Source organism: Acinetobacter variabilis (assembly GCF_000369625.1).
Classification (GTDB): Bacteria; Pseudomonadota; Gammaproteobacteria; order Pseudomonadales; family Moraxellaceae; genus Acinetobacter; species Acinetobacter variabilis.
Genome location: NZ_KB850112.1, coordinates 395,668 through 453,338 on the forward strand (window position 1 = coordinate 395,668; position 57,671 = coordinate 453,338).

A 57,671-nucleotide genomic window follows, 5' to 3' on the forward strand; every position below is an offset into this window, starting at 1 on the left:
AGTACATCATGTACCGTGAACTCACTGCAGCGGGTGTCGCCAATAATGCCCGCTCCGCAACGGCGATTGCAGTCGATGTCAAAACTGGTGAAATTCTGGCAATGTCTTCTTGGCCTTCTTATAACCCGAATGACAAGAATGGCTTATTAAATAAAGACGCAATGCGTAACCGTGGCGCTGTCGATTCCTTCGAGCCGGGTTCAACCATGAAGCCGCTAACAGTGGCGATGGCTCTAGAAAGCGGGAAATATACGGCCAATTCGGTGATCAATACGAGTCCAGGTAGTATGCGGGTCGGAAACCACACTATTCGTGATACGCATAACTACGGTCAGTTGACACTGGGTGGCATTATCCAGAAATCATCAAACGTCGGTGTAGCTAAATTAGCTTTGTCACTGCCTTATGAAACTTTACCGACTTTCTATAAGCGTCTTGGTTTTGGTCAGCGTTCCGCAGTGAAATTTCCGGGTGAAAGTTCCGGTCTGATTCTGCCGCCAAGTAAATGGAATGTATCTGAAGTAGCAACCATGGCCTATGGTTATGGTCTGAATGCGACTGTGCTGCAACTGGCTGATGCCTATGCCATGCTGGCGAACAAAGGTGTGAAAGTGCCTTTAAGTCTGTATAAATTGGAAGAACAGCCACAAGGCGAGCAGATGATTGATCCTCAAATCGCAGAACAGGTTCTGCTGATGATGGAAACAGCAACTTTGCCTGGTGGTACAGCAACCCGTGCAACCGTACCTGGTTATCGTGTTGCAGGTAAAACGGGTACTGCGCATAAATTGCGTGCCGACCGTAAAGGTTATTCGACCAATGAATACCGTGCTTTATTTGCCGGCGTGGCACCAGTCAGTGACCCACGGATCGCTATGGTGGTGGTGGTAGAAAACCCACAAGGCACCTACTATGGTGGTACGGTATCTGCACCCGTCTTTGCCCGTGTGATGCAGGAGTCTTTACGCCTGCTGAATGTCCCGTTGGACAAACCTTTAGAATCTCCCAAAGTCCAGTAAATAGGTGATCAATGTCAATTACATTTCAAGATCTCTACACCGTTCAGGAACCTGCTGAGTGGATGCGACAATCCTTTCAGGGTCTCGAACTGGACAGTCGCAAAGTTAAACTGGGGCAAATTTTTATTGCCCTGACCAGCTTGTCTCAACCTGAAAAAACCGCAGAATATGCCAAGAAAGCCCTGTCATTGGGTGCACTGGCCGTGATTTCAGAACAAGATCTGGATATTGCTCCAGCTTTGGTAGTACCCAATGTCCGTCACCTGATGGGCGAGTGGCAGAAGCGCTATCTGCAAGCGACTCAGCCAGTCAATGCTGCCCGTATTCTGGCTGTAACCGGCACCAATGGTAAAACCACGATTTCCCGTCTGGTTGCTGAGTTACTGATGCTGCAAGGCAAAGCCTGTGCAGTTATGGGGACTACAGGGAATGGTATTTTGCCGAATCTGGAAGCCTCTTCTCATACCACACTCGATGCCCTGCAATTGCAAAATGCCTTGCATGCCTATGCACAGGCAGGTGCGGAATTTGCCTCAATTGAAGCGAGTTCGCATGGTCTGGAGCAGAGCCGTCTGAATGGTTGTGCGATTGAAATTGCGGCTTATAGCAATTTAAGTCGAGATCATCTCGACTATCACGGTACGCTGGAAGCTTATGCAGAAGCCAAATCGCGTTTATTCAGCTTTGAATCTCTGAAAGTTGCAGTCATCAATATTGATGACGCACATGCAGAGGTGATGCTGAATGCTGCAAAAACCAATCCAAACCAACCGAAAATTTTGACTTATTCTTTGTCGCAAGCAGCCGATTATCGGGTTCAGGATATCCAGTACAGTATTTCCGGTGCTGACTTTAAACTGATCACTGCACAAGATACATTTACTGTGCATAGTCCTTTGTTAGGTCATTTCAATATCGAAAATTTGGTTGTGAGCCTAGTTGTGGTAGAGCAGGCGGGATTTTCATTAGCCGATTTAATCGCAACTGTGCCTGAGCTGAAAGGTGCACCAGGCCGTATGCAGGTCATTCGTGATGATGAGCGTTTATTTGTCGTGGATTATGCGCATACTCCAGATGCCCTGAATCAGGTCTTGCTTACGCTGAAGCGCCATGTCAGCCAAAAACTCTGGGTTGCTTTTGGCTGTGGCGGTGATCGTGACCGTGGCAAACGTCCGTTGATGACACAGGCTGCACTTGAGGGCGCTGATATTGCAGTGCTGACTTCGGACAACCCACGTACTGAAGATCAAAACCAGATTTTCGCTGACATGAAGCAGGGTATCGATTTTTCAAACAAAAGCTATCATGAAATTCATGACCGTCGTGAAGCAATCCGCTTTGTAGTCGACCAGGCGCAGCCAGGTGACATTGTAGTGATTGCCGGTAAGGGACACGAAAATTATCAGGAGATTGATGGGGTGCGACATTGGTTTGATGATGTGGTCGAGGTACAGGCCGCAATTGATGCCCAGCATCACAACCGTGATTTAGCATTTCCAGCGCATTAGGATTTCACATGCATACTTCAACAACAAGTACCGTGCCTCTAGAGCCATGGACAATTGAACAGTTACAGCAAGCCACTCATGGTTATTGGCTGAATGATAAAAAACCTGAAGGTCAGATTAAGCGGATTTTAACTGATTCCCGTCATGCCGAAGCAGGGGATGCTTTTCTGGCACTTAAAGGTGAGCGTTTTGATGCGCATGACTTTATCGCTCAAGTGGCTGAGAAGGGCTGTGGAATCGCGATTGTCAGCCAACCTGTTGACGCAGATATTTGCCAGCTAGTAGTTGAAGATACTCGTCTGGCATTGGGTCATCTTGGCGCTTATCGTCGTCAGCAAAACTCACAGCTTAAAGTCATTGCTTTGACTGGTAGTAGCGGTAAAACCACGACCAAAGAAATGCTGGGTAGTATCCTGTCGCGTCTGGCACCGACTTTAGTCACTCGCGGTAACCTGAATAATGATTTGGGTGTCCCAATGATGTTACTGGAATTGCGTGCTGAACATCAGTATGCGGTGATGGAATTGGGTGCAAGCCATCAGGGTGAAATTGATTACACTTCCAATCTGGTACAGCCGCACGCGGCCGGTATTATTAATATCGGTACCGCACACTTAGGTGAGTTTGGTGGCCGTGATGGGATTTGTCGCGCCAAGTCTGAAATCTATTCGCATATTTCTGAAACTTCGATTGTGCCTGCAGCAGATGATTATGCCGAGCAAATCCGTGCAGCCGCCAAAACCGAGAAAACTTTGAGTTTTGGTCAGGGCGGTGATGTCTATGCAACTGACGTAGAACTACATCCGCAATCTGCGACTTTCACGCTAAATACACCACAAGGCAGTAAAACCGTAAATCTACCATTTGCTGGTGAACACAATGTGCAAAACGCAACTGCAGCGGTGGCTTTTTCTTTGGCAATTGGTATTAGTCTGGATGATATCGTGGCTGGCCTTGAACAAGCTGTTGGTGCCAAAGGTCGTTTGAACTTTATACCGCATAAAGATTTTTTATTTATTGATGATACCTACAATGCCAATCCAAGCTCGATGCGTGCAGCGGCTGAAGTTTTAGCGCAGCAGCAGGGCATTCGAGTGATGGTGACCGGCGATATCGGTGAACTGGGTTCATCTGCTGCAATCGAGCATTATAAACTTGGTCGGGATCTGGTATCGGTCAAAGGCATTGATTTTGTGGTGGCTGTGGGTGAATTTGCCCCAGCTGCACAAGAAGGTGCACGTAGTACGCAATATGGTAAGAAAATGCAGGCTTTCCTGAATCAAGAGCAGGCTTTACCGTTTTTAATTGATTTGATTGAAACACATCATCCCCAGCCAATGTCTTTCCTGTTCAAGGGTTCACGTTTTACCCATATGGAAACATTGATGGCTGCATTGATGGAGAAACTCTAAATGCTGTTATGGCTATTTGATCATCTGGCGGGCTTTGATAGCACGTTTCAGGTGGTTCGTTATCTAACTTTACGTGCTTTGCTCAGCGTCTTGACCGCTATGACTATCGGTTTGGTGTTGGGTCCGATCATGATCCGTAAATTGCAGGCACTAAAATATGGTCAGGCAGTAAGTTCGTTTGCTCCTGAGAATCATGCCAAGAAAATGGGTACACCGACTATGGGTGGGGTGTTAATCCTGCTCTCGATCGGGATCTCCACCTTACTGTGGGCAGACCTGACGAATCCTTATGTCTGGATTGTGCTCTCGGTGATGGTGATTTTCGGCGCCGTGGGCTGGGCGGATGACTGGATTAAAATCCGTTATAAGGACAATGCCGGTTTACCTGCACGCAAGAAATTCTTTTGGACGTCTGTAGGTTCAATCGGTGCTGGTATTGCACTGTATGTGATCGCACAGCAGCAACCGAATCCGGTAGTGACTGCCAATATGCTGGATGTGCTGATTCCATTCTTTAAGGATCACACCATTCCATTGTCCGTGATTCCGCTGGGAATTGGCTTCATTATTTTCACTTACTTCGTGATTAATGGTGCATCCAATGCCGTAAATCTGACCGATGGTCTAGACGGTTTGGCGATCATGCCAGTTGTTCTGGTTGCAGCAGGTTTAGGGGTATTTGCTTATCTGGCAGGCGATGTACGTTTCGCTAACTACTTACATATTCCTTATGTGAAATATTCTTCCGAACTGGTAGTCATCTGTGCTGCGATGATTGGTGCCGGTCTGGCATTCCTCTGGTATAACGCTCACCCAGCTCAAGTGTTTATGGGTGACGTCGGTGCATTATCTTTAGGTGCAATGCTGGGTACAATTGCCGTGATGGTGCGTCAGGAAATCGTGTTTGCGATTATGGCAGGTGTATTCCTGGTAGAAGCAGTTTCAGTCTTCCTGCAAATCGGCTCATTAAGAATGCGTAATAAACGGGTATTCCTGATGGCACCTTTGCATCACCATTATGAAAAGAAAGGCTGGCGTGAAACTCAAGTCGTCATCCGGTTCTGGATTATTACGATTATGCTGGTAGTTTTGGGCCTAATGACCTTAAAATTACGCTAAGAAATGCATTTGAAAAAGTCGGCGCATGCCGGCTTTTTTGTTTTGGAGAAATTAAAAAATGAACCTACTGATGTGTCCTGTTTGTCGTGAGCAGTTACGCTTAAATGAACGTACATGGCGCTGTGACAATCAGCATAGCTATGATGTGGCCAAGCAGGGTTATGTGAATCTGCATGTAGTGCAGCATAAACATAGTAAAAATCCGGGTGATACGCCTGAATCTGTGCAGGCACGTCGTGCATTTCTGAGTGCAGGTCACTATGCACCTCTGCAACAGGCTGTGGTCAAGAAAATCCGTGAGCTGCGGATTGAAAACCTGCTCGATATTGGTTGTGGCGAAGGTTATTACACTAATGCCATGCAGGCTGAAGTAATGCAATGTGTCGGTGTAGATATTGCCAAAAATGCAGTTCAGGTTGCAGCTAAACTGAATAAAGAAATTACCTGGGTGGTAGGGACAGGGGCGACCTTGCCAGTGCTGGATCAATCTATTGATCTGTGTACCAGCTTATTTAGCCCAATTCCAAAACAAGAAATCTTACGGGTATTAAAGGCAAAATCTTATTTGATGGTGGTAACCCCTGCACCACAACATTTATATGCGATGCGTGAAGCCTTATTTGAGGAAGTAAAAGCACACGAGCCACATAAATTTGTTGAGCAGTTGCAGGATGCATTTAATCTGGTAAGTGAACAGGTGATTGATGCACCAATGACTTTGGCTCAAGCAGATTTAAAAAACCTGATTGCTATGACTCCCTATGCTTATAAAGCTAAACCTGAACGCCGTTTGGCACTTGAGCAGCAGGATCAATTTGATTTAATGGCCCAATTCCAGATTTATGTATTTCAGAAGAAATAAATTTAAAATCTAGAAATAAAAAATCCCTCAATAATGAGGGATTTTTTATTAGTTCAGATTATTCAATTTCTTCAATCAAGTTTTCCAAAGGATCCACCACCCGATTTGGCTGTGGTGGCTGGTCTCTTGGCGCCACTCTTTCATCATCCGGTATGCGGATTTCCTGATCAGGCAAATCTTCAAAATCATTGCTTTGTCGTTTAGGTGCTACAACCGGGGCAGGGCGATACAGAGGCGTCGCTAAAGGTGGAGAAGACGGATCATATTGTTCCTGCTCACCTTGCACTACTTTATTACGGTTAATTGGTGCTTTAGCATTACGATCCAGGCGAACCCAAGCTTCTGGTGTACCTTTTAAGGCATTCCCCATAAAGTCGGTCCAGATTGGTAAGGCTGCCACGCCACCGTATTCACGGCGACCTAAAGTTTTTGGCTGGTCGAAACCGACCCAGGCAACGGTGACTAGCTTGCCATTAAAACCTGCAAACCAGGCATCTTTAGCATCATTGGTGGTACCGGTTTTACCCCCAATATCGCTACGACCAATTCTTAAAGCAGCACGTCCTGTACCATGCTGAATCACATCACGCAGGATATTGGCCATATCATAAGCAGAACTAGATTTTAAAATACGTTCTGCCTGACGGTAATTACTGTCTTCAGCCGAGATTTTTGGTGTCTCTGGTTTTTGCGCTAGGGTCTTGTTATTGATTTCAATGGCTTCATCATCAGGAGTGAGCGCGCCTGTTGGTTGAGGGCTTTCTTCCTGAGCATTAATACACGAGATGCAGGCATATTCAGGCTTAGCCTCAAAAATAGTCTTGCCATAGGCATCTTCGATACGCGTAATAAAATGTGGCTGAATCCGATAACCGCCATTGGCGAACGTAGCATAACCAGTGGCCATCTGGATTGGTAAAACCTGAGGTGTACCTAGAGCAATGGTGTAGTTACGTGGAATCTGATTATTCTGCAAGCCAAAATCCATAAATAACTGACGTGTACGCTCAATACCGACGGTTTGTAATAGGCGAACTGAAACCGTGTTACGTGACAGATATAAAGCACGACGTAAAGGAATCATCCCTAAATAACGACCATCCGAATTACGCGGACTCCATTTACCAATGGTAATAGGTGCATCATTCACCATGGTATACGGAGTCATACCACGTTCTAAAGCCAGAGCGTAAACGAAGGGTTTAATAGTTGAACCCGGCTGACGCCAGCCTTGAGTCGCACGGTTAAATTTGGATTGATAAAAATTATAACCACCGACAATGGCTTCAATCGCACCATTATTCGGGTTTAATGCAATTAATTGGCCCTGTACCTGAGGTGTTTGTACCAGTGCCCAGGAACTTTTATTCTCATTAGGTCTTAAACGAACAATATCTTTAACTTTAACAATCTGTGATGCTCTGCTTGGTGCAGCACCTACACTGTTTGCACTACGATAAGGACGAGCCCAGGACATGCCTGACCAAGGCACAGTTACGGTTGTACCATCCTGCATCAATGCTTCAAAGCTATTATTGTTGACCTTAGTCACTTCAGCAGGGTAAGTGTTGGCATAGACACGGAAATTTTGCAGGGGCTGATCATGAGCCTCAGCACCTCGCCAGCCATGACGACGATCATAAGCTTCTAAACCATCCTGTACCGCCTGTTCAGCATAAGCCTGACGTTCACTGTGGATCGTCGTGTAAACTTTATAACCTGAATCTATGGCCTGTTCACCAAAATTTTCTACCAGTTCAGAGCGAACCATTTCACCGACATAGGGAAATTTGTTACGCGTACTGCGGTCAGGCATATCCAGTTTAATCGGTTCAGCAATGGCTTCCTGATATTGGCTTTGATTCAGATAACCCAATTGCAGCATACGACCTAAAATCCAGTTACGGCGTTCCAGTGCACGTTTAGGATTGGCCACTGGATTGTAGCGAGAAGGTGCCTTAGGAAGACCGGCGATCATTGCCATTTGCGCAATCGAAAGCTCATCTAAACTTTTGTTGTAATAGATTTTGGCTGCTGCCGCGATGCCGTAAGCATTTTTTCCCAAGAAAATTTTATTGACATATAAAGTCAGAATTTCTTCTTTACTTAAATTCTGTTCTATTTTACGTGCCAGAAAAATTTCAGTTAGCTTACGCTTTAAAGTACGTTCGGGACTTAAATAGTAGTTTTTGGCGACCTGCATGGTAATGGTCGAACCACCAGTCTGTACATCAGAGCCAGTAATGGTTTCACTGACTGCACGTCCTAAACCTTTAAAGCTGATCCCGCTGTGTTCGAAGAAACTAGAATCTTCTGCAGCGAGGAAGGCGTGAATAAATTCTTTCGGAATCTGTTCATAATTCACAGGAACAGAAAGCTTGCCACCATACTCTGCAATGAGCTTATTATCTGAGCTAAAAACTTGTAAAGGCTTTAATAAAGGTGCCTTTTTAAGCGTAGACATTTCAGGCAAAGATGGGGCAATATAGAGATACATGCCATAGAAACCCATCGGAATTGAGATCAAAATAATGATAATGATCAAAAAAAATGGATGAACAAGGCCTGAACAAGATAGCTTTTTCATAACAAGTAAGTTTTAATAAGAGCTAATGGCAAACTAATTACCGGTCAGTATATCCTTTAGATATACATATTGTTAGATGAGTTATTGTATCTGTATAAAATTATAGGCCGGCACAGATTGATGAGTTTGTTTTTATTGGGGATAAAAAAATAATAGGAATTGTATTGTGCGCAGGTTATATCGTAAGCCAAATAAGGGGTTAATAGGAGTCGATATTAGTTCGACTTCTGTTAAAGTTTTAGAGCTCTCTGTAAAGAACGGTCGGTACTGGGTAGAAAGTTATGCTTTGGTCCCACTACCAGAAAGTAGTGTCGTTGAAAAAAACATTTTAAATCCAGAAGCGGTGGGTGATGCGTTGGGGCGTGCGATTAATTTGGCCAATACCCAGTCCAGTCAGTCAGCCTTTGCGATTCCAACTTCTATGGTCATCACCAAAATCATCGAAATGGATGCCGATATGTCGGATGATGAACGTGAAGTTCAGATTCGTGAAGATGCTGAACAATATATTCCTTTCCCACTTGATGAAGCCAGCCTGGACTTCGAAGTTCTGCCAGACCGTTTAACCAATCCGAACCGGGTCAATGTCCTGTTGGTAGCGACCCGAATAGAAAATGTTGAAGCGCGTTCTGAAGTACTGCAAATTGCCAATCTTAATCCAAAAATTGCAGATGTCGAAAGTTTTGCATTAGAAAATGCATTCAAGGTGTTTTCGGATACCTTACCGATGGGGGTAAATACTGTCGGGATCCTGGATATTGGTCATAGTATGACGACCTTATCCGTCATGCAGAATAACAAGATCATTTATACCCGTGAGCAGGTTTTTGGTGGCAAACAGCTGACTCAGGAAATCCAGAACCGTTATGGATTGTCTTTTGAGGAAGCAGGTCGTGCTAAAAAAACCCGTGCCTTACCGGATGACTATGACATCGAAGTGCTGGAACCTTTCTTGGATGCTGTAGTCCAACAAGCAGCCCGTTCATTACAGTTCTTCTTCTCTTCATCTCAGTTTAACGAGATTGACCATATTTTATTGGCAGGGGGAAATGCCAATATTCCAGGTCTGGCAAAACTATTACAGCAAAAACTCGGCTACCGGGTCACGATTGCCAATCCATTCCTGCAAATGGGCTTTTCTCCTCAAATTGATATTAAAAAAATTGAAAATGACGCGTCCTCACTCATGGTTGCATGTGGTTTGGCATTGAGGAGTTTTGATTAATGGCAAAGATTAACTTACTCCCTTGGCGCGATGAGCTAAGAATTAAAAGAAATAATGAATTTGTAGCGATTTGCGCAGGGGCACTTTTTCTAGGATTGGCAGCAGCAGGTTCAACCTGGTTCTACTATGATCAAAAACTTCAGGATCAGGAACAGGCCAACCAGCTAGTGGTCAGTACTAACCAGAATCTGGATGTACAGCTGAAAGCATTGGATGGCTTACAAGACCAGCGTAATGCAATTGTTGAACGTATGAAGCTGATTCAGGGTTTACAGACTCAACGGCCGATCGCAGTCCACCTGATTGATGAAATTGTACGGGTCACACCAAGCAATATGTACATTACCAAATTTCAGCGTACCGGTGATAAATTCACTATTGAAGGTAAGGCAGAAAGTCCGAATACAGTGGCTGAATTGCTACGTAATCTGGAGGCTTCTACCTGGTATCGTAATGCATTTATGAATGCTTTCCTGGTTGCTGAAGAACCAAAAGATAAAGCGCCATCATCAGTGATTCCTCGAGTGGAAGAATCTTATGGCAGCTTTACGGTCACGGTTGATCTGGATCAAATCGCTGAGCCAACACTTAAAGAAGGACAAACACCAGCCACAACTACAGCGGAGGCATCATCATGAGTAATGACGAATTCGATGAATTAAGCCAAGACGTAGTGGCTGTTCCTAGAAAAAAAATGACAGTTGAGAAATTCTTTCAACAATTCAATACACTAGATCCAAATAATTATGGCAGCTGGCCATTATCAGTCAAGATTACCTGCTGGATCTTTATTGTTATTCTGGTTTTTATGCTGGGGTATTTCGGGTTTATTCGCGGCAAGATAGAAGCAATTTCACAAGCCAGTGCTCAAGAACAAAACCTGTTAAATGAATTCCGGGAAAAGGAATCCAAGCTGCGTAATTTACAGCAGTATCAGATTCAGTTGCAGGAGATGGAAGCACGTTTTAATCAGCAATTGGAACAATTGCCGAAAGAAACTGAAATTCCTGGCCTGGTTGAAGATATTAACCTGAGTGGGGTGAACTCTGGACTGAAATTCAAGAATATTCGTCTTGAACCTGAAATCAAGCAGGAATTCTTTATTGAGCAGCCGATCGCGATTGAAGCCACTGGGGATTATCATGCCTTTGGTTCTTTTGTGAGTAGTATTGCAGGACTTTCGCGCATCGTTACACTGCATGACTTCACCATTACAGGGACTGAAAATAAAGAAAAGAAATCTGAAATTCCTGTCATTGATTATGTGGTAAAAGCGAAAACCTATCGTTATGTAGGTAATGCAGATGCTTCATCTACTCCGGCTACAACTGATACGCAGGGAGCTCAGTAATGAATATCATTAAAATTACTTCAGTTTTAACGCTCGGATTTTTATTGGTGGGTTGTGAATCAAGAATTGATGCAGTCAATCAGGAAATGGCCAATATTCGTAATCAACCGCCATTACCGATTGAACCGGCGCCGGATTTTATTCCGACAGAAATGTTTAATTATGCAGCTCATCAGCTGAAAAGTCCTTTCCTGCCAAGCTCTTTAGCAGCCGAATTGAAAATTATGGCAGGTAAGCGAGTTTATCCGAACTTGTCACGCCAATTACAGCCTTTAGAAAGCTATCCACTCGAAACCTTAAGCATGAAAGGCAGTATGCGGAATCAGGTGGGGCAGATTCTGGCTTTGATTCAAACGCCTGATGGGGAAATTGAACGGATACAACGTGGCAGCTATATGGGACTTAATCACGGTCGTGTAACGAGAATTACGCCGACACAGATTGACTTGATTGAGATTATTCCAGATGGCCGTGAGGGATATGTGGAACGTCCACGAAGTCTGGTTTTGATTGGGCCAGCGCCATAAGTTTTAAGGAATAAAAATGAATAAGAGTATTAAAGAATTTATTTTTGGGGATGATAATACAATGAATCATGTGTTTCGTCAGTTTTCTATGGGGGCTGTCGCGATTGCTGTGATGCAAGCGGCTAGTGCGCAGGTTTCAATGACCAATGTGGTACCCATGCAGATTCCTGGACAGGGAACTGAAATCCGAGTGATGTTTAACGGTCTACCACCTCAGCCTCAAGCCTATCAGCTGGAATCTCCATCACGCCTGATTCTGGATTTTAATGAGGCACAACAAAATCTAAAACAGTCTAGTATTCCAGTTGCGACTGCTGAAGCCAGTTCATTGGATGTTAGCTCAGATGCACAGCGTTCTCGACTGACGGTGAATCTCGCTAATGCAGGTGCATTTACTACGCGTGTAGAAGGCAATACCTTTATTTTAAAAATTAATTCTGTTACTCCAGTCGCTATTACTCAGCCTGTACAACAACAGGTCGCTCAGGGGGTTACCAATATTGGTTTCCAGCGGGGGGCGCAAGGTGAAGGGTTGGTGGTAATTGATCTGGCAGGTCAGAACACACCAGTCGATGTACAGCAGCAGGGAACCAAAGTGATTGTACGGACTCTGGGCTCCAAGATTCCGGCACATTTGACCCGACGTTTGAATGTGAATGATTTTGCCACGCCCGTTTCAACCGTAGATGCAGTCAACCAGAATGGATCAGGCGTGATTACCATTCAGTCTGCGGAAAGCTATGAATATATGGCTTTCCAGACAGATAATAAGCTGACTATCAGTTTGAAGCGTCCAGAAGTTAAAGGGCCTTTACGTCCTAAATCAGTCGCTTATACAGGTAAGAAGATTTCTCTAGATTTTCAGGATATTGAAGTCCGTCGAGTTCTACAGTTATTAGCCGATTTTACCGATATCAATATGGTTGCTGCAGATAGCGTACAGGGTAATATTACCTTACGCCTCAAGGAAGTTCCTTGGGATCAGGCTTTAGATATTGTGTTAAAAACTAAAAATCTGGATAAACGCCGTAATGGTAATGTGATCTGGATTGCACCGGTGGCAGAACTAATTAAGGCTGAAGAAGAGGAAGCTAAGGCTTTAAAACAAAGCGTTGCACTTGCGCCAATTCAAACTGAATATATGCAACTCAGTTATGCAAAGGCAGCAGATATTGAAAAGCTGATTACTCAAAATAAGAGCGCATCAGGATCAGGTAATTCAAGTAATAGTACTAATAACGACGATAAAGAAAGTTTATTAAGTTCACGTGGCTCTATCTCTATTGATGCTCGTACCAATACGATTATTGTGAATGATACCCAGCCTTTCATTGATAAAATTCGCAATATGGTCGATCTACTTGATGTGCAAGTGAAACAGGTGATGGTTGAGGCGCGTATCGTTCGTGCAACCACTGACTTTACTAAAGAAATGGGTGTGAAATGGGGAATCCTATCTCAAGGGATTACCAATAATAATCACCTTCTTGTTGGTGGTAGTGATACGACTCTTTGGGATCTTAGGGAGCCTGAGCTTGATAGTGAGAGAGGGGGATGGAGTTATGAAATTCAAAGACCAGATAACCTGAATGTGGATTTAGGTGTCACTAGTCAAGGAGCAAGCCGTATTGCTTTTGGCTTAATCAGCCTTTCAGATTTTATGCTGGATCTTGAACTTTCTGCGCTACAGGCAGACGGTTATGGTGAAGTGATTTCTACGCCAAAAGTGCTCACTGCTGACAAACAAAAAGCGACTGTGGCATCTGGTTCCCAAATTCCTTATCAGTCTTCAGAAGGCGGTGGTGCTAATGCAGTGTCGACTACAGAGTTTATTGATGCAACTTTAAGTTTGGACGTTACACCAAGTATTACGCCAGATGGCAAGGTGCAAATGGAGTTGAATATAACCAGTGACTCACCAGGAAATCCGACACCAACTGGACAGTTAACCATTAATAAAAACCAGATCAATACTAATGTACTGGTTGATAATGGTGAAACAGTGGTGTTAGGTGGTATTTTTGAGCAAGAAACTCGAAATGCGCAAACTAAAGTTCCTTTCTTGGGTGATCTACCTTATTTAGGTCGTTTGTTCCGCAAAGATGTTAAATCAGATAACAAGCGTGAGTTGCTGATTTTTGTTACACCTCGAATTGTTAATGACAGTGTTTCAAGAAATCATTAATATATTTTGAATTTAACAAAATGAATAGGTGACTCCTTGCCAAGCAAAGAGTTTGAAACCTTGCCAAATATCTATTTGGTAGGGCCGATGGGGGCCGGTAAAACAACAGTAGGACGACATTTAGCAGAACTGTTAGGACGAGAATTTCTGGACAGCGATCATGAAATTGAGCGGAAAACAGGGGCTACGATTCCCTGGATCTTCGAAAAAGAGGGTGAAAAGGGTTTTCGTCATCGTGAAACTGTTGTAATTGATGAGTTAACCTCACGTCCACAGCTGGTACTTGCGACTGGTGGTGGTGCAATTACTCAGGCTCCTAATCGGGATTATTTAAAGCAGCGAGGCATCGTTGTTTATCTTTACACTCCAGTTGAAATTCAGCTTCAGCGAACCTATCGCGACAAAAACCGTCCCTTGTTACAAGTCGAAAATCCTGAACAGAAACTCAGAGATCTGCTTGCAGTGCGGGATCCGTTATACCGGGAAGTCGCACATTACATCATTGAGACTAATCAGGGAGCTGCACGAGATTTGGCGCAGCGTATTCTGAATCTCATCCTTCCAAAAAAATAAGTTCAGTTGAAAAAGTGGTTATCCCCTCATGAAAACCTTATATGTCGAACTCGGTGAACGTCGTTACCCTATTTTTATTGGCAGTAACTTGAATCCTCAGGAATTGCTTGAGTCCTATATTCATGGCAAGCAGGTGATGGTTGTCAGTAATGAGACGGTGGCACCACTCTATCTGGATCGCTATAAGGCTGCATTGAAAAATTTGGGTAAAACTGTGGCGACCTGTATTTTGCCGGATGGTGAGAAATACAAAAATATTGAACATCTAAACCTAATTTTTGATGCATTGCTTGAGGCAGGCTTTAACCGCGACTGTACGGTTCTGGCACTCGGTGGTGGTGTTATTGGAGATATGGCCGGCTTTGCCTCTGCCTGTTTCCAGCGTGGTGTCTATTTTATTCAGGTGCCAACAACGTTACTTTCTCAAGTGGATTCTAGTGTAGGAGGTAAAACCGGCATTAATCATCCACTGGGTAAAAACATGATTGGTGCTTTCCAGCAGCCACAAGTGGTGCTGGCAGATATGTCGCAGCTATCTACGCTGCCAGATCGTGAACTGTCTGCGGGTCTGGCTGAAGTGATCAAATATGCCTTACTCGGAGATGAAGATTTTCTGGTCTGGTTAGAAGCCAATATGGAAGGTCTTATTGCCCGTGATGAGCAATTGCTGGCCGAAGCGGTTTATCGTTCTTGTGCACATAAAGCTCGTATTGTAGCCAATGATGAAAAAGAGCAGGGTGAGCGTGCTTTACTTAATCTCGGTCATACATTCGGTCATGCGATTGAGTCTTATCTGGGTTATGGTAAATGGCTGCACGGAGAAGCGGTAGCCACGGGGATGGTGATGGCAGCAGATTTATCCCATCGCATGGGCTGGATTTCATTAGAAGACCTTGAGCGTACAAAAAAAATCATTTCTCGTGCGCAATTACCTATTGTTTGTCCTAAAATTCCACTTGACGATTTCCTGGCTTATATGGCTCACGACAAGAAAGTTTTAAATGGGCAGCTTCGTCTTGTATTATTGCAGCAACTTGGAAAAGCGATCATTACTCGAAACTTTGATGTCGAGTTGATGCAACAGGCGATTTTAGCTCATCAGGCATAGGTTTAAATTTTTATGACAGCATTACGTACCCCTTGGCAAAAGATTCAGCATTATTTCTGGCTGGTCTGTGGCGTATGCTGTCTATTTGCTGCCTTGGTTTTTTGGGCTATTACCGATACAGATGAAGTTGTAGAAGTAGAGAAGAAGCCGGAAACCGAAGTTGAATTACAGATTCAACCGGAAAAAGTGGCCTCAATGACCCATCTTGGTGCACTTTCTGATGAAGTTAAACCTCTTGATCTCAATACTCGCATTGTTGTCAATGTTAGCCATGAGCCTGAATTCCGTGGAACCAAATATATTGGTGAAGTAAAGAAACAGTATGCGATTGAGTTATTTCGAGTAGGTAATGAAGCCATTCTAAAAACCTTCCTGAAAAAGCAGCAGGATCGTAAGCCTTTTGTTTATTTAAGGCTTTCAGGTGAGAACCAGCCTGAACAATATGTATTGTTATATGGTTTGTATAAAACCGCAGCAGAAGCTCAACAGGCTTTATCAGCGCTCAATCTGAATCTGCCTAAATCTGTCCAGCCTAAAGTTGTGGCCATGCAACAATATGCGAGCCTGGTCAACAGTATGGGTTCGGAAGAACTGGCAAGTAATCAAAAACTTTATGAAATTCAGTTGAAAAATGTACCTTTACCGAAAGTTGATGAATCCGTACAGATAAGACCGAAAGCTCAGCCTTCAGCCCTTGTAGCCACCCCTAAAGAAAGCACCACAAGTACCACGATTGTTCGACGTGATCAGGAAGGTAATGTAGTGGAGGTACAGAAATCTCAAAGTCATGTCGAAGGAAGTCCGCGCTCATCAAATGGCAATGCTCGACCTCAAGAAAACGAGATTAGTGATCCATTTAACTAGGCCGGTCTAAAATAGCGCACAGACACTTTATCTTTATTATAAATGTGCGCTTTTGGTGCAAAAAATACGCACCATAAATAATCATAATTTTCCTTTTGTAAGCTAAATCTTTGTCATTTGTGTTGTTTTGATTTTTGCTCCTTAAGTTGGCATGAAATTTGCTTTATCGGTGCATGAATTGAATTAATCTCCCTGTTTTGGCGCGAAAATGATTCGATGAATAGGCGTAATTGTCATCTTTGTTGCTTATTTTTATCTTATCCATCAGCAAAATGAATGTTATTTTTCATGCATTCCGTCTGAAAAAGGATTATGTTGAAAAGATACTCAATGATATTTTGCTCTATAAAGCTGCTTGGCTTGCGGAGTAAATCAGACAGTCACGCACAGCAGAATTTAGATTGTTTAATAGCCTATCGGGCTTAGTGAAAAGAAGGGTACGCTATGCACATGCCATCGCCTAATAATGTAGCTCCCGCTCAAGGTTTATACCAACCGGATGAGTTTAAAGATAACTGTGGTTTCGGTTTAATCGCCCATATGCAGGGTGATGCCAGTCATGATCTGGTCAAGACCGCAATTCATAGTCTAAGTTGTATGACCCACCGTGGCGGTATTGCTGCTGATGGCAAAACCGGTGATGGTTGTGGTCTATTGCTGGCAATGCCTAAAGAATTCTTCCGTGAAGAGGCCAAACGCTTAAGCGACATTACCTTAAGTGAGATTTTTGCTGTGGGTACAGTATTCCTGAATCTGGATCCAGCATTAGCCGCACATGCAAAACAAGTCCTGGCGAAAGAAATTGAAGAAGAAGGCTGTCGTGTTATCGCATGGCGTGTTGTACCGACAAATAATGATGCGCTTGGTGAGATTGCAATGCAGTCTCTACCAGCTTTTGAACAGGTGATTGTTAACTGCCCAATCGGTGTAACTGAAGTTGAATTCAACCGTAAATTGTTCCTTGCGCGTCGTCGTGCTGAACAGCAGTTAACCAGTGATCCATACTTCTATGTGACGACCTTATGCTCAACTGTAATCAGCTATAAAGGTCTGATGATGCCGGCAGCTATTGCTGACTTCTATACTGACCTGGCTGATGAGCGTCTGACATCACATATCGTGGTCTTCCACCAACGTTTCTCTACCAATACATTGCCACGCTGGCCATTGGCTCAGCCATTCCGTTACCTTGCCCACAATGGTGAGATCAACACTATTACGGCTAACCGTAACTGGGCAATGGCGCGTACGCCTAAATTTGAAAACCCATTACTGCCAGGTCTGACTGAGCTGAATCCAATCGTAAACCGTACTGGTTCAGATTCATCTAGTCTGGATAACATGCTGGAAATTCTAGTTGGTGGTGGTATGGATCTGTTCCGTGCGCTACGTATGCTGGTTCCACCTGCTTGGCAGAACGTTGAAACGCTTGATGCTGACTTACGTGCATTCTATGAGTTCAACTCTAAACATATGGAAGCATGGGATGGCCCTGCTGGTTTAGTTATCCAAGACGGTCGTCATGCGATCTGTATGCTGGATCGTAACGGCTTGCGTCCGGCACGTTGGGTCATCACTAAAAATGGCTACATCACACTGGCTTCAGAAATTGGTGTATGGGGTTATGAACCTGAAGATGTCATTTCTAAAGGACGTGTAGGTCCTGGCCAAATGCTGGTGATCGATACTTATACCGGTAAAGTACTAGATACTCAGGATGTGAATAATCACCTGAAACGTATGCGTCCGTACCGTGAATGGTTACGTGAAAATGCTGTACGTCTACAAGGTAGCCCTGAGCTGGAAGAATATCTATGTGAGCGAGGCTTAAAAGGTGACAACCTGAAAGCGGCACAGAAAATGTTCATGGTAACTTTCGAAGAACGTGACCAGTTGCTGCGTCCAATCGCTGAAAGCGGTCAGGAAGCTGTAGGTTCTATGGGTGACGATACACCGATGGCGGTTCTGTCACGTCAGGTACGTCATGTATCAGACTATTTCCGTCAGCAATTCGCTCAGGTAACCAACCCGCCAATCGATCCATTACGTGAATCGATTGTGATGTCGCTAGAAACCTGCTTAGGTCGTGAACAAAACGTTTTCGAACAGGGTCCAGAACATGCAGACCGTCTGATTATTTCAAGTCCGGTCCTGTCTAACTCAAAAATGCATCAGATCCGTACGCTAGGCCGTACAGGTTATGAGATTGCAGATATTGATCTGAACTATGCTGAAACCGAAGGCTTAGAAGCTGCGATTGCTCGTATTTGCGAAGAATCAGCGCAAGCGATTCGTGACGGCAAAACTTTATTGGTACTTTCAGACAAGAAAATCCGTGAAGGTTTCTTGCCAGCCAATGCTGTGATGGTTACTGGTGCAGTACACCATCATCTAATCAATACTGGCCTACGTACTGATGCCAACCTGATTGTCGAAACTGGTTTCGCCCGTGATCCACATCAATTTGCCGTTCTGCTTGGCTTTGGTGCGACAGCAATTTATCCATACTTAGCATATGACGTGATCAATGATCTGGTGGCTAAAGGTGAGTTGCTGGGTGATCCAGTATATGCCCAAAACAATTTCCGTAAGGGGATTGAAAAAGGCCTGCTGAAAGTCCTCTCTAAGATGGGTATTTCAACTGTGGCTTCTTACCGTGGCGGTCAGCTGTTTGAAGCAGTTGGCCTATCCAATGAAGTTGTGGGCAAATGCTTCGTAGGTGTTCCGAGTCGTATTCAGGGTGCAACTTTTGCTGACCTTGAAAATGACCAGAAGCAACTGGCAGATTTAGCCTGGAAAAACCGTAAGCCAATTGATCAGGGCGGTATGCTGAAATTCGTCTTCGGCAAGGAATACCATGCGTTTAACCCGGATGTGATTAACTCACTGCATAAAGCAGTACGTTCTGGTAATTATGCTGACTTTAAAGAATATGCAGAGCTGGTAAACAATCGTCCGATTGCAACCATTCGTGACTTATTCAAGCTGAAAACTGACAATTCAATTCCAGTGGATCAGGTTGAGTCTGTAGAAGATATCCTGCCTCGCTTTGACTCTGCGGGTATGTCTTTGGGTGCACTATCTCCTGAAGCACATGAAGCGATTGCGATTGCCATGAACACCATCGGTGGTCGTTCTAACTCTGGTGAGGGCGGTGAAGATCCAGCGCGTTATGGCACCATCCGTAACTCGAAAATCAAACAGATTGCATCCGGACGTTTTGGTGTAACTCCAGCGTACTTAACATCAGCAGAAGTACTGCAGATTAAAGTGGCTCAAGGCGCGAAACCGGGTGAAGGTGGTCAGTTACCTGGTGGTAAAGTGAATGGCTTGATTGCTCGTTTACGTTATTCTGTTCCAGGTGTGACCCTGATTTCGCCACCACCACACCATGATATCTATTCGATCGAAGATTTATCGCAGTTGATCTTTGACTTGAAACAGGTCAATCCAAAGGCAATGGTATCGGTGAAACTGGTGTCTGAACCAGGTGTAGGTACGATTGCAGCAGGTGTTGCGAAAGCGTATGCCGATTTCATTACTATTTCTGGTTATGACGGTGGTACAGCAGCATCTCCATTGTCTTCGATTCACCATGCAGGTTCTCCATGGGAATTAGGTTTAAGTGAAGCGCATCAAGCACTTCGTGTAAATGACTTACGTGGCAAAGTGCGCGTTCAAACTGATGGTGGTTTAAAAACTGGTCTGGACGTCGTAAAAGCCGCGATCTTGGGTGCAGAAAGCTTTGGCTTTGGTTCAACACCAATGATTGCCTTAGGTTGTAAATACCTGCGTATCTGTCATTTGAATAACTGTGCGACCGGTGTTGCGACTCAGCAGGATTATCTGCGTCAAGAGCACTACATCGGCGAACCACAAATGCTGATCAACTTCTTCACTTTCATTGCTGAAGAAACACGTGAATGGTTGGCGGCACTTGGCGTATCTAGCCTGAAAGACCTGATCGGTCGTACCGACTTGCTGGAAATCCTGCCAGGTGAAACTGACAAACATGCTCACCTTGACCTGAGCAAACTGCTAGAGTCACATCCAGCAGCAGAAGGTAAAGCACAGTACTGTGAAGTACAAGGTAATGAACCATTCGATAAAGGTATTCTGGCTGAGAAGATGGTAGAAGAAATTCTTCCAGCAATCGAAGCAGGTACAGGTGGTGAATACAGCTTCACAGTAGGTAACTGTGACCGTTCGATTGGTGCACGTCTGTCAGGTGAAATTGCCAAACGTTATGGCAACCTGAGTATGGAAGCACATCCAGTTAAAGTAAATCTGACTGGTACAGCGGGTCAGTCACTCGGTGTTTGGAATGCCGGTGGTCTATATCTCAAACTGGAAGGTGATGCAAACGACTACGTGGGTAAAGGTATGGCAGGTGGTCGTATCTCGATCTTCCCGCCAAAAGGTTCGCCATTCCAGACTCAAAATACTGCCATCATTGGTAATACCTGTTTGTATGGTGCGACTGGCGGTAAATTGTTTGCTGCGGGTACTGCAGGTGAGCGTTTTGCAGTTCGTAACTCGGGTGCCTTTGCCGTGATTGAGGGTGCAGGCGATCACTGCTGTGAATACATGACTGGCGGTATTGTGACTGTCCTGGGTAAAGTAGGCCATAACTTCGGTGCAGGTATGACCGGCGGTTTCGCTTATGTATTGGACCTGGACAATGATTTCGTAGATCATTACAACCATGAGTTGATTGAACTGAACCGTATCTCAACTGAAGCGATGGAAGAACATCAGACCTTCTTGCTTCGCATTTTAGATGAACATATTGCAGAAACAGGTAGTGCTTGGGCGTACAAGATCCGCCATGAGTTTGATTTCTATAGTCGTAAGTTCTGGCTGGTAAAACCAAAAGCAGCTAACTTATTGACCTTGTTGAAAACAACTCAAGCTGATCCACAATAATTCCACTACTGCAGATATAGGCAGACCTAAGGTAATGCGAATAAAGCCTTGGGTCTACCCACGGAGAGAGAGATGGCAGAGCGCCTAAATAATGACTTTCAATTCCTGGATGTCGCACGCCAAGATCCAGAGAAAAAAGAGATTGACGTCCGCAAAGCAGAATTTGTGGAAATTTATAAACCTTTCACAACAGAAGTGGCTGCAAATCAGTCACATCGTTGTCTAGGTTGTGGTAATCCGTACTGTGAATGGAAATGTCCGGTTCATAACTACATTCCAAACTGGTTAAAGTTACTTGCAGAAGGCCGTATTTTCCAGGCAGCAGAACTGTGTCACCAGACCAATACTTTGCCAGAAGTGTGTGGTCGTGTTTGTCCTCAAGACCGCCTCTGTGAAGGTGCTTGTACCCTAAATGATGGTTTTGGTGCAGTCACCATTGGTAACGCTGAAAAATATATCAATGACACCGCTTTCGCTTTAGGCTGGCGTCCAGATATGTCTCATGTGAAATGGACTGATAAAAAAGTGGCTATCATTGGTGCGGGTCCTGCCGGTCTAGGCTGTGCTGATATTCTGGTACGTAATGGTGTTAAACCTGTTGTATTTGATAAACGTCCTGAAATTGGTGGTCTGCTGACTTTCGGTATTCCAGAATTCAAGATGGAAAAAGACGTGATGAAACGCCGTCGTGAAATTTTCACCGGTATGGGGGTTGAATTCCGTCTGAATACTGAAATTGGTACCGATGTCACTATCGACCAGTTACTCGCTGACTATGACGCTGTCTTTATGGGTATGGGAACATACACTTATATGAAAGGTGGCTTTGCTGGTGAAGACCTGGATGGTGTTTACGATGCGTTAGATTTCCTGATTGCCAATGTAAACCGTTGCCAAGGCTGGGAGAAAGATCCATCGGAATACATCAGCGTTGAAGGCAAGAAAGTCATCGTTTTAGGTGGTGGTGATACAGCAATGGACTGTAACCGTACTTCGATCCGTCAAGGTGCTGAGTCAGTGATCTGCGCTTACCGTCGTGATGAAGAAAATATGCCAGGTTCACGTCGTGAAGTAAAAAATGCACGTGAAGAAGGTGTTGAATTCCAGTTCAACCGTCAGCCAATCGAAATTGTCGGTGAAAATGGTAAAGTCACTGGCGTGAAATTTGTCACTACTCAACTCAGTGAGCCAGATAGCCGTGGTCGCCGTAGTCCGGAACCAATTCCAGGTTCAGAAGAAATTTTGCCTGCGGATACTGTATTACTTGCCTTTGGTTTCCGTACCAGCCCAGCGGACTGGTTTGCAGATGTCGAGATTAATCTGGATGGTTCTGGTCGTGTCGTTGCCGCTGAGCAGCAGCAATATAAATTCCAGACTTCAAATCCAAAAATCTTTGCTGGTGGTGATATGGTGCGTGGTTCGGATTTGGTAGTGACTGCAATCTGGGAAGGCCGTCAGGCAGCTGAAGGTATTCTGGATTATCTTGACGTCTAATCCGCTCCTTATCATTTTTAGAAAGACCCGCATTCAGCGGGTTTTTCTTTTTCTCAAGAAAATGGAGAGCTGCTAGAACGCTAAGCAAAGGAAAGAAAAAATTATAAAATTTAACAATACGGTTGAAAATTATGTTTAAAATCAAATTAATTATATAAATATCAATAAAGAATTGAGGATGAGATATCATGCGTGTATTAAAACAATCTCTCATAGCTTTGATGCTGGCCAGTACCTTGACCCTGAGTGGCTGTGGCTATAATACCTTGCAAGTCAAAGATGAAGCAGTAACGGCAGCTTGGTCGGAAGTCCAGAACCAGTATCAGCGTCGTGCGGATCTGGTGCCGAATCTGGTGAATGTCGTCAAAGGCTATGCCTCGCATGAAGAGCAGGTTTTAACAGAAGTGACCCAAGCACGTGCCAATGTTGCCGGTCTGAAAGTAGATCGTGAAGTACTGGAAGATCCTGAACTGTTTCAGCGCTATCAGGAAGCACAGGCGCAGATGACCAGTGCCTTGTCACGTCTTTTGGCTGTCACTGAAAATTATCCGGACCTGAAAGCCAACCAGCAGTTCCGTGATCTGCAGGTACAACTGGAAGGAACTGAAAACAGGATTGCTGTGGCACGTAACCGCTATATTACCACTGTACAAGATTTTAACTCTTATGCACGTCAGTTCCCGCAGGTGATGACGGCCAAAGTCATTGGAATGGATACCAAGCCAAACTTTAGTGCAGAGCAGAGTGCGCAACAGGCACCTAAGGTTTCATTTGACTAAGCTTAATCTTGGGTAATCTGCTAAGAAGGTGGCTGCAATGATGCATATAAGCGCTGTAAAACTTTGTACAGGGATATTTCTCAGCCTCATTATGAGCCTGATGAATCCTGCCTGGAGTGAAACAGCAACGGCAACCGATATAGAAGAAATGATTGTTGCACGTGAAATTTTGCAGCCTAAAACGAATCAAAATACTCAAGCTCAAAATACAGAAACTGCAGCAGCATCACAGCCACAAATTGCCAATGACATGGCTGAAGGGCAGCTTCAGCGCGACTTGCCTAGCCTGAATGAACCAGTCATTGATCAGGTAAATTTACTTAGTCCCGCTGAAAAACAGCAACTTAGTCAGCGCATTCAAAAACTCTATAATGAAGGCAAAGGGCAAATAGGTATAGTCATTATTCCGACCACGGGGCAAGAAGATATTTTTGATTATTCCATGCGTGTTGCTGAAGCCTGGCAGCTGGGTTCAGCTAAACGCGATAATGGTTTGTTGATGACCATTGCCATTAATGATCGCCGTATTCAAATTTTGACTGGTTATGGTCTGGAGGGTGTACTGCCGGATATTGTAGCGGGTCGTATTATTCATGACAAAATCACGCCGTATTTTAAGCAAGGTCAGTATGCGCAGGGTATTGATTCCGGACTAACTGAAATTGAACGTATTTTAAATTTAGATCCTGAAATTGCGGCACAGGCCGCGGATGAAATCAAAGAACGTCAGGAACAAGCTTATCAAGCTCAAAAAGCATCGCAAGCTACTTTTGGGAGTGTCATCTTTATTATTGTTGCGGGGGTTATTGGTTCCATGATCTTTGGTAAACGTCTGAGCGCAGCAACTGCGGCGGTAGCAGGTACGGCCGCAGGCTTAGTGAATGGTTTAGGCTTGGTTGCTAGTTTAATGATTGGCGCAGGTATTTTCTTTTTATTGGTAACCTCTATTGCCCAGCTGATTTTACATGCCTTTTTAGCAGGTGGCGGCCGGGGCGGCGGTAGTGGTCGTGGTGGTTTTGGTGGCGGCGGCTTCGGTGGTGGCGGTGGTGGTTTTGGTGGGGGAGGAGCATCAGGCTCATGGTAACAACTACAGATACGACAGAAATTGTCACGCAGCCTAAGCTGGAAGAACATGCGCAGCCGAGTTTTAAGCGCTGGCTCAAGCATTTTTTTTATATGCCAGCAACCAAACGCTTTTTCTCCAAGCAGGATCAACATGCGATTGCACTGGCGGTTGAAGAAGCAGAGCATGGGCATGTGGGAGAAATACAGGTGGTCATTGAAGGCTGTTTACCTTCGCGATCTGCTTATTATCAGGATACGCTCTGCCGTGCGCGACAGTTATTTGCTGAGATTGGGGTTTGGGATACCGAATATAACAGTGGGGTACTGCTGTATTTGAACCTCTGCGAGCATAAGGTGGAAATTGTGATTGACCGTGGAATTAAAAATGCAACGACCCAGCAAGTCTGGGATGAAATCTGCCAAAATATTATTCAACATCTGGCTCAACAGAAGTTTAAAGAGGGTGTAATTGAAGGTGTTAAACAGATTGGAGAAGTATTGGATCAATACTATGATCGTAAAATAGATGATTTAGAAAATGAATTGGGGAATAAACCGATTATTCTGGGTTAATAATTTTTAAATCATTTAAATCTATCATATTACAGTGGCACTGTAAGCAGGGCGTAAGCGCGGTTCGTTCAAGAGAAACCGTCACGCTGCACTACTCGAGGCAATTAAACAGGCTGAGATTGACGCAGGACAAAATGTGCTTTTACCAACACTGTAAATTGAAAAAACTAAAAGTAAGACAAAGGCGATTAAAACTGATGATAAGCAATTAAAGGAAGATTATTAAAAATTGCTAAAGAAGTGTAATTCACTGTTGCGAGAAAATTTTGAGTTAAAAAAACGCATCAAGTATGATGCGTTTTTTTTAGTAATTATCGGCAATTTGATGGGCGGTATTTAGTAGGCATAGTTCCTGCACACGTCCATTCAATTGCATTAGTAGGTACTACACTAGCATTTGCAGTGCCTGCTAATGCAGTTACAGTAGTACCATTTGTACCACCTTTATATGATGGGGTTAAAGTAATAGTATTTGCATTTGTAGCACCACCAGCAGCTGCAGTATATGTAATTGTAATTACACCTGTAGTCTCATCGATACTAATACCAGATACATTTTTTGTGACTGGTGATGTATAACCAGCGGCAAATGGGGCAGCGCTTGCTGCATTTTCAGCTACAGTTGTTTTTGCAGCACCAGCTAAACTTAAACCTTCAGATACTTTTGCACGAACTGTGTAGTCTTGATATGCAGGTACAGCAATTGCAGCTAAAATACCGATAATAGCGACAACAATCATTAATTCAATAAGGGTAAAACCTTTTTGAGCATTCATAACATTCTCCACAAATGTTTTGTTAATTTAATTATAAGCTTTGTAAGCTAATTTATAGACTGCACAAAGTGTGCCAAAGTATATTAACTAATTATTTCTTATTAAATCAATATATTGTTTAATGAATTAAAAAGCTTAAAAATCTACAAAGTAAATTTATGTAATTAAGTGACAAAAAATGTCAGGTTTTATGCGTTAAATGCTTATACCTTTGATCAGAAGGAGAGGAGTTAAAAATCAATAGATTTTAAGTTAAAATCACAAAATTAGCTGCTTTTTTGTTTATCATGTGCCCAACTCTCCACCGCCTGATATTTCCATGAAATTCACGCTCGCCCTCATCGCAGCAATCCTGATCTCCCTTGCTTGGCTCATGCCCGTGCATTACCGCCCATGGGTCACCTATACAGGTGAGCTCTATGCTTTTTTTGCGCTATTTGCCTTGGCTATCATCTGCTTAAAAGAAAAACTCAAAATTCCAACAATAAGTCTGCCATTGCTGTTACTGGCCTGTATTCCTGTTATTCAATTTCTGATAGGGCAGGTATTTTTCTTGAGTACTGCCATGATGGGCTTTATTTTTGTCTTTAGCTTTTGGTTTGCAAGTGTATTGGGTTATAACCTTTCAACAGGAGCTTATAATCGGAAAAACACTTTTACTAATTTGAGTTATGTGTTTCTGGCTTCAGGAACGATTACCGGCCTAATTGCATTGTGTCAGTGGTCTAATCTGGATTCTGTATTGCCGGGAATGGTAAATATTAGTGGTAATCAGCGTCCTTATGGCAACTTTGCCCAACCCAATAATATGGCAACATTCTTGCTCATGTCGTTGATGAGTTGTTTATATCTCTATGAAAAGAAAAAAATCCAGACCAAATGGCTACTCGCATGTGCTGCGATCATTGTAATTGGCGTGGCTTTAAGCCAGTCACGTACTGCATGGGTCGCTGCGATTGCAATCCTGCTGTATCTGGGGTTCTATCAATATAAAGGTGTTATTCGCCTGAAATGGTATTACAGCATAGCGTGGTTCATCTTTTTTGTTTCCTCTATTGTTACTTTTCCACTACTCAGTCAGCTGGCTGCCCAGCTCATGGATGCACAAGTAGTGCAAAGCCGTGATATTGTTTCCCGTGCTACAGGAGATATGTCACGCATTGCGATCTGGCAGCAAATGCTGGCAGCCATTCAGGCAGAACCATGGTGGGGGTATGGCTGGTATCAGACCAGTGTGGCATTTGTCTCAATTACCGATACGGTACAGGGTCCAGTCTGGATCCGGAGTGCGCATAATTTTATTATTGATTCCCTGATCTGGAACGGGGCAGTGATTGGTGTGCCTTTCCTGGCTTATTGCGGCTATCTGGGCTATCAAATGCAGCGCTGGGTCAAGACACCGGAGTCAGTCATTGGCATATTAATGATCGGTGCCTTTGTCACCCATGCCATGTTTGAGTTCCCACAGCATTATGCCTATTTCCTGCTACCAGTTGGTTTTATTATTGGTACAGTATTGTCACAGCGAGCTGATGTAGCTAAACAGCTTGTCATGCCATCATGGTTGATGAAAGTAATCTTCATTACCGGTGTTATTTTAATTGCAGTGATTTACCGTGATTATGATACAGCGGTGCCAAAATTGGGGCAGAGCATCCGTTATGAATTTGAGCCTGAAAAAATTACCAATCAAAAGCCGATCTTCTTGCTGACTGAATTTAATCACCGTATTGACTGGATCCGGGTAAATCCCTATACCAAGATGAGTCAAGACGAAATCCATGAATATGAAAAATTAGTGGTGAGTTATCCAACCAAATACAACTTATTAAAATATATTCGTCTGTTGGCTTACAATGGTTATGTCGAGGAAGCCCATCATCAGCTCTGGCGTTTGAATACGATTCAAAAGACTGAACTGAGTTATGAAGATGTCCTTAAAGATATGCCGAAATAATTTGAAGCTAATAAAAAAGCCATCATCATGATGGCTTTTTTATATCTTTCAGAAATCAAAGCTGACTTTGAATATAGTTTTCAATACTCACACTTTGAATCAGATCAAGCTGAGTAGTGGTCCAGTCCAGATATTCTTCTTCTTTTTCCAGAATTTCCTGAACCAGATCACGCGTCACATAATCCATTTGAGTTTCTGCCAAAGCCACTGCCTGCTGGATGGTTTCAATATTCTCTTTGACTTTGCGCACATCACATTGCAGCACTTCTTGCGTATGCTGACCGATATAGAGTTTGCCTAGGTGTTGCAGGTTTGGCAGACCTTCCAGAAATAGAATCCGCTCAATAATCTTGTCAGCGTGCTTCATCTGGCGGATGGATTCTTTATATTCTGCCGAACCCAGTTTTTCAATGCCCCAGTCATTAAACATGCGTGAATGCAGAAAATACTGGTTAATCGCTGTAAGGTGGTGATACAACACCTGGTTCAGCTGATTAATTACATCACGATTGCCTTTCATCGTATCACTCCATATAGCCTGTTGACCCATTTATCGCTATGGGTTTTTGAATAACTTATCTTAAATCAATCGAGTGAGCAATGGCGAGTAATTTATTGAACTGCAAATGAAAATCGCAATCAAAAAGCTTCAGGTGAAATATAAAGCAATAAAAACCCGCCAGAGTCAGAGGCGGGGGAGGAGTAATGATACGAGACCATTGATTTTATAATTATCGTTATCCGCTTTAGGCAGCAACAGCCAACCTAGCAGCAATCTGGGAAATTTCATCACTGATGATCATACGGGCTTCCGGAGCACAACGGCCACAACACGTGCCTAAGTCAAGCATTTCACGTACATCACGGTAACTTTCGGCGCCATTTGCAATAGCATCTTTAATGTCTTGATCTGTAATGCCATGGCATAGACAAACGTACATAGGATACAACCACAGTGAATAAATAAGATAAGAGATATTATTGATAATTGTTATCGTTTGTCAATAAAAATCATTTGAAAATACTTTTTATAGTGATTGATGATTCAGATAAAAAAATACCACCTGATAGGTGGTATCTCTTAATTTACTATAACTTATTGATTGATAACAACGATGCCATCCATCTCAACTAAAGCACCTTTAGGTAAACTTGCAACACCTAAGGCAGCACGTGCTGGATAAGGTTGAGCAAAGTATTCACCCATAATCTGGTTGACGAGCTGAAAATGAGAGAGGTCAGTTAAGAAGATATTGAGTTTCGCAATATCAGCCAATGAGCCACCTGCTGCTTCACAAACCGCTTTCAGGTTATCAAATACACGGCGAATCTGAGCTTCGATGCCTTCAACCAGTTCCATACTATATGGATCCAGACCAATCTGGCCGGATAAATAAAGTGTATCCCCGACTAGAATTGCTTGTGAATAGGTGCCTATAGCAGCCGGGGCATTTTCAGTATGGATCACTTGGCGGGACATCAATTTCTCCTTTTATCATCAACATACATCATATTAGATCAATTCACTGACAAAAGCATTATCGTTTTAAATGATTAACTGGCTTTAGATGTTTCAGCAATATTGAGCGACTGTTCTAAGCGGGTAATACGTGGAAAACCAAAATGCATGCGTAAATCACGAATAATCTTGGCAATCTGTTTACGGTTATGCACCACAATATTTACATAAGTTTTGCCATCATAATTACGTACCATTTCTACACCTGTATGGCCTTTACGACATTGATAAATCAGATCGGAAATCTGTTCATCGTCCATGGCCTGATCAATACAAAGATAGGCAGTAAAGCTGACATCATCCAGATCCTCAGTCGTCCATTGTAGAGGCATAATATTTTCAGGATGCATATGTTGTTCCTGCAATAAATTATGACAACGGGCACGATGCACAATTAAGCCACGACGAGTCAGATGACCTTGAATTGGATCACCAAGTACCGGGTTGCAGCAATGGGCGTATTTAACATCTACACCTTCTGTACCTTGAATAAGACGACCTGAACTATTCGCATTTTGATGCTGGTCATGTGCAAATAAATGGTTGGCAACCAGTTGTGGTAATAAGTCACCTACAGCAATCTGTTCAAATAGTTGCTCTTTAGTCGCGACATGACGCCATTCCAGTACATTTTTCCAGTCAGCTTCGGTCAGATCACGAATAGAACACTGAAAAAGTTTTAAGGCACGGTTGAGGGCCTGTTGACCCACAAGGCGCTGTTCATCAATATCCTGATCGCGCAAAATATTCTGAATGGCACGACGGGCTTTTTGGGTGTTAATAAAGCTGAGCCAGTCTGGGTTTGGGGTTGCAAGAACATCAGTGATGACTTCAACCACCTGGCCACTCAATAATGGCGTAGAAAGCGGTTTAGTTTCACCATTAATTTTAGCGCCAATAGCATGGTTACCGAGGAACAGGCTGGCGGCATAGGCAAAATCAACAGCAGTCGCACCCTGAGGCAATTCATGTAGATGACCATGAGGGGTATAAACCCAAATCTTTTCTTGATGCAGATAATCCAGTAATTCGCTGAACGTAGTTTTGGCGCATTCACCATCAACGAGTACGTTCAGATTTTGCATGGATGCCTGAATAGCAGAGCGACAAGCCTGAGGAGCATTTTCACCAAGGACAACACCAAAGCGTGCAGCTTTACGCATCAGTTCAGTTTGAATAGTCAGCGATAGGGTGGTCTTTTCACCTTTTAAGCGCATGGTTAATGACTGGTTGCCGCCTGGGAGGGGACGACGAATATTGTCCTGATAATTTTGAACCGTAAAACTCTCAGTCAGGATATCAGCAAGGCGGTCACAGTCAGCAATGCTCTGTAAGATAATTTCAAATGCGTGGCTATGCGTAAGTTCCTGTAGATCAATATCATTTTTTACAAAATGGCGTAATAGCTCGATATTATTGTTTTTCTTTTTAACTCGACCTTCAATCGCATATTGCTGTAGTAATTCGTTAAGTTTCTGTTCCCATTTGGCCTGATATTCACAACGTTTAGGCTTGGTTTCTAAAAGGGCGGCCTGGACATCATTGTACATATCCAGATCCAGATTCTGATAACAGAGATGTTCCAGATTATCTGCCATTTCATTCATGCCGACTAAGCGTGCCATTGGAACAAAAATTTCAAAGGTTTCTCGGGCAATACGGGCGCGTTTATCCGGGCGTAATGCTTCCAGTGTAGTCATGTTGTGATAGCGATCTGCCAGTTTCACAATAATGACACGTGGATCCTGTAGAGTCGCTTGCAGAATTTTTCGGAAAGAGGCTGCTTTATTATATTCTTTATCGCTAGAATGGCTAAGCTTGGTGACACCATCGACCAGCTCTGCAACCGTACTGCCAAATTTTTCAGTAATGTCATCTTTATTGAAGTCAGTATCTTCAATGACATCATGCAGCAGCGCTGCCATTAAGGTTTCAGTATCCAGACGCATATGGGCCAGAATACAGCTCACAGCAATAGGGTGCAGAATATAAGGTTCACCACTTTTACGGGTAATGCCATCATGGGCAATATCGGCATAATCACAGGCCGCAAGCACACGTTCGACATCGCTTTCACTTAAGTACGCGTCGATGATGATTTTTAACTGTTGCTTAGCTTCACTGACCTGTGGGCCTGGCATAAAACACCTTTAAAACTGGATTTTTTAACAAATAAAACAGAGAAAGCTCGTATGAAATGTATAACATAAAGTGGGTCAGTTTTTTCATATCAACGAGTGAAAAATTTATACTGACTTTAGAGCTAACCCTTATGTTATAACCGTTCTGCACAAAATATAAAAGTCACAGAACAAAAAAAGCCTAGTTTAAAACTAGGCTTTTTAGAATGGTTTATTCTTATTGGAAAGAAAAACCATCTAAATTTAGATTATTTGCAGAAAGTGCAAGGTCTAAACTTGAAGTTTGATAATCTTGATCACGTTGTTTCAAAATATCTTTTGATACATGACCTGCAGCGATTTCACGTAAAGCAACTACAGTCGGTTTGTCATTGTCCCATTCTACAGTTGGTTCAATGCCTTGACGTGCCAATTGACGCGCGCGTTTGCTTGCCACTAGTACAAGCTCAAAGCGGTTGTCTACATGGTCTAAACAATCTTCAACGGTTACGCGTGCCATAAGAATTCTCGTTTTGAATAGTAAATTTCAACAGACTGCACAGTATAAAATGCTTTGTCTGGAGACTCAAGTTTTAATCACTCTTCGCTTGGAGTAATTAGAGCCTGGATCAATTTTTCATGGCGGGTCGCTTGCTGGGAAAGGACCAGTCGATTAGCAATAATCACAGATTCGAGATCATGTAATGCCTTATTAAAGTCATCATTGATAATGACATAATCAAAGTTGACATATTGCTGCATGTCTTCGACTGCACAGCTAAGACGGTGTTCAATCACTTCAACAGAGTCTGTACCACGGTTGGAAAGACGCTGACGCAAATCAAACTGGCTTGGCGGAAGAATGAAAATCTGTTTAGATTCAGGAAAAAGTCGACGAACTTGTTGTGCACCTTGCCAGTCAATTTCAAGTAATACATCATGACCTTTGGCAAGTTGTTCTTTTACAGTCGCTTGTGCTGTGCCGTAATAATTACCAAAGACTTCGGCATATTCAATAAAACCACCTTCCTCGACCAGATTTAAAAAGTCTTCTTTAGTCGAGAAATGATAATGTACGCCATCGAGTTCGCCAGGTCGTTGACCGCGTGTCGTATGAGAAACAGAAACATGAAGATTGTTGACGCGTTCAAGTAATGCTTTAACGAGGGATGTTTTGCCCGTTCCAGACGCTGCAGAAACGACAAACAAGAGACCCGACATGATATTTTTCCTGATATGATAAAATATCTTCTCTATTTTAGAGTAGACCGGCTTTAAACTAAATAGTTGTACGTCGATTGTTTTACATTTATTTCAATTGTAGCGCCATAAATTGAGTGAGTATTGAGGATTTCTATGGAAATTGTTTTAGCTAACCCGCGTGGTTTCTGTGCCGGTGTGGATCGTGCCATTGCGATCGTGAACCGTGCCCTAGAATGCTTTAATCCACCTATTTATGTGCGTCATGAAGTAGTCCATAACAAATTCGTAGTTGATGACTTACGCCAGCGCGGTGCAATCTTTGTCGATGAGCTAGATGAAGTTCCAGATGACAATATCGTGATTTTTAGTGCACATGGGGTGTCTAAAGCTGTGCAGCAGGAAGCCGAACGCCGTGGTTTAAAAGTTTTTGATGCGACCTGTCCTCTAGTCACTAAAGTACATATTGAGGTGACCAAATATGCCCGTGAGGGAGTAGAAGCGATTCTAATTGGTCATGAGGGGCATCCGGAAGTTGAAGGCACCATGGGGCAATATGATAAACGTAATGGCGGTGACATTTATCTGGTTGAAGATGAAGAAGATGTTGCTGCTTTAACTGTACGCAATCCTGAGAAAGTCGCTTTTGTGACCCAAACGACTTTGTCGATTGACGATACAGCGAAAGTCATTGATGCGCTTCGCAAAAAATTTCCGAATATTCAAGGTCCACGCAAAGATGATATTTGCTATGCAACACAAAACCGTCAGGATGCTGTACGTGATTTAGCTGCACGTTGCGATGTTGTGTTGGTTGTAGGATCACCGAATTCATCCAATTCAAACCGTTTGCGCGAACTCGCGGAACGTATGGGTAAAGCGGCCTATCTGGTCGATAATGCAGATGAGCTAAAGCAGGATTGGTTTGCAGGTAAGTCTCAAATTGGTGTAACTGCTGGAGCCTCCGCACCAGAGATTCTAATTAAACAGGTCATTCAACGTTTGCAAGATTGGGGCGCAGATGTACCTCAAGAACTAAATGGTCGTGAAGAAAATATAACTTTTAGCCTGCCAAAAGAGTTACGTATTCCTGTAACACAGACTTAAATTGTTAACTATTTAACAATTTATTTTTTATTAAAAAATAGACAGATAGCTATAATGTGACAGTTATCTGTTTTTTTATGCCTTTTATCTGTTCTGTGTAGGTTTTGTAAAATTTATAGATATTATTTTTAATAGGGGGAGTTTTGGAGCTGGGGGAGAGTGTGCAAAAGAATAAAGGTTTTACGTTAATTGAGCTCATGGTGACAATTGCAGTACTAGGGATTATTGCAACGATCGCTGCGCCTTCTTTTGGAGATGCTATAAAAAAACAACAGTTAAATAATACTGCTAAAGAACTTGCCTACTTGTTTGGTCAGGCTCGTGCTCAATCTGCTGCACTACGTAAAAAGGTAACTATTAAATTTGCAAATGGTACCAATGATGCGACTACATTTTATTGGACCTCTAAGTACAGCGATATAAGGCTTACCAGTGATACGACAGATGTAGTATTTCAGCCCATAGGTCTGGTCACTAAAAGAAACAAGCAAATTGATAATCCTAGCTTTAATCCACTTCTACCTGAAAATAACACTACTAATCCTAAGAAAATTGATCAAGTAGTTCCACTCGTTTTTACAGTATGCAGTACAAAATTGGCTACTTCAAAGGAAATCAGTATTTCTAGAACGGGCGTAATTGAAAAAATTGAAAATAAAGCAGGGGCATGTTGATGATCAAGTCACAATATGGTGTTGGACTCATGGAAGTATTGGTAGCACTTTTTATTTTGGCTGTAGGAGTAGTAGGTTTCTCAGTATTGCAGCTTCGTGCACTTCAGGCGATGACAGAAGCAACTGACCGTACAATGGCCATGACAGTGGCTCGTGATTTGACCGATCGCATGCGCATTAATCGTTTAGCTTTAAATCATTATGTAACTGCTATCAACACCAAACAGTCAGAAACAGGCTGTTTAGGAAGTAGCTCTACCTATGTACCCGCATGTGATAGCCAAAAAATAGCCAAATATGATGCAACACAGATTTTAAGTAAGGCAGAAAGTTTAGGGCAGACGATTGTGATGAAACAGTGTGAGGGAAGCAGTCGTACCTGTATTTATATAGCGTGGGGAAAAACAGCGATTACAAAAGATGATATCTCTACATGTATGGCGAATGGAGTATATAAAGTTGATGCACAATGCTTGGTAATGGAGGCATATTAAGGATGAGACCACAGTCTGGCTTTACACTTATCGAACTCATGATTGCCCTAGTATTGGGGTTACTTATTACAGCTGCAGCTATACAACTTTATATTACCGCTCAAAAAAATATGGCTATACAACAGGGCGCAGCTAATTTGCAAAATAGTGCCAGTTTTGGTCTGGAATATATGTTGCGCAATATACGTCTGGCGAATTTAAATTCAGGCAAACCGATTATGGATCCCTCGATATTACATGGTGGAATTGTCTTGGATAGGGCCAATCTTAGTACTAATTCAACGTTTCAGATTACAGGCGCTGGTGCGAGTAATAACTTGATGACAGCAGGAAATATCGGACCTTCAAATTTGCAGGGAGTAAGAAGTGATCAGTTAGTAATTCAGTATCGTAATACCATTAATAATAAATATGACTGTGAAGGTACTGAAATTTCTAAAAATGTATATGTAGTTGAACGTTATTTTTTACGAGCAGATAGCAAGGTAAACAATGATCCAAACGCTGCTTTAGCATTAGCTTGTAAGGCTACCAGCTATTCTGGAGATAGCGCTCCTAAACTTGATAATTTAAATGGGGATGGTGAAATTATTATTCCTCGTGTCGACCATTTTCATATTTTATTAGGTGTTGCCAATGACACTATTGATGCTACAAGATCGCCAGCGGTTGCAGGCCAAGATGGGGTGTTAGATCGTTTTGGCTACATTAGTATTCCTAATTATTTAGCATTGGCAACTAAACCTCAAATTGTATCTCTCCAATTAGGAATGCTGGTGCGTTCACCAGATAGTGTAGGAAATAATAGTGCTGTTGACCCAAATAAAAACTATCAAATTTTTGACATTAATAAGCCCTTAATTGCTGACAATAAAAATAATTTGTATATGAGACAGGTGGTTACCCAAACAGTGGCACTGAGAAATGGATTTGGTATTCAGGAGAATCCTCAATAATGAAAGCTTTATCTGTACAGCGAGGAGCTACTTTAATTGTGGTTTTGGTTATGCTCATCCTATTAACTTTAGTGGGAACTTGGGCAATTAGAGGAAGCTTAACCTCTTTAAATATCGCTACGAATTCGCAGGCGCAGGCCCTGCTTCAGCAAGCCTCTGATGCCATATTTTTTAGTCTGGAAAATCAGACTTCCGATGATTTCACGCTAACCAATATGAGAATTGGGGATGGGATGCTGGCTTATGTATTAAGACCGGAAAATAAGGAAAAAGAACTTGTATTCTGTATTCGTGGTGGGGATGCGAATAGTCTGGAGGGAAGCCGAAATGCAAGTACTGTCTATTGGGAAGGTGATCAGATTAAAAATTCTCAACTGGGAAATGTCGGCTTTTGCAAAATTTCCCGTAAATCAGACTTTATTAGTGGCCGTTCAGCAGTAATGACTCGAGTGGGCATTCGGGCGGATAGTTCTGGTCTGGATTGGGAGCACTTGTTAGAAGGAGATGATGCCCAACTATCAAAAACTCAACAAATTCAGAAAGTGGCAGTCAACGTTATTTCTATTATTCCAAATTTAAGTGAAAGCTCTGCAACAGATATCCAAAACTGCTTATCCAATTACACAAGTTTTTATGATCCTTTGGCAGCCAATAAGACGGTAGCAGAGTGTTTAAAGGAACATAACGTGCCTTATAGCGATCAGGAAATGCAATATACCCTAAGACCTGTAAAAGGAACATCGTAGAGGAATGCTAATGATGAAATATATAAAAAAACAAGTGAATATGACACCATTTTTCCGAAAAACGATTGTCTCTAAATTTAAAGTAGCGGGAATCTCTACAGTATTAACTGCTTTATTATGTGCTGCACTTCCTATGAGTTATGCAAGCGACATCGAAATTTATAAAGTGCCTGAAGATAGTGTGGGTAATACTACGCTGATGATGATGCTGGATTTGTCGGGAAGTATGGGGTATGGAGTAGGATACAATAATACATCCATGAGTATTCAAGAGGATTATAGTGTAGTGAGTGCTAATGGCACTTTAATCTCAGGGGTTTGTCATGGTTCTAGAGATAATGTTAAATCAGATACAACCACGACCTCTTATTATACTCGTTATTATTGTGAAGTTCCTTCAAGTACTTCAAATCAAAAAGTAACAGGGTATTGGTATCCAAATGTAACTGATCCAGATAGAAAATGGGTGGCAGGTTGTGAGGCTCAAAAGAATGCGGCGGGAGGAGTTACAGGCTACCGTTGTTACGACCGCTTAACTCGATTAAAAGATGGTTTGCGTCAGGTACTTGAGGGAACAGCAACTGTGCCGCGAGTTAATGATCGTATTGTTATGGGGTTGGCAACTTTTGCCGGTAGTAATGGTTTTGTTCGTGTCCCTGCTAGACCACTCGAAGAAGTAATTCGATCATATAAAGTGATGGAAACTTTTTGGGAAGATGAGGAATATCAGGAGCTTGTGACGATTGGTACTACAATGGAAGCATATACCTTTGCGAAACCTCGTTGGATACAATATACAACTACGACACCAGGTAAAACATGCGAGTGGTGGCAAATTTTTTGTACTCCAACTGCACCTAGTAAAAAAACTTATTATCAAACATGTACTTGGAATATCATCACCTCGACATGTAATTGGAGTAGTGCAACCGAAGTAGAGCCTTCAGATTTTAAAAATACATTGTCATATAATGTGTGTACACAAGGTAATAATAATACATGTAAGGAGTTTTATGAAGATGCAACCGGGACTAGAGAAGTTCCGTTAACAGAATGGCAAACTAAAACTAGACAAGTACAAAAACAGCGTGAAGTGACTAAAAATGTAACCCAGCGTGATCTTTTACTAGAAACAATTAAAGATTTACAGGCAAATGGAGGAACACCTACACCTTATGCCTATGCTGAGGCAGCTGCTTATTTATTGGGCACGAACACCAGTATTAATGATTATAATATCCTTTATTATCAATCCTTGGGAAATAGACGTACTGCTTCTAACAATAGAAATAATAATAGATGTACCTCTGTAATAAATAGCTATCAAAAATTTCAAAAACCCGATGGAACACCTATGATAATGCGCTGGTGTAATCATGATAACCCTAATAGTTGGACACCCCCAGCAGGGTCAACTAGTTTTATTTATGGACGTGATAGTGGGGGTTATGATCGTGAAGTATTTTATAATGCAGGTGAACCTAAATCAGCTACAGCATCAGATGGTGCCACCTATTCTGGCTTTTCAAACTCAGTTAGTGATTCTATAGCTAATTCTAATTATGCCGCCCCTGTTTCAATAACTAGTCAAAAAACCAATACAGCTAAACGCGAATGTAGTGGTCAGGGAATTTACTTTTTGACAGATGGGCAACCGCAACCAGGGGGATGGGCTATCGGTGATGACGGAAAGAGTGGTACCGCTTATGCTTTGATGAAGCAAGCTTTAGGTACCAACGGTAGTGAGTTTAACTGTTCTACGAGTCCTTTAGGTAAAAGGGCGGGCTATGATACACCTGAAAATGGTTGGGCGTGTGTTGGTAAATTTACCCAAGCTTTATTAGATCCAGCAAAGAACCCAACAGGATTAAAGATTCAAACGGCAGTCGTGGGTTTTGGAAGTAGCTTTGGTGCAGGTGGTATAGAATCTGATGACGTCAAAGATGCTAAAGACTGGGGCGTAGTTGGAGGTGGTGGTTGGATCGCAGGATCAAGTCCTGAAGACGTTTCCAAGAGTATTAATAATTTTATCAGACAATTAAATAAAGATATTCCATCTATGAGTACTGGTTCATCAACGATTCCATTGGATGATTTGAACCCTGCAATTGTACAGCCTTATTCTTACTTCCCACAGTTCGAGCCAAAAGTGAATCCAGTAGAGCGTCAGCAAATCTGGTTTGGTAATTTGAAAAAATTCTACGTAGTCAATAACGGGGTTTATGCAAGTAAAACACCAAGCGATTCAACTGTGGTAGTGAAAAAGAGTAAATTGCAAGATTTAACTGATAGCTGGGCCAAAGCTGGGATTAATTATCCAGAAAATGCACCAATATTTAAAAAAGGTGGAGCTTTAAGTCAGTTACCTATAGGGTTGGGTGTTAATACAAATAAAGAGGTAGTCACTGCGAGAACTCTCTTAACTGATTATAGTTATGATGGAACTAAACCGGTAGCTGAACAAGTTTCTCGTAATTTAGATCTAGTCAAAATTGATCATACTTATACAACAAACCCGAAGACTAAAACTGATAGTACTTATTCAAGAGCTTTAATGAGCTTGCTCGGTTTCAATATTCCAAGTGATATTTCTACAACTGATCTCGATCTTTCTACCTATTCGGCTACAGTAAGACAAATGGGAAGCATTCTGCATTCTAAACCTATCCTGATTACTCAGCAGGGTAAGGCAGTAGCTGAGAAAGACAACAATACAGGTAAAATCAGTATTGGTAGTACAAATCGTGAAGATTATGTGCTATTCGGGACAACTCAAGGTTTGATCCATATTGTAAATGCAGAGACTGGGGTAGAAAAATTTTCTTTTGTTTCTAAAGAAATTATTGAAGGTCAGTCAGAAACTTTCAAAAATGAAGGAGGAAATCTGGCGGGAGGGAAAGATGCTCTTTATTATGGTATGGATGGCGAATGGACAGCACATACTGAGTATGTCAGTAAAAGTGATGGAACATTAACGGTAAAAGGTTCTTCTCGTACTGATTTGGATGGGAATACAGAAAATCTAAGTGGTAAGCAATGGGTATATGGCGGCATGCGAATGGGTGGACGTAGTTATTACGCCCTAGATTTGACCAATATTAATAGTCCAAAAATTAAATTCCATATTGATCCAAGCACAGGCAAAGTATATTCGCAAACAAATCCTGCCGGTAAATCCTATAGTGCATTAAGTAAAATGGGTCAAAGCTGGTCTAAACCTAGTCTGGGTTATATTAACTGGCAAGGTAAGCGCAAACTCGTAATGATTGTTGGTGGGGGATATGATGCAGGAGGAGCGGATGGAGATGGTTTAAAAACCCAAGGCGTACGTACAGGTTACGCAGGTTATGAAAGCTATAACTATAAGCAAGACAATAAAATCGGTGCTGGTGTCTATATCTTTGATGGTGATACAGGTGATTTATTATGGAATGCAGATTCAAGTACAAATGAGAACTTAAAATATAGCGTTGTAAGTCAGATTCGTACAGTAGACCGAAATAATGATGGAGTTATTGATCATCTATATTTTGGTGATCTTGCGGGACAGGCCTTTAGAGTGGATTTCAAGAATGATGGCGCTACAACATTTACTGCTCAAGCCACCAGAATTTTAAATCTGAACCAAGCTGATGGCACTAGCCCACGTTTCTATACTATGCCTGCATTTACAGCTCATTATAGTGCAGGTAGTAGTGCAATTTATGGTGGGAATATTGTAGTCGCTACCTTTGTTTCTGGAAATCAAAGTTCTCCATTGGTAGGTACGACAGATTCAGCACAAAAGAAAGATCCTTTAGGACTGCAATATGATGCCGTATATGGTATCTATGATTATGATATTTATCCAAGTAATGCTGAAGGGCGTTATCCAACTTCAAAAATGCAGGCAAAAACTTTAGCTGCTAGCTCTGCAACAACTCCAGTTCCTACGCAGCTAAGGTATGTAAATAATGCCACATCTACAACAACCATAGATAAAAATAATGGATGGGGTGGCTGGTACTATGTATTTAATAAGAAGTTTGATAATAGTGACGCTGCTGCAAATATTATTAAAGGTCTAACTACTCCAATCGCATTAGAAGGTAGCTTATATGTTACTCAATATGATGCGTCTAATAATGGTACAACTTCAAGTTGTGGTGCTGGGGTAAAAGGACATAGTTTTACACAACGTTTATGTCTGCCAACCGGGGTATGTAAACAAGATGCTAATTATACTTATAACTTGGGCTCAGGAATTGTAACTCCTAATGTAGGTAGTGCAGATGGTGATCCTAACAAACGCAGTCTAGTCGTACCTGATCCAAATGATGTTTGCTCAGGGCCTAATTGCAGCCCATGTAAGGGTACAGCATGTGGAACAGTGGGTGGGAAATTCTTGGAAACAGGGGGTTCCTTACGTTTTATTCCAAATCGTTGGTATGAAAAATATGCACAATAAGAAGTGGACCCTGCGTATACCACAACAAGGATTTACATTAATTGAATTAATGGTGGTAGTGGTAATTGTGGCGATTCTTGCCACAATTGCTATCCCGAGTTATCAGGCTTATGCTCGAAGAGCAATCGCTAGTCAGGCACAACAGGAAGTGCAAAAGCTAGCAGAGCAGTTAGAGCGCCATAAAGGTAAAAATTTTAGTTATCTGGGTTTTGAGCCTAGTTATTTATATAAAGATAATAATGGAAATCTTATTGGTTATAATACAAGTAACGCACAATTAAACCTGCCATTAAATAGTTCAGGAACCGCAGTTAAATATATTGTTTCTGTTCGAGATGGTACAGATGCTACTAAACTTCTAACTAATACTACCGCTTTAGGACAAAGATGGGCTATTAAAGCAGAAAGCCAAGACCCTAATAATTTTACTTTTCTTATGACTAGTACAGGAATTCAGTGTAAGAACATGACCAAGGCCAATGTGTCTTATACAGGATGCGGCACAGGAGGTATGAACACATGGTGAGAAAGCAGTCAGGATTTACTCTTATTGAGTTAATGCTTGTCGTAGCAGTAATTGCTATTCTTGCTGTAGTGGCTTTTCCTTCTTATCAGGAGCAGGTAAGAAAATCAAAGCGTACTGAGGTACAGGCTGAATTGATCGATATAGCAAGCAGATTACAACAATATAAATCAACTAATTTTAATTATAAGGTAAATACAACTACTGCGATTGATTTAACCAAAGTTGGTTTTTCTTCTACTACACCCTTATCCCAGAATGGCTTATATACACTTAATTTAAGCTTTAATACGGCAGCAACAAGTTGGGTATTAAGTGCTGTACCTGTAACTACGAGGAGTCAGAAAAATGATGGAGTCAGCTGTTTAGATGATTCCGGCCGACGTTACTGGTCTAAGGAAACATCGACTGCTACAGCCTGTAGTGGGTCACTAGCTGTAAATTCAAACTGGGACGGACGCTAACCAAATTCAAAATTGTGGATAACCAACTTTTGATCTTTCATTCAGGGCAAACTTCGCGTAAAATATTGCCCTCTATGAAAGGGGTTTGAAGTGTTCCGGTGGTCGGTACATGAATAATCCGTAAAAACTATAAGGTTCTATCATGGTTGTTATTCGTCTTGCACGCGGTGGTGCTAAAAAACGTCCGTTCTATCAAATCATTGTGACTGATAGCCGTAATGCACGTGACGGTCGTTTCATCGAACGTATCGGTTTCTTCAACCCTACAGCTCAAGGTAAAGCAGAAAAACTTCGTTTAGATGCTGACCGTTTTGCTCACTGGGTTTCTCAAGGTGCTCAACCTTCTGAACGTGTTGCTTCTCTAGCTGCTCAAGCTAAGAAAGCTGCAGCTGTTGCTTAATTTTAAGGTAGCAGGTAGCCCATGACACCAACACAGAATGTTCCCGAAGATCGTATTCAGATTGGACAGTTACGTTCAGCATATGGATTAAATGGGTGGCTCTGGGTCTATTCCAATACAGAACCTATGAGCAACATATTTGACTACCTTCCTTGGTACATTGAGACCAAAGCAGGATGGCAAATTGTCGATGTAAAACGTTGGAAACCACATGGCAAGGGCCTGGTTGTTTCGCTAAAAGGTGTGAGTGATCGCACCGCAGCAGACGCTCTGGTTGGTGCTAATGTTTGGATCTCTAAATCGCAACTGCCTCAACCAGGCGTGGACGAGTATTACTGGTCTGATTTGAAAGGTCTAACTGTGTTAGGTCTGGATGAAGAAGAACAGGAAGTGAATCTCGGTCAAATCCATGAAATGTTTGAGACAGGTGCTAATGACGTAATGGTAGTTCGCGCTACTGCTGACAGCGTTGATGGCGAAGAGCGGATGATTCCATGGCATAAAGATGTGGTACAGCGTGTTGATCTCGAAGCTGGTCGTATCTACGTAAATTGGGGCGTAGATTATTAATCCTTAACGGGATTAACGCAGCAGGAAAATGAGGAGTCTGCGGTGTTCTTTGCAGTCATTACGCTTTTTCCTGAAATGTTTGAAGCGATTACAGCCTACGGTATTAGCGGGCGCGCAGTAAAACGTGATTTGATGCAAATTCATTGTATTAATCCACGCGAATTTGCTGAAGGGAACTACAAACGGGTGGATGAACGTCCATTTGGGGGGGGGCCCGGTATGGTGATGATGGCTGAGCCATTAGCGAAAGCAATTCACCGTGCCAAAGAGCTTGCAGCGCAAGCGGGTGCAGTTCATGTTCCTGTGGTATATATGTCACCGCAAGGAAAAACCTTAAACGAAACTGCAGTACAACAATTCGTTAAATATGACGGACTGATTGTACTGTGTGGTCGTTATGAAGGTGTCGATGAACGTTTGATCCAGAAATATGTTGATCAGGAATGGTCGATTGGAGATTACGTATTATCGGGTGGCGAGCTCCCTGCGATGGTGTTATTGGACAGTATTATCCGGAGACTTCCGGGTGCAATGTCAGATGAACAATCACACGTGCAAGACTCATTTGTGGATGGTCTGTTAGATTGCCCACAATATACCAAGCCAGACCATTTTGAAGGTATGGATGTACCGGACATCTTGAAATCGGGACATCATGCCAATATTGAGAAATGGCGGTTTTTGCAGCGATATCAGCGCACTTTGGAACGCCGACCTGAGTTGGTAGAAAAAGTTGAACTGACCAAGCAGCAAAAGAAATGGCTAAAAGATGAGCGAGGGTGAGTAAAGCATTGCTTTACCCGAGCGCAAGGCGAGAAGCTATGCTTCGAGCAAACTAAACTACTTAATGTAAATTAAGTACTTAAATAGGCTCTTTATGCATTGAAGCGGTCAAGCATAAAGGGAAAGTCAATCGGGTCTATGCGATTCAGCCTCTATACCCAGCGATAATCAGACCTCTTCTGACTCGCACATATTGGAGATACCCCATGAGCGGTAAGCATCCTTTAGTACAAGCTGTTGAAAATGCTCAGCTTAAACAAGACATCCCAGCTTTTGCACCAGGTGACACAGTAGTTGTCCAAGTGAAAGTAAAAGAAGGCGACCGTGAACGTCTACAGGCGTTTGAAGGCGTTGTAATTGCTAAGAAAAACCGTGGTTTGAACTCTGCGTTTACAGTACGTAAAATTTCTAGCGGTGTTGGCGTTGAGCGTGTATTCCAAACTCACTCTCCAATCGTTGCTAAGATTGAAGTTAAACGTCGTGGTGACGTTCGTCGTGCTAAACTTTACTACCTACGTGAACTTTCTGGTAAAGCTGCACGTATTCGTGAAAAGTTGCCAGCTCGTAAACAAGGTTAATTTTAGCCTTGCTTTAAAGCAAAAAAATGCGCCTCTGGGCGCATTTTTTTATGCTCGCTATTTTTTTATAAACCTTGTAGTTTTAGTCGGTTGGCATGTTGACGGTAAACATCTACTGGATCTGGAGCAAACAGGTTTTTCAATCCTAGTACCATATTCACTTCATCCAGATGATTCCAGTTGTAGTTATCACGAATGGTTTTACCGAACTTGGCGCTACAGCGTGATACTAGGCCATCATTTTCTTTACCCCCATCAATGAGCAAAGCAGTGACTTTAAGTGCTGAGTCAGGATCAAGCAGGTTAGTGACTTGGCCTACACCTGTGAATGAATAATTGTAAATCTGCCCATCCGCATGCTTCCAGCTATAAGCACCTTCACCGCAAGCAGTGCTTGGCATACCAATTGGATATTTCTGATTAAATTTTGCAGAGCCTGCCAGGGTTAGACTGCTACCACCCGCCAGAGAGTCATGTGGGAAACTATTTGGATCCAGACCTTGAGCCCAGGTAATAGCTTTAGAAACCAGATTTATCGTACCGAGCAGTGGCGCTTCAATAGCAGTCCCTTCAGCTTTTAGAATCAGGTCTGCAACCGGCGAACCTTTGTGTGGTGCACCTACTGTGGTTAATGAAGCCACCAGCTTAGGTTCTGAACCGGCCACATAACGAATCGTTGGGCCACCATGTGAATGTCCGATCAGGTTGACTTTATCTGCACCGGTAATTGCGGCAATTTCCTTGACCTGCTCCAAAAGTTGTTCACCGCGAATTTCAGATGAGTTAAAAGGGGAGACCCGTGTCGCCCAGACATTCGCACCATTACGGGCCAGATCAGGTAAAATCTGATACCAGTAATCCAGTCCAAACTGGTCAGTGCCAACCTGAATGAAACCCGCCATACCATGTGAAAATACAATCGGATATTTGGTTTTGGCATATTGTGAACTGGCTTTCGCCGTCACCTGACTGGCCTGAGTGGAGGCGTGAGCCGTGAAGCAGGTCGCTGCCATGAGCAGTCCTGCCGTTAATACTCCATATTTCATCATTATTTCCTCATTCTTGTTGTTGTGTTAAGGCGATCCTCGCCATAATGTGGGGAATAGCCAGCTTGAAAGCTGACCCATTCAGCGTTTTGAGTTTTTTTATCTCCTTAGTTTTTTCAAGTGAAAATAACGAAAAAGCCCTTATATCTGCAGATATAAGGGCGATGAAAATTAGAGATTCTGAAGTTTTAAACGATTGGCATGTTGACGGTAGATCGCCACCGGATCTGAAGCAAACAGGCCTTTAAGACCAAACATCATATTGGCCAGATCTGTATGGTTCAGCTTGTACTGGTCATTAATCACTTTACCAATGAATGCACTACAACGGGCGACCATGCCATCATTGTCTTTATTGCCATAAGATAGAGGGCCAAGCTGCATCAGGATAGTATCGATGTCCAGTGCATTGGTCGCTTGAGCCACACCGGTCCAAGAATAATAATAGATACCGTTACGGTCTTTTGGTTTCAGATTTTTATTACAGTTTTCTGTGGAGGCTAAGACACCATCCTGCACCATCTGTTTGGCCACGCTAGCATTAAAAGAGCTAGAGCCAGTTTGGGTCAGGGATTTCATGGATGCATCGAAATCAATTTCCAGTTCGGGTTTGAACTGCCCCAGTGTAATGAGCGGTCCAATAATATAATCACCGAGAATATTGAAAGCAGTACGGGTGAGGGTATTGTTCTGAATATCGTCGGCCACTTTAGAGCCATGATAGGTGCCTGCGACCCCTGTAATGGATGCAATCTGCTGCGGTCGAGTTGCTGCTACATAAAGTACTGTCGGCCCTCCATGTGAGTGACCAATAAGATTGATTTTTTCCTTCCCTGTAATTGCCAGCACTTCATCGACCTGATGAATGAGCTGTTCACCACGGTGAGTCGTGGTATTGGCAGGCGACAATTGGGCGGCAAACACGGTCGAGCCATTACGAGCCATATCCGGCAGAATCTGATACCAGTAATCTAAACCAATGGTATCGGTACCTATGCGTTGCCAGCCTAGCCAGCCATGTACCATCAGAATGGGATATTTGGTTTTGGCATAGTCTGATTTGGCTTTTTCAGTGACCTGAATTGCACTTGCTGCCGCCTGGGTTTGTGTGGAAAAGCCAAAACCGAGGCCTGCTGCCAAGGAAAGCGCCAGCATCTGTGTTGTTTTAATAAAAGTACGCATAACCGTTCCTTTGTTCATTTTATTGTTATAAAAAGCAATCATTGCTCGGGAGTATTGATGCGCGTTAAATATTGAAGTTGGATGTCTCGATCGTGCAGACCTAATCTTCAATCACGTGCAAAAATTATTATTTTGAAGCAGAAGCATTTTTTCATGCTGATGAGCCAATTCCATGTCATTTTGGGCCACGCCCGGTGAGCACTTGTGAGCACATAAATTTGAAATTTATATACGTATGTATTTTATTATTAATTCCTTGAAATCTAAGATTGATGAATGTTTAGGCTGAAATAGTTAGAAACAAATAACAATGTTAAAAAAAGTAATCAACCCAAGAAAATCAAGGTTTTCAGAGGAAAATGGCTCTGTTAAACTCTCAAAATAGATGATTGTCGTTACTGTTTTTATATAAGAGATGAGACAAAAAAGAAAGGGAATAAGAGAAGATATTCGACGCCGTTGCAGTACTGTTTAGCTACGGCGTCAATGAGCAATTTTAGCTGAAAATTAATTGGCAAAGGGTAAGGTCCCTCTCTGATCATGGACCTGTTCAAATGTACCTACACGGAGCCGTTCTTCAGGGCGCTGGAAATGTTTCTGACGCAACTGATCAACTGCCTGCTGTTTGGCATTTTCACTCAGGCCACTTTTTAGGATGTTATCCCGCTCGCCCAAGTAACGCATCACACTGGATTTCCAATTCGCACGTTCATCATCAAGTTTTTCCAGACGTTGGGTTGCTTCAGGCCCGACCAGATTCAGTCGCATCTGACGGATTTCTTCCGCAGAACCACCACGCGCTTTAATATCAGCCGTAAGTTTGCGTAGATCTTCCAGTTTATTCAGTTGCTCCAGGTTTTCTTGCCAGTCCTGCGGTAACTGTGCAAACAGTTCTTTTAGTTTCTGGGCTTTTTCTGCTTCGCTCAGTTTTTTATCCGCCATGACTGCCATACGGTCTAAGGTATATTCATGATAGGTATCTTCAGTGCCAAACAGTCCTTCAATTTCATAATCAGAGAAAAAGCGCTTACGCAGATTCTGGGTGCTGGCATAGATACTGCGGTAGTAAGCTGGATCTTCTTGATCCAGACCTACAGGTGAAGTCAGTTCTCCCAAACCTTGACGATACTGGATATAACGGTTCCAAAGATCTAGAACTTGTGAGAGTGCAGGATCCTGATAATTTTGCTGAATATAAGCTTTAAAATCTCGCTGGATTTGTTCGAGGGTTTTTTCCCCGTACTGGGTAATAAAATATTCAAAACAGTTACTGGTCTGTTCATTGACAATCAGGCGATTGCTGACATCCATCTGCATCTGGCAATTAATTTCCGTATCCTGCTGGCTTGGACTCGGGAATATGTTATTTACGGGGCCATTAGCCAGTGCTGCTGCCTGTTGAGCGCTGCTTTCATTGGTGGATTGCGGGCCTGAGACACGTGCCTGTGCTTCATCCCTAGGAGCCAGCCATAGAATCAGGGTAATCAAGCACAATACAATGAGCGCAATCACGATCCATAGTTTATATTTCTGCATATCCTATGCACCTTTATTTTAATTATCGGATTATTTTAAATTTTGCATTCGGCAGGATAGGAGATATTGCACCTTATATGCTGTAGAAAAGTTGTAAATAATTGACAGGGGTTTTACCATTGCGCCAATTTATAAAATGTCTGACTTTTTGCCATGAAATCCTCATCTCCTAAAATTCAGCGTCGTCATATCAGCGGTGTATTTCTATTAAATAAGCCTCTAGGCATCAGCTCGAATGCTGCATTGCAAAAAGTACGCTGGTTATATCGTGCGCAAAAAGCTGGACATACTGGTGCACTAGATCCATTGGCATCCGGTCTTTTACCGATCTGTCTGGGTGAGGCGACCAAGTTTTCGCATTATCTGCTGGATTCAACTAAGCGTTACCAGACTACAGTTTTTCTAGGACATAGCACTACTACAGGTGATGTCGAAGGGGGAGTTCTGCTGGAAAAACCAGTCCCTGAACTGAATGAAGAGTTGATTCAGGAGACAATTGCCAAGTTTGTTGGTGAGATCCAGCAAGTGCCACCGATGTATTCGGCTCTGAAAAAGGAAGGTCGTCCGCTGTACGAGCTGGCGCGTAAGGGCATTGAGATCGAACGTGAAGCACGTCCAATAACCATTTATGCAATTGAGCTTTTATCTTTTACTGAAAATAGTATTACGCTGGATGTGACCTGTTCCAAAGGCACTTATATCCGGGTACTCGGCGAAGATATTGCCAAAGCACTCGGTACCTATGGTCATCTGACGTATCTGCACCGGATTCAAACTGGTCATTTTGACCTTATTCCAAGCTATACCATTGAATATCTGGAAAGCTTGACTGAGGCAGAACGTGAAGCGCTATTACTGCCAGCTTATGCACCGGTACAGCATTTCCCGCAGATTCAGGCTCCGGAAGGTCGTGCAGAATATTTTAGCCGAGGTATGGAAAGTAATATCGATCATCCGGCAGAGCCACAGGTGTTGGTCTTTGATGGTGAGAAATGCTTAGGCCTGGCTGAAATCACGGATAAAAAACGTCTGGTACCCAAACGTGTTCTTAATCTCTAGGCGCGTTGAATAACAATGGACATCGAGATTATCCTGAGTCTGGTGTTTTTTGCCTTTATGGCAGGAGCGATTGACGCTGCCGTCGGTGGTGGCGGTCTGATCCAGATCCCGGCAATTATGGGCAGTCTGCCGCAGTTACAACCTGCTACGGTATTTGGTACCAATAAGCTGGCCTCCATTTTTGGTACAGGCTCGGCTGCATTTTCCTATCTTAGACAGGTCAAACTGCCATGGGTCTTACTTGGTGTAATTGCGCTGTGCAGTTTTATTAGCTCATTTATTGGAGCAGCCAGTGTCACCTTGATTCCGGTGGATATTCTCAAGCCTTTTGTGTTGATCATGCTGATCGTGATTGCAATCTATACATTCATGAAAAAGCAGTTTGGTCGGGTACACGTCGAGCAAAAGCTGAATAAAAAGATGCTGATATTGGCAGCACTAGGCAGTCTGGCCATCGGTTTTTATGACGGAATTTTTGGCCCGGGGACAGGCAGTTTTTTTATCTTTTTCTTTATTCGTTATCTGAGTGTGGATTTCTTGCATGCCTCAGCACTATCGAAAATTGCCAATTTCACTACCAATCTTGCGGCACTGAGTTTCTTTATTCCTACAGGTCATGTGCTATTTCTGGTGGGCGCCATGATGGCGGCTGCTAATATTTGCGGTTCGCTGTTGGGTGTTAAACTGGCCTTTAAATATGGCAGCGGTTTTATCCGGATTCTGTTTCTGATCCTGGTCAGTTTGCTGATTTGCCGTATGACTTATCAGATGTTTTTAGCCTAAAAATAGATGTAAACTATTCTCAATATTAAAGTTTTTTATACAAATTCGCCTTATAAATATTCCTGACCATTTGCCGGTTTCACTCTATGCTGGAGCAAAGGCATGACAAAAACAGGAGAACAATTACATGACCACCATTTTTGAAGCATTAAGGGAAAGTCATGAAATCCAGCGTGATCTGGCAGAAAAATTACTGCAAACTTCGGGGGATTCACCGGAACGTCGTGAGTTGTTCAAGCAGCTGAAGAATGAACTGTTTGCGCATGAAACGGCAGAAGACCGTTACTTTTATATTCCTTTGATGATGACAGATCCCGGCTTGAATATTACCCGTCACGCCTTGGCAGAACATCATGAAATGGATGAAATGATTGAGGAACTGACTGAAACTGAATTTAGTAGCCCTAGCTGGATTGCAATTGCCAAGAGACTCTCAGATAAGGTTCATCATCATTTGAAAGAAGAAGAGCATGCTTTCTTCCAGCAGGCTGGGAAAATTCTGGGAGATGAACAAAAACAGGCTTTAGCGGATCAGTACAAAACTGAATATCAGCGTTATAAAGAAATGAAAAAAGACATGCTGGTTAAAAGCTAATATTGAAATTCAAATTTTCATGATAAAAAAGATGGCCAGAGTGCCATCTTTTTTTATTTATTCAGCTTTCTATTTTCCGGGTTTTATATTGCTGCCGTGCTTCCCGCATAGTCACGCCAACTGAAGCCAGCATAATACAAACCAGTGCGACCGTTTGAAGTAGCGTAATTTTTTCACCCAGCAAGATAAAACCTACTAGTGCTGCCAGAGCTGGAGAAAGACTGGAAAGCGTGCCGTAACTGGTTTTATTCAAGTGCTGGAGCGCTTTTAAATCCAGTGCATAAGGAATGGCGGTTGCCAGTACTGCAATGGTAATGGCCTTGCCCCAATATTGAGTATCAATCAAAGCAGAGGCGTTGTTATATAGTCCGATTGGTAGCAAACACAGGGCTGAAATACTGATGGCAATCGTCAGTGCATGCATTCCGATATTTTGTTGTACCACGCGTTGCCCAAAATAGATATATAGGGCCCAGCAGAGGCCAGCTCCTAGGGCACACGCTGCACCAAGCAGGTCAAAGTTACTGCGATTGGCTTCCCCCCATGGCACCATCAGCACAATGCCTGAAATTGCCAATAACACCCAGCCATAATCCTTGCGGTTCTGAATCGAAATTAAGGCCAAACCTAGTGGGCCAATAAATTCTAGTCCGACTGCAATTCCTTGCGGGAGTTTCCCGAGCGACATATAGAACAGAATATTCATCACGCCCAGAGAAGCACTATAGCAGAGCAGATCCCGCCATTTCAGGAATTGTAAACGTCGAATAACTTTCCAGGAACGGAACATGACACAGACAATAATGGCGGCAAAGCAGAGTCTTAAAATAGTGACGGTGATCGGGTCAAGCACCAGAAAAAGTTGCTTGGCGAAGGATGCACTGATCTGGTATGAAGTCATGGAGAGAACCATGTACAACACAGCAAGAAGTTGGAGGTTTGGCATGGGAGAAACTACTTATACCAGAAGGGTATAATCGAGATACAGAAGAAAGCGGAAGTATATCAAACTGGTTAATTTTTGATGAGTAGTGCAGAAGAATATTTTGTGAATGCGAAGCGGATTTTGGATCAGTGAATTTGAATTTTTGATTTCGTCCCCCACCGAAAAAATTAAATTCATAATGAATTATTGATGAGATTGTGGTTACAAATTAATCAATTTTTAATTTGATCTTAATTTTATATTTATTAAAATGGCTTAGACCTCATGGTTTGGGTCAACTTTAAAATAACAATGAAAAATAAAACGATGAAAAAATAATAAGGTAGATAATAATGAAATTAAGATTACTCTCTTGTGCTGTCTTGAGCCTTATGCTGACTGCGTGTGGTGGCTCTGATTCTGATAATAACGAGCCAGTCGCAGGTCAACCCACCCCAACCAATCCTGGTAATCCGAGCAATCCTGGAACTCCAGATAATGGTGATGGAACATCAGATATAATTTCTGAATTCTATACCTATCAGTTCAACCTGCCGAATATTGATGCTTCAGATATGGAGTCGGAAAAGCTTCTATTGGCCAGTCATAAAAATAAAATTACTGACGGCATCTTGTATGCAGATGATAACCGGGCTGTTGATACTGAATATGATCTTGATGAAGACATGACTTTCCCAGTTTATGTTACAGAGAAAGGCGTATTCCCTGCAGATCGTGCCCGTACAGCATTAGGTTATAAACTGGAAAAAGTACTGGAAAATACTTCTGAACAATTTACTAGTCGTCCCGTCACTATTCCGGAAAATAACATCAGCAATCATCGACACCTGGAGTGGTACGACCTGTCAGGTAAAGCCTTAACTGAACGTACCAATATTGCTATCGTGAAGATGTATGACGATACCGAAACCAGAGTTTTCTTTAATACTGATACTACCGATGCTGAACGTAAATATTATAATCAGTTTGCTACCAATTTTGTCGGTTTGCAGAAGGCGCGTACTTTCCCGAACGGATCTAAATGTTTCCGTATTCTGGCAGAACATCCTGAGGAAGAATTTATTGAATTTGATCCGGATATCAAAACTGGCTATCGTACACTGGCTGAATGGCAGACAGGCGAGTCTGTTCAAGAGATGGCGAAAACCATTTTAGATGGTACGATGGCTAACCTGAAATTTAAAAAGGCCGAATATAAAGACGATGCGCAGCAATATTACAAATACTTTGGGGCGATCGAATATCAGGGTGAAATTTATTCCAGTACTTTCTCGGAACATGGGGAGCATATTGATCATGCCGATTATATTGCTCAGGCAAGAAAAGCTGCCTTGGATAACTTAAGGGAAGAGGGTGCAACTCCTCTAATGCTCAAATGGACAGATTACCTGTATGACCATCTTGCTTCGGCATGTGAAGGCTATAATGTGACAGCAGCTACTGCATTAAATACAGCTATTAAAGATGCAGCGCCACGCTAAAATTAAATCAATCATCTTAAAAAAGGCGCTTGAGCGCCTTTTTTATTTAATGCTTTCTTCTTTGTGTGGTCACCGTACAGCCAATCGACGCACTGATAATAGTGGCCAGTGCCAGCCATTGCGTCCAAAATAAAGTCTCGCCTAAGAATACGAAACCGGAGAGTGCTGCAACCGCAGGTTCCAGGCTCATTAGAGTGCCAAAACTCAAAGCAGTTAAATTACGCAGTGCAATCATTTCCAAAGTAAAGGGTAAGGCACTAGCAAGAGCAGCCAAAATAACAAAATACATGAGGCTACTTGGTTCAAACACATGAGCAGGCATTCCCGCGAACAGGGCAATCGGCATCAGCACTAGCATGCCCACAAACATGCCCAGACACACGGTATGATTCCCTGATACACCAGAAGGTTTTTGTCCGGCCACGATATATAGTGCCCAACAGGAACCCGCGCCTAAGGCTAACAGGATGCCAATCGGGTCAAGCGGCTGTGCAGTCTGATCAAAGGGAAACAACAGCACCAGCCCCAGAATTGCCAGTCCGACCCAGATAAAATCAAACTTCTGCCGGGCATGAAAAAGCGCAACACTTAAGGGCCCAATAAATTCAAAAGAAACTGCAATACCAAGTGGCAGGCGATCAATCGCCAGATAAAACAGCATATTCATGCCAGCTAATGCCAAGCCATAGCTGATAATGGCTGGCCATTTGACCTGACGGAAATTGATCTGCCAGACTTTAAAAATGAGTGCCAGAATTAATGCACCAAGAAGTAGGCGCATTGTGGAAACAGTCAAGATCGGGAACTGGCCAAACAGATATTTGGCAAAGGAGCCGCTGCTCTGCATGCTGATCATCGCGATCAGCAGAATCAGCGGCGCTTGCACCATAGGTGCAATTTTAAGATTTGGCATGACTAAATTTGTTTCGATTTCTCGAAGAGCGGAAGAGCAGCATCAGCTGAGTAGGCTTAAAAATAAAAACCTTTAAGCAATAAAAAAAACCACAGCCCGAAGACTGTGGCTTTTTAAAAACCTGAATTAGAACAATACGCGAACGCGAATTGTACCTTCAAGGTTGTGTAGAGTATCGAGTGCTTCTTGAGAGGCAGTTGCGTCTACATCCATCACCAGGTAACCCACATCGCCTTTGGTCATTAAAGTCTGACCAGAGATGTTGATGCCGTGTTCAGCAAACAGATTGTTGATCTTAGACAACACACCCGGAATGTTTTTGTGGATGTGAAGCAGACGGTGTTTACCTTCAGTTAATGGAAGCGCGATTTCTGGGAAGTTCACCGCAGAAAGCGTCATACCTTTATCTGAATAAGCCACAAATTTCTCAGCAACTTCCAGACCGATGTTCGCCTGAGCTTCCATGGTAGAACCGCCCACGTGTGGAGTCAGGATCACATTTGGAATGTTGCGTAGTGGAGAAACGAATTCTTCGCCATTTGCTTTAGGCTCTTTCGGGAATACGTCAACCGCAGCACCTGCAAGGTGGCCAGATTTCAACGCTTCAGCCAGATCTTCGATCACAACACATGTACCACGTGCCGCATTGATGAAGATTGAACCTTCTTTCATTTGCGCGAATTGTTCTTTGGTCATGAAGTTACGTGTAGACGGAACATCAGGAACGTGAATAGAAACAACATCGGCATTTGCAAGAAGTTCGCCCATTGTGCCGACCTGACGTGCATTACCGAGTGGTAATTTAGTCACTGTGTCGAAATAGATCACTTTCATACCCAGGCTTTCAGCAAGGACAGAAAGTTGTGAACCAATTGAACCGTAACCAACGATACCTAAAGTCTTACCACGAGTTTCAAACGAACCTACAGCAGATTTGTTCCAGCCGCCTGCATGTGTATCTGTAGATTTTTCAGGTACACGGCGAAGCAAAAGAATCGCTTCAGCAAGTACAAGTTCAGCAACCGAACGTGTATTTGAATATGGTGCGTTGAATACCGGAATACCGCGACGCATTGCTGCATCCAGATTCACTTGGTTGGTACCGATACAGAAACAACCTACCGCGATCAGTTTGTTCGCAGCTTCAAACACTTCTTCAGTGAGCTGAGTACGGGAACGGATACCAATGAAGTGTGCATCTTTAATCGCTTCTTTCAGTGCTTCACCCTCAAGCGCTGTTTTGCGATAGTCGATATTGGTATATCCAGCTGCATTCAATGTGTCGATTGCGTTCTGGTGAACACCTTCTAACAATAGAAAACGGATTTTATCTTTAGGTAGAGATAGATGTTGGCTCATTACGGCTCCGCTACAAAGGCCAAATTTAGTCGCCGTATAATAGCACAGGAATGGAGCGGTTATACATTTCCTTGATGACTACAATATCAGCTATTTTTGCAAGTGATAGTAGTGAAAATGATAGAACTGGTTGAATTAAACTATCATTTTCAAAGGTATATTATCAAAATTGTCATTTTTTAAGGGAAAGCCCCAAAAATAGCTTATAATACTGCGCCATGCTGTTTAAGCTGCCAGTTTTGGTGCTTTAATTATCATGTTTCGCCTGCTTTGTATACAGGTTTTAATGCCTGAAAAATATACGAATAAACCGGCGAGGTCTCTCTTGTTTAATTCATGCTAGGTCTGCAAACGATGAATGCTCCAGTCGCTTTAACCCCAGAGTTATTGACCCAATTGACTGCAATTGTGGGTGAAAACCGTATTAAAACTGATGCGGACAGCCTCCAGAATTGGGGTCGTGATCATACCAAACACTTTGATCCAAACCCATCGGTCATCGTTTTCCCATCTTCGACTGAACAGGTTCAAGCAATTGTGAAGCTTGCCAATCAGTTCAATGTTGCAGTGACTCCATCAGGTGGTCGTACAGGTCTATCTGCAGGCGCTGTCGCTGCGAATGGCGAGATTGTGGTAAGCATGGACAAGATGAACCAGATTCTGGAATTCTTCCCGGCTGACCGTATGGTACGCATACAGGCCGGTGTAGTGACTGAACAGCTGCAAAACTATGCTGAAGAGCAGGGCATGTATTACCCGGTAGATTTTGCCTCTTCTGGTTCAAGCCAGATCGGTGGAAACATCGGGACCAATGCTGGTGGGATTAAAGTGATCAAATACGGCATGACCCGTAACTGGGTGCTAGGCCTGACTGTGGTGACTGGTAAAGGTGATGTGCTGCGTCTGAACAAGGGCATGATCAAGAACGCAACGGGTTATGCACTACAGCACCTGTTCATCGGTGGTGAAGGTACTTTAGGTTTAGTCACTGAAGCAGAAATCAAACTTGAGCGTCAGCCACAAGACCTGCAAGTGCTGGTACTGGGCGTACCTGATTTTGATGCGATCATGCCAGTGTTACATGCATTCCAGGTAAAAATCGACCTGACTGCATTCGAGTTCTTCGGTGAGCTGGCGATGCAAAAAGTACTGGCCAATGGTCACGTACAGCGTCCATTTGAAACTGAATGTCCATTCTATGTATTGCTTGAATTTGAAGCACCGTTTGAGCCAATTATGAACAAGGCGATGGAAATCTTCGAGCACTGTATGGAACAGGGTTGGGTGCTGGATGGCGTGATGAGCCAAACTCTTGAGCAAGTACATAGCTTATGGCGTCTGCGTGAAGACATCTCTGAGTCAATTGCTCCATTCATTCCATACAAAAATGACATCTCTGTATTGATCACTCACGTACCGGCGTTCATTAAAGAAATCGATGCGATCGTGAATGAAAACTACCCAGACTTCGAAATCTGCTGGTTCGGTCATATCGGTGACGGTAACCTGCACTTGAACATCCTGAAACCGGCTGACCTGACCAAAGATGAATTCTTTGCGAAATGCCAAGTCGTGAACAAGTACGTATTTGATACCGTGAAAAAATATGACGGTTCAATTTCTGCGGAACATGGTGTGGGTATGACCAAGAAACCTTATCTTGAATACACCCGTTCAGCTGAAGAAATCGAATACATGAAAGCCTTGAAAAAGGTGTTCGATCCAAATGGCATTATGAACCCAGGCAAACTATTCGATCTTTAATCAGAATAGATTTACAAAAGCGCATCGAAAGGTGCGCTTTTTTTATTGCTCTGTAACTGGACTTACAGAGTCTAAATAGCGTTAAGCTGAAAAGCCCGGCATGATAATTTCTGCATAATAAAGATAATCTGGGTTAAACAATATGTTACGGTTATTGGCGGTTACAATTTTAGGTCTGGGTGTGATGACATCAGGTTGTACAACCACCCAGAAAGTGATTGCAAAAGTGCAGTCTTCTTCAGATACACCTTTGGATCAGGTGCTTAAAATGAGGCCTGACCTGCGTGAAGAACTGGCAACAGTCGAGATACGTCAGTTCTTTAATCGTGTTGAGTCACCGACGGTTGGACAGGTAAAAGTGACTGAAACAGGTTTGATGGATTATTCGGTGAGATCGATTCAGACTATTTATCATTTCAGAAAAGAAGAGAAAAACTGGAAAATGCACAATACTGAAAAGCTCTATCAATGTGTACGTGGTTCAAATACCAAAACTTTCCAGAAAGCAGTCTGTCC

51 protein-coding genes (2 of these 51 only partly in view) are annotated in these 57,671 nt (G+C 42.8%); 37 read left to right on the forward strand and 14 right to left on the reverse strand.

Going from position 1 to position 57,671, the window contains the following annotated elements; genetic code table 11:
* The 5 genes in view from ftsI to F897_RS04440 are tightly spaced (at most 58 nt apart) and all read left to right on the forward strand, a layout consistent with a single transcriptional unit that may run on beyond the window.
* A protein-coding gene (ftsI, locus tag F897_RS04420; RefSeq protein WP_005233578.1) for a penicillin-binding protein PBP3 crosses the window boundary here: on the forward strand, positions 1-1,019 show its 3' portion. It extends 805 nt beyond the left edge of the window; the window shows 1,019 of its 1,824 coding nt (coding positions 806-1,824); the start codon falls outside the window, past its left edge; its stop codon occupies positions 1,017-1,019.
* A gap of 11 nt (positions 1,020-1,030) precedes the next feature.
* Positions 1,031-2,527: a UDP-N-acetylmuramoyl-L-alanyl-D-glutamate--2,6-diaminopimelate ligase gene (locus F897_RS04425; protein ID WP_005233580.1), complete on the forward strand. Its 1,497-nt coding sequence runs from the start codon at positions 1,031-1,033 to the stop codon at positions 2,525-2,527.
* Between the two features lie 8 nt (positions 2,528-2,535).
* Positions 2,536-3,939: a UDP-N-acetylmuramoyl-tripeptide--D-alanyl-D-alanine ligase gene (locus F897_RS04430; protein WP_005233581.1), complete on the forward strand. Its 1,404-nt coding sequence runs from the start codon at positions 2,536-2,538 to the stop codon at positions 3,937-3,939.
* The gene (gene mraY, locus F897_RS04435; RefSeq protein ID WP_005233582.1) at positions 3,940-5,058 is read left to right on the forward strand and encodes a phospho-N-acetylmuramoyl-pentapeptide-transferase; all 1,119 of its coding nucleotides are present in this window, start codon (positions 3,940-3,942) and stop codon (positions 5,056-5,058) included.
* A gap of 58 nt (positions 5,059-5,116) precedes the next feature.
* On the forward strand, positions 5,117-5,920 hold the full coding sequence (locus F897_RS04440; RefSeq protein WP_005233583.1) for a putative RNA methyltransferase: 804 nt from the start codon (positions 5,117-5,119) through the stop codon (positions 5,918-5,920).
* A gap of 58 nt (positions 5,921-5,978) precedes the next feature.
* Here the strand turns inward: F897_RS04440 and ponA are convergent, their stop codons facing one another.
* Positions 5,979-8,507, reverse strand: coding sequence for a penicillin-binding protein PBP1a (gene ponA / locus F897_RS04445; RefSeq protein WP_005233584.1), 2,529 nt, complete (start codon positions 8,505-8,507; stop codon positions 5,979-5,981).
* A gap of 166 nt (positions 8,508-8,673) precedes the next feature.
* Here ponA and F897_RS04450 point away from each other — a divergent pair, with 166 nt between their 5' ends.
* The 13 genes from F897_RS04450 (at position 8,674) to F897_RS04510 (ending at position 25,177) form a co-directional block, all read left to right on the forward strand.
* The gene (locus F897_RS04450) at positions 8,674-9,732 is read left to right on the forward strand and encodes a pilus assembly protein PilM (protein ID WP_004787132.1); all 1,059 of its coding nucleotides are present in this window, start codon (positions 8,674-8,676) and stop codon (positions 9,730-9,732) included.
* Entirely contained in the window at positions 9,732-10,370 is a 639-nt protein-coding gene (locus tag F897_RS04455) for a PilN domain-containing protein (protein ID WP_005233586.1), read from the forward strand. Before F897_RS04450 ends, F897_RS04455 begins: the two co-directional genes overlap by 1 nt.
* Positions 10,367-11,083 carry a type IV pilus inner membrane component PilO gene (locus F897_RS04460; RefSeq protein ID WP_005233587.1) on the forward strand — a complete coding sequence of 239 codons (717 nt, stop codon included), beginning with the start codon at positions 10,367-10,369 and terminating at the stop codon, positions 11,081-11,083. The genes F897_RS04455 and F897_RS04460 overlap by 4 nt, the downstream gene beginning before the upstream one ends.
* Positions 11,083-11,610 (forward strand): pilus assembly protein PilP, encoded by a 528-nt coding sequence (locus F897_RS04465; RefSeq protein WP_005233589.1) that lies wholly within the window; start codon positions 11,083-11,085, stop codon positions 11,608-11,610. The genes F897_RS04460 and F897_RS04465 overlap by 1 nt, the downstream gene beginning before the upstream one ends.
* A 16-nt stretch (positions 11,611-11,626) precedes the next feature.
* Positions 11,627-13,795: a type IV pilus secretin PilQ gene (locus F897_RS04470; RefSeq protein WP_005233591.1), complete on the forward strand. Its 2,169-nt coding sequence runs from the start codon at positions 11,627-11,629 to the stop codon at positions 13,793-13,795.
* A gap of 36 nt (positions 13,796-13,831) precedes the next feature.
* Positions 13,832-14,368, forward strand: coding sequence for a shikimate kinase AroK (gene aroK / locus F897_RS04475; RefSeq protein WP_005233593.1), 537 nt, complete (start codon positions 13,832-13,834; stop codon positions 14,366-14,368).
* Between the two features lie 28 nt (positions 14,369-14,396).
* The gene (aroB, locus tag F897_RS04480) at positions 14,397-15,476 is read left to right on the forward strand and encodes a 3-dehydroquinate synthase (RefSeq protein ID WP_005233594.1); all 1,080 of its coding nucleotides are present in this window, start codon (positions 14,397-14,399) and stop codon (positions 15,474-15,476) included.
* A gap of 12 nt (positions 15,477-15,488) precedes the next feature.
* Entirely contained in the window at positions 15,489-16,340 is an 852-nt protein-coding gene (locus F897_RS04485) for a hypothetical protein (protein ID WP_005233595.1), read from the forward strand.
* 450 nt (positions 16,341-16,790) lie between these two features.
* On the forward strand, positions 16,791-21,266 hold the full coding sequence (gene gltB / locus F897_RS04490) for a glutamate synthase large subunit (protein WP_164071336.1): 4,476 nt from the start codon (positions 16,791-16,793) through the stop codon (positions 21,264-21,266).
* 72 nt (positions 21,267-21,338) lie between these two features.
* Positions 21,339-22,760, forward strand: a complete 1,422-nt coding sequence (locus F897_RS04495) for an FAD-dependent oxidoreductase (protein WP_005233597.1) — start codon at positions 21,339-21,341, stop codon at positions 22,758-22,760.
* Between the two features lie 188 nt (positions 22,761-22,948).
* Entirely contained in the window at positions 22,949-23,539 is a 591-nt protein-coding gene (locus tag F897_RS04500; protein WP_005233599.1) for a LemA family protein, read from the forward strand.
* A gap of 37 nt (positions 23,540-23,576) precedes the next feature.
* The gene (locus tag F897_RS04505) at positions 23,577-24,623 is read left to right on the forward strand and encodes a TPM domain-containing protein (protein WP_005233601.1); all 1,047 of its coding nucleotides are present in this window, start codon (positions 23,577-23,579) and stop codon (positions 24,621-24,623) included.
* On the forward strand, positions 24,617-25,177 hold the full coding sequence (locus F897_RS04510) for a TPM domain-containing protein (protein ID WP_005233602.1): 561 nt from the start codon (positions 24,617-24,619) through the stop codon (positions 25,175-25,177). Before F897_RS04505 ends, F897_RS04510 begins: the two co-directional genes overlap by 7 nt.
* Before the next feature lie 311 nt (positions 25,178-25,488).
* Here the strand turns inward: F897_RS04510 and F897_RS04515 are convergent, their stop codons facing one another.
* Positions 25,489-25,953 carry a pilin gene (locus F897_RS04515; protein WP_005233603.1) on the reverse strand — a complete coding sequence of 155 codons (465 nt, stop codon included), beginning with the start codon at positions 25,951-25,953 and terminating at the stop codon, positions 25,489-25,491.
* A 319-nt stretch (positions 25,954-26,272) separates the two neighbouring features.
* Between F897_RS04515 and F897_RS04520 the strand changes: the two genes are divergently transcribed.
* Positions 26,273-27,910, forward strand: coding sequence for a PglL family O-oligosaccharyltransferase (locus F897_RS04520; protein ID WP_005233604.1), 1,638 nt, complete (start codon positions 26,273-26,275; stop codon positions 27,908-27,910).
* A gap of 55 nt (positions 27,911-27,965) precedes the next feature.
* Here the strand turns inward: F897_RS04520 and bfr are convergent, their stop codons facing one another.
* The 6 genes from bfr to gmk form a co-directional block, all read right to left on the reverse strand.
* Positions 27,966-28,430: a heteropolymeric bacterioferritin subunit Bfr gene (gene bfr, locus F897_RS04525; RefSeq protein WP_005233605.1), complete on the reverse strand. Its 465-nt coding sequence runs from the start codon at positions 28,428-28,430 to the stop codon at positions 27,966-27,968.
* A 226-nt stretch (positions 28,431-28,656) separates the two neighbouring features.
* A complete protein-coding gene (locus F897_RS04530; RefSeq protein ID WP_005233606.1) occupies positions 28,657-28,851 on the reverse strand; it encodes a bacterioferritin-associated ferredoxin in 195 nt (64 codons plus the stop codon).
* Positions 28,852-29,006: 155 nt separating this feature from the next.
* On the reverse strand, positions 29,007-29,390 hold the full coding sequence (locus F897_RS04535) for a RidA family protein (RefSeq protein WP_005233608.1): 384 nt from the start codon (positions 29,388-29,390) through the stop codon (positions 29,007-29,009).
* 74 nt (positions 29,391-29,464) lie between these two features.
* Entirely contained in the window at positions 29,465-31,570 is a 2,106-nt protein-coding gene (locus tag F897_RS04540) for a RelA/SpoT family protein (RefSeq protein WP_005233609.1), read from the reverse strand.
* A gap of 217 nt (positions 31,571-31,787) precedes the next feature.
* Entirely contained in the window at positions 31,788-32,069 is a 282-nt protein-coding gene (gene rpoZ, locus F897_RS04545) for a DNA-directed RNA polymerase subunit omega (RefSeq protein WP_004650579.1), read from the reverse strand.
* Between the two features lie 77 nt (positions 32,070-32,146).
* On the reverse strand, positions 32,147-32,770 hold the full coding sequence (gene gmk / locus F897_RS04550; RefSeq protein WP_005233611.1) for a guanylate kinase: 624 nt from the start codon (positions 32,768-32,770) through the stop codon (positions 32,147-32,149).
* 135 nt (positions 32,771-32,905) lie between these two features.
* Between gmk and ispH the strand changes: the two genes are divergently transcribed.
* The 12 genes from ispH to rplS all read left to right on the forward strand — a co-directional run bounded on the left by ispH (position 32,906) and on the right by rplS (position 44,491).
* Positions 32,906-33,856: a 4-hydroxy-3-methylbut-2-enyl diphosphate reductase gene (gene ispH, locus F897_RS04555; RefSeq protein ID WP_005233614.1), complete on the forward strand. Its 951-nt coding sequence runs from the start codon at positions 32,906-32,908 to the stop codon at positions 33,854-33,856.
* Positions 33,857-34,017: 161 nt separating this feature from the next.
* A complete protein-coding gene (locus tag F897_RS04560) occupies positions 34,018-34,530 on the forward strand; it encodes a pilus assembly FimT family protein (RefSeq protein ID WP_034580761.1) in 513 nt (170 codons plus the stop codon).
* Positions 34,530-35,024: a type IV pilus modification protein PilV gene (pilV, locus tag F897_RS04565; protein WP_005233618.1), complete on the forward strand. Its 495-nt coding sequence runs from the start codon at positions 34,530-34,532 to the stop codon at positions 35,022-35,024. The genes F897_RS04560 and pilV overlap by 1 nt, the downstream gene beginning before the upstream one ends.
* A gap of 2 nt (positions 35,025-35,026) precedes the next feature.
* Positions 35,027-35,980: a PilW family protein gene (locus F897_RS04570; protein WP_005233620.1), complete on the forward strand. Its 954-nt coding sequence runs from the start codon at positions 35,027-35,029 to the stop codon at positions 35,978-35,980.
* Positions 35,980-36,726, forward strand: coding sequence for a pilus assembly PilX family protein (locus F897_RS04575; protein WP_005233621.1), 747 nt, complete (start codon positions 35,980-35,982; stop codon positions 36,724-36,726). Before F897_RS04570 ends, F897_RS04575 begins: the two co-directional genes overlap by 1 nt.
* Positions 36,727-36,736: 10 nt before the next feature.
* On the forward strand, positions 36,737-41,173 hold the full coding sequence (locus F897_RS04580; RefSeq protein WP_005233623.1) for a pilus assembly protein: 4,437 nt from the start codon (positions 36,737-36,739) through the stop codon (positions 41,171-41,173).
* Positions 41,154-41,699 carry a type IV pilin protein gene (locus F897_RS04585; RefSeq protein ID WP_005233625.1) on the forward strand — a complete coding sequence of 182 codons (546 nt, stop codon included), beginning with the start codon at positions 41,154-41,156 and terminating at the stop codon, positions 41,697-41,699. The genes F897_RS04580 and F897_RS04585 overlap by 20 nt, the downstream gene beginning before the upstream one ends.
* Complete coding sequence (locus tag F897_RS04590) at positions 41,693-42,160, forward strand: type IV pilin protein (protein ID WP_005233627.1); 468 nt, start codon at positions 41,693-41,695, stop codon at positions 42,158-42,160. Before F897_RS04585 ends, F897_RS04590 begins: the two co-directional genes overlap by 7 nt.
* 142 nt (positions 42,161-42,302) lie before the next feature.
* Positions 42,303-42,560, forward strand: coding sequence for a 30S ribosomal protein S16 (rpsP, locus tag F897_RS04595; protein WP_005233629.1), 258 nt, complete (start codon positions 42,303-42,305; stop codon positions 42,558-42,560).
* A gap of 21 nt (positions 42,561-42,581) precedes the next feature.
* Positions 42,582-43,130, forward strand: coding sequence for a ribosome maturation factor RimM (gene rimM, locus F897_RS04600; RefSeq protein ID WP_005233631.1), 549 nt, complete (start codon positions 42,582-42,584; stop codon positions 43,128-43,130).
* Positions 43,131-43,172: 42 nt separating this feature from the next.
* On the forward strand, positions 43,173-43,913 hold the full coding sequence (gene trmD, locus F897_RS04605) for a tRNA (guanosine(37)-N1)-methyltransferase TrmD (protein WP_005233633.1): 741 nt from the start codon (positions 43,173-43,175) through the stop codon (positions 43,911-43,913).
* A gap of 206 nt (positions 43,914-44,119) precedes the next feature.
* Positions 44,120-44,491 carry a 50S ribosomal protein L19 gene (gene rplS, locus F897_RS04610; protein ID WP_004787066.1) on the forward strand — a complete coding sequence of 124 codons (372 nt, stop codon included), beginning with the start codon at positions 44,120-44,122 and terminating at the stop codon, positions 44,489-44,491.
* Positions 44,492-44,556: 65 nt separating this feature from the next.
* On the opposite strand, the gene F897_RS04615 is transcribed toward rplS, so the two are convergent.
* The 3 genes from F897_RS04615 to F897_RS04625 form a co-directional block, all read right to left on the reverse strand.
* Entirely contained in the window at positions 44,557-45,537 is a 981-nt protein-coding gene (locus tag F897_RS04615) for a lipase family alpha/beta hydrolase (RefSeq protein WP_034580764.1), read from the reverse strand.
* Positions 45,538-45,708: 171 nt separating this feature from the next.
* Entirely contained in the window at positions 45,709-46,719 is a 1,011-nt protein-coding gene (locus tag F897_RS04620) for an esterase/lipase family protein (protein WP_005233637.1), read from the reverse strand.
* Between the two features lie 507 nt (positions 46,720-47,226).
* On the reverse strand, positions 47,227-48,255 hold the full coding sequence (locus F897_RS04625; RefSeq protein ID WP_005233638.1) for a lipase secretion chaperone: 1,029 nt from the start codon (positions 48,253-48,255) through the stop codon (positions 47,227-47,229).
* A gap of 153 nt (positions 48,256-48,408) precedes the next feature.
* Here F897_RS04625 and truB point away from each other — a divergent pair, with 153 nt between their 5' ends.
* From truB to F897_RS04640, 3 genes are all read left to right on the forward strand, one after another.
* The gene (gene truB, locus F897_RS04630) at positions 48,409-49,314 is read left to right on the forward strand and encodes a tRNA pseudouridine(55) synthase TruB (protein ID WP_005233640.1); all 906 of its coding nucleotides are present in this window, start codon (positions 48,409-48,411) and stop codon (positions 49,312-49,314) included.
* A 15-nt stretch (positions 49,315-49,329) separates the two neighbouring features.
* Complete coding sequence (locus F897_RS04635) at positions 49,330-50,097, forward strand: sulfite exporter TauE/SafE family protein (protein ID WP_005233641.1); 768 nt, start codon at positions 49,330-49,332, stop codon at positions 50,095-50,097.
* Between the two features lie 127 nt (positions 50,098-50,224).
* The gene (locus F897_RS04640) at positions 50,225-50,692 is read left to right on the forward strand and encodes a hemerythrin domain-containing protein (RefSeq protein ID WP_005233643.1); all 468 of its coding nucleotides are present in this window, start codon (positions 50,225-50,227) and stop codon (positions 50,690-50,692) included.
* A gap of 61 nt (positions 50,693-50,753) precedes the next feature.
* Here F897_RS04640 and F897_RS04645 read toward each other — a convergent pair whose 3' ends face one another.
* Complete coding sequence (locus F897_RS04645) at positions 50,754-51,638, reverse strand: EamA family transporter (protein ID WP_005233645.1); 885 nt, start codon at positions 51,636-51,638, stop codon at positions 50,754-50,756.
* A 332-nt stretch (positions 51,639-51,970) separates the two neighbouring features.
* Between F897_RS04645 and F897_RS04650 the strand changes: the two genes are divergently transcribed.
* Positions 51,971-53,119 carry a hypothetical protein gene (locus F897_RS04650; RefSeq protein ID WP_005233647.1) on the forward strand — a complete coding sequence of 383 codons (1,149 nt, stop codon included), beginning with the start codon at positions 51,971-51,973 and terminating at the stop codon, positions 53,117-53,119.
* A gap of 46 nt (positions 53,120-53,165) precedes the next feature.
* On the opposite strand, the gene F897_RS04655 is transcribed toward F897_RS04650, so the two are convergent.
* Positions 53,166-54,032: an EamA family transporter gene (locus F897_RS04655; protein WP_005233648.1), complete on the reverse strand. Its 867-nt coding sequence runs from the start codon at positions 54,030-54,032 to the stop codon at positions 53,166-53,168.
* 126 nt (positions 54,033-54,158) lie between these two features.
* A complete protein-coding gene (gene serA, locus F897_RS04660; protein WP_005233651.1) occupies positions 54,159-55,391 on the reverse strand; it encodes a phosphoglycerate dehydrogenase in 1,233 nt (410 codons plus the stop codon).
* Between the two features lie 354 nt (positions 55,392-55,745).
* On the opposite strand from serA, the gene F897_RS04665 reads away from it, so the two are divergent.
* Both F897_RS04665 and F897_RS04670 read left to right on the forward strand, forming a co-directional pair.
* Positions 55,746-57,155, forward strand: coding sequence for an FAD-binding oxidoreductase (locus F897_RS04665; RefSeq protein WP_005233654.1), 1,410 nt, complete (start codon positions 55,746-55,748; stop codon positions 57,153-57,155).
* A 142-nt stretch (positions 57,156-57,297) separates the two neighbouring features.
* A protein-coding gene (locus tag F897_RS04670; protein ID WP_005233655.1) for a hypothetical protein crosses the window boundary here: on the forward strand, positions 57,298-57,671 show its 5' portion. Its footprint extends 4 nt past the window's final position; only the first 374 of its 378 coding nucleotides appear in the window; it begins with the start codon at positions 57,298-57,300; the stop codon falls past the right edge of the window.

Bases quoted from the DNA above. Each gene is read 5' to 3' on its own strand.
- F897_RS04625 (WP_005233638.1), bottom strand. From the start codon at position 48,255: ATGCAGAAATATAAACTATGGATCGTGATTGCGCTCATTGTATTGTGC.
- aroB (WP_005233594.1), top strand. From the start codon at position 14,397: ATGAAAACCTTATATGTCGAACTCGGTGAACGTCGTTACCCTATTTTT.
- F897_RS04510 (WP_005233602.1), top strand. From the start codon at position 24,617: ATGGTAACAACTACAGATACGACAGAAATTGTCACGCAGCCTAAGCTG.
- rplS (WP_004787066.1), top strand. From the start codon at position 44,120: ATGAGCGGTAAGCATCCTTTAGTACAAGCTGTTGAAAATGCTCAGCTT.
- F897_RS04505 (WP_005233601.1), top strand. From the start codon at position 23,577: ATGATGCATATAAGCGCTGTAAAACTTTGTACAGGGATATTTCTCAGC.
- gmk (WP_005233611.1), bottom strand. From the start codon at position 32,770: ATGTCGGGTCTCTTGTTTGTCGTTTCTGCAGCGTCTGGAACGGGCAAA.
- gltB (WP_164071336.1), top strand. From the start codon at position 16,791: ATGCCATCGCCTAATAATGTAGCTCCCGCTCAAGGTTTATACCAACCG.
- F897_RS04645 (WP_005233645.1), bottom strand. From the start codon at position 51,638: ATGCCAAACCTCCAACTTCTTGCTGTGTTGTACATGGTTCTCTCCATG.
- ispH (WP_005233614.1), top strand. From the start codon at position 32,906: ATGGAAATTGTTTTAGCTAACCCGCGTGGTTTCTGTGCCGGTGTGGAT.
- bfr (WP_005233605.1), bottom strand. From the start codon at position 28,430: ATGAAAGGCAATCGTGATGTAATTAATCAGCTGAACCAGGTGTTGTAT.
- F897_RS04540 (WP_005233609.1), bottom strand. From the start codon at position 31,570: ATGCCAGGCCCACAGGTCAGTGAAGCTAAGCAACAGTTAAAAATCATC.
- F897_RS04440 (WP_005233583.1), top strand. From the start codon at position 5,117: ATGAACCTACTGATGTGTCCTGTTTGTCGTGAGCAGTTACGCTTAAAT.
- F897_RS04425 (WP_005233580.1), top strand. From the start codon at position 1,031: ATGTCAATTACATTTCAAGATCTCTACACCGTTCAGGAACCTGCTGAG.
- F897_RS04500 (WP_005233599.1), top strand. From the start codon at position 22,949: ATGCGTGTATTAAAACAATCTCTCATAGCTTTGATGCTGGCCAGTACC.
- F897_RS04460 (WP_005233587.1), top strand. From the start codon at position 10,367: ATGAGTAATGACGAATTCGATGAATTAAGCCAAGACGTAGTGGCTGTT.
- F897_RS04530 (WP_005233606.1), bottom strand. From the start codon at position 28,851: ATGTACGTTTGTCTATGCCATGGCATTACAGATCAAGACATTAAAGAT.
- truB (WP_005233640.1), top strand. From the start codon at position 48,409: ATGAAATCCTCATCTCCTAAAATTCAGCGTCGTCATATCAGCGGTGTA.
- pilV (WP_005233618.1), top strand. From the start codon at position 34,530: ATGATCAAGTCACAATATGGTGTTGGACTCATGGAAGTATTGGTAGCA.
- F897_RS04520 (WP_005233604.1), top strand. From the start codon at position 26,273: ATGAAATTCACGCTCGCCCTCATCGCAGCAATCCTGATCTCCCTTGCT.
- F897_RS04485 (WP_005233595.1), top strand. From the start codon at position 15,489: ATGACAGCATTACGTACCCCTTGGCAAAAGATTCAGCATTATTTCTGG.
- F897_RS04620 (WP_005233637.1), bottom strand. From the start codon at position 46,719: ATGCGTACTTTTATTAAAACAACACAGATGCTGGCGCTTTCCTTGGCA.
- F897_RS04650 (WP_005233647.1), top strand. From the start codon at position 51,971: ATGAAATTAAGATTACTCTCTTGTGCTGTCTTGAGCCTTATGCTGACT.
- F897_RS04615 (WP_034580764.1), bottom strand. From the start codon at position 45,537: ATGAAATATGGAGTATTAACGGCAGGACTGCTCATGGCAGCGACCTGC.
- F897_RS04535 (WP_005233608.1), bottom strand. From the start codon at position 29,390: ATGTCCCGCCAAGTGATCCATACTGAAAATGCCCCGGCTGCTATAGGC.
- F897_RS04495 (WP_005233597.1), top strand. From the start codon at position 21,339: ATGGCAGAGCGCCTAAATAATGACTTTCAATTCCTGGATGTCGCACGC.
- F897_RS04570 (WP_005233620.1), top strand. From the start codon at position 35,027: ATGAGACCACAGTCTGGCTTTACACTTATCGAACTCATGATTGCCCTA.
- F897_RS04590 (WP_005233627.1), top strand. From the start codon at position 41,693: ATGGTGAGAAAGCAGTCAGGATTTACTCTTATTGAGTTAATGCTTGTC.
- F897_RS04655 (WP_005233648.1), bottom strand. From the start codon at position 54,032: ATGCCAAATCTTAAAATTGCACCTATGGTGCAAGCGCCGCTGATTCTG.
- rpsP (WP_005233629.1), top strand. From the start codon at position 42,303: ATGGTTGTTATTCGTCTTGCACGCGGTGGTGCTAAAAAACGTCCGTTC.
- F897_RS04575 (WP_005233621.1), top strand. From the start codon at position 35,980: ATGAAAGCTTTATCTGTACAGCGAGGAGCTACTTTAATTGTGGTTTTG.
- ponA (WP_005233584.1), bottom strand. From the start codon at position 8,507: ATGAAAAAGCTATCTTGTTCAGGCCTTGTTCATCCATTTTTTTTGATC.
- mraY (WP_005233582.1), top strand. From the start codon at position 3,940: ATGCTGTTATGGCTATTTGATCATCTGGCGGGCTTTGATAGCACGTTT.
- F897_RS04580 (WP_005233623.1), top strand. From the start codon at position 36,737: ATGATGAAATATATAAAAAAACAAGTGAATATGACACCATTTTTCCGA.
- F897_RS04640 (WP_005233643.1), top strand. From the start codon at position 50,225: ATGACCACCATTTTTGAAGCATTAAGGGAAAGTCATGAAATCCAGCGT.
- F897_RS04470 (WP_005233591.1), top strand. From the start codon at position 11,627: ATGAATAAGAGTATTAAAGAATTTATTTTTGGGGATGATAATACAATG.
- F897_RS04665 (WP_005233654.1), top strand. From the start codon at position 55,746: ATGAATGCTCCAGTCGCTTTAACCCCAGAGTTATTGACCCAATTGACT.
- rimM (WP_005233631.1), top strand. From the start codon at position 42,582: ATGACACCAACACAGAATGTTCCCGAAGATCGTATTCAGATTGGACAG.
- F897_RS04635 (WP_005233641.1), top strand. From the start codon at position 49,330: ATGGACATCGAGATTATCCTGAGTCTGGTGTTTTTTGCCTTTATGGCA.
- rpoZ (WP_004650579.1), bottom strand. From the start codon at position 32,069: ATGGCACGCGTAACCGTTGAAGATTGTTTAGACCATGTAGACAACCGC.
- F897_RS04585 (WP_005233625.1), top strand. From the start codon at position 41,154: ATGAAAAATATGCACAATAAGAAGTGGACCCTGCGTATACCACAACAA.
- F897_RS04455 (WP_005233586.1), top strand. From the start codon at position 9,732: ATGGCAAAGATTAACTTACTCCCTTGGCGCGATGAGCTAAGAATTAAA.
- F897_RS04465 (WP_005233589.1), top strand. From the start codon at position 11,083: ATGAATATCATTAAAATTACTTCAGTTTTAACGCTCGGATTTTTATTG.
- serA (WP_005233651.1), bottom strand. From the start codon at position 55,391: ATGAGCCAACATCTATCTCTACCTAAAGATAAAATCCGTTTTCTATTG.
- F897_RS04430 (WP_005233581.1), top strand. From the start codon at position 2,536: ATGCATACTTCAACAACAAGTACCGTGCCTCTAGAGCCATGGACAATT.
- F897_RS04515 (WP_005233603.1), bottom strand. From the start codon at position 25,953: ATGAATGCTCAAAAAGGTTTTACCCTTATTGAATTAATGATTGTTGTC.